We start from the raw sequence: 57,221 nt of genomic DNA, 5'->3' as shown, positions 1-57,221 counted from the left end.
ACCGGTGTCGCCGGCGATGGTCGGCAGCGACACGTTGGCGATCGACAGGTCGAGCACCTGCATGAAGGTGGCCAGCGACAGGGCAAACGTGGTCAAGCCCACGTTCGCAGGGCGGTACAGCGGTTCGCTCATGGTGTGGACTCAGCCATGCCTGGCGTGTGGGGCGGCTGCGCCAGGCGCCATGGTGGACCCGGCGTTGCTGTGGATGATGCGCGCGATCAGCGCATCGGCGGCGCGCACCTGGCCGTCGTACACCGTGGTTTGCAGCACCGGTTTGCTCGGCGGCTGGCTGGCCAGCATCGCGCCGTTCTGGTCGTGCAGATTGACCTCGACCGTCATCGACAGGCCGACGCGCAGCGGGTGCTTGGCGAGCTCGCCCTGATCCAGGTCGATGCGCACCGGCAGGCGCTGCACGATCTTGATCCAGTTGCCAGTGGCGTTTTGCGCCGGCAGCAGGGCGAAGGCGCTGCCGGTGCCAATGCCCAGACCCTGCACGTGGCCGTGATACACCACGCCGCCGCCGTACACGTCGGAAGTGAGCGTCACCGGCTGGCCGATGCGCATCTGGCCGATCATGGTTTCCTTGAAGTTGGCGTCCACCCACACGTGATCCAGCGGCACCAGCGCCATCAGCGGCGTGCCTGGCAGCACGCGCTGGCCGAGCTGCACGTTGCGCTTGGCCACGTAGCCGGACACCGGCGCCAGCAACCGGGTGCGCACCAGGTCCAGATAGGCCTGGCGCAGCATCGCGGCGGCCATGAGCACGTCGGGTTGCTTGGCCAACACCGTTTCGGCGATCGGTGCGCGGCTGCTGTGCAACTGCTCGCGCGCGGCGCCAAGGGCAGCGCGCGCCGCGGCCAGCGCGTCGCCGGCGTGCTGCGCATCCTGCGCCGAAATCGCGCCGGTACCCTTGAGCTTGAGCACGCGCGCGTAATCCTGCTCGGCGCGGCGCAGTTCGACTTGGCGCGTCGCCAGCAGCGCCTGCGCCGCACCGGCACCGGCATACAGCGCGCGCACGCGGCGCACGGTCAGCGCCAGATTGGCCTCGGCGCGTTCCAGCGCCACGCGCGCGTCGGCGGCATCGAACTGCACCAGCGTTTGACCGGCGCGCACATAGTCGTTGTTGTCGGCATCGATGGCGGTGACCGTGCCCGGCACCAGCGGCGTCACCTCGACGATGTTGGCGTGTGCATAGGCGTCATTGGTGCTGGCGTACCAGCGCCCGTCCAGCCAGTACCACGTGCCCCATGCCAGCAGGGCGAGCACGACGATGATGAAAACCAGGCGCAGCAGCAGCTTGCGGCGCGGGTTGGGGGCCACCGCGGCGGCGCTCGCGGTAGGGGCGGGAGTGCTCATGGCTGGATCTCGGCAACATTAGCGGGGGCGGGAGCGCCGGTCGGCGGCAGGTAGCCGCCGCCCAGCGCCACGACAAGACTGACGCCGGCGCTGAGCCGGTCGGCGCGCAGTTGCGCCAGGCGCTGATCGGCCTGCAGCAACGCTTGCTGCACCTGCAGCACCTGCATTTCGCTGATCACACCGGCGCCGAGCTGGTCCTGCGCCAGCTTCCATGCTTCGGCGGTGGCTGCGCGCGCCTGCTCCTGCGCGCGCAGCTCGCGATCCAGCGACTGCGTCGCACTGACGCCATCGGCAACCTCATGGATGGCCTGCACCAGTACGCCGTTGTACTGCGCGACGGCGGCATCGAAGGCGGCATCCCGACCGGCGAGGTTGGCGCGCAGGCGGCCGCCGTCGAACAGCGGCAGGCTGATCGCCGGAGCGAACTGCTCGTAGTGCGAGGCGGCTTCGAACAGATTGCCCGCGCCCAGCGAAGCCAGCCCGAGCCCAGCGGCGAGGTTGATGTTGGGCAGGAAGGCCGCGCGCGCGACCTTGATCGCGCGCGCTTCCGCCTCGACGCGCCACAGCGCGGCGGTCACGTCCGGACGCCGCGCCAATAGCTCGGCGGGCAGCGTGGCCGGCAGCGCCAGCGGCGCGGCGCGCAATGGCGCGGGTGCGCGCAGGCTGTCGGCAAAGCCCGGGCCCTGGCCACACAGCGCGGCCAGTGTCAGCGCCGCGGCACGCTCGCCGCGTTGCGCGGCCTCGAGCTGCTGGTTGGCCGCGGCCAGCGCCGCGCGCGCGGTGGCCAGTTGCATGCGGTTGTCCACGCCGGCGGCAACGCGCTTGCGGGTCAGTTCCAGCAGCCGCGCGCTGCGCGCGAGATTGGCCTCGAGGATGGTCACGCTCTGCCCGGAGTAGGCGTAATCGACATAGGCGCGGGTCACATCGGCGGCTAGTTGCAGGCGCGTGGCGCTGGCCTCGACGGCCACGGCGCGCGCCTGATCCACCGCCGCTTCCCACTGCGCGCGCTGTCCGCCCCATAGATCGAAGGTGTAGTTGAAGCTGAGCCCGGCGCGCCACAGTGTGGAGTAGTGGCCGCCTAGCGGCGCGCCAATGACCGTCGGCGGAATGCGGATGCCGTCGGCCGAGACCCCGGCACCCAAGGTGGGCATGCGCGCGGCATCGGCGCCGCCAGCCACGGCCTCGGCCTGGCGCACGCGCGCGGCGGCCACGGCCAGGTCGGGATTGCTGGCCAGCGCGGTATGGATCAGATGATCGAGCTGCGCATCATCGAAGCTGTGCCACCAGTCGGCGGCGGGCCATGCGGCGGTTTGCCGCGGCACGCCGGAAAGCGTGCGGCCCATGGCCAGACTATTGGCGGCCAGTGGCGCCTGTTGCGGCCTGAGGCCGCCAGGATTGACGCAGCCGGCCAGTAACAGGGTGCCCAGCGCCAGCGCCAGCGGCTTGAGAGTTCGGGACATGGTGGGACTCAGATCGGGGTGTCGGTGGAGCTCAGGGATTCGACGATGCGCTTGAGCAAATCACGCAACGCGTCGCGCTCGGTCTCGCTCAGATCGCGCAGCGCGCGCGCCAGGGTGCGTTCGCCGCAGCCGCGCATGCGCGACCACAGCGCGGTGCCGGCCTCGGTGGGGATCACGCGCACGCAGCGGCGGTCATCGGGATTGGGCGCGCGGCGTACATAGCCCTTTTCTTCCAGGCCATCCAGCACGCGCGTCATGGCGCCGGCATCGTGACCCAGCGCTTGCGCCAGTTCGCCCGGCGCCAGCGGCCCGCACTGCGCCAGGCGCTTGAGCGCGGCGTACTGGGTGTGGTTGATGGCCAGACCGTTGGCGGCCAGCTCGGCTTCCAGTGCGCTGATGATGCGTGCGCGTGCAAGGCCAAGCAGCAGGCCGAGATTTTCCTCGGCGCCGGCGGGAAGATTGCAAACAGGATTCATGGCTTTGGTTGCGCGAGCAAGCAGTGAAGGGTTGCGAAGCTGGAACTTCGACCCACATTGACGTTCAAAGTTCAATGCCTAGGCAATAATAGTCCAAGCAACCTTATCACCGGTTACACCCCGAGGAATTTCGATGTCGCGCCGTCGCATGTTCCTGTGTGCGCTCGCCTTGGCCGGCGGCCTGCAGGTCGCTGCCCTCATCCCCGCCCACGCCGCCAGCTACGAAGTGCTGGGCGGGCGCAGCAAGACCTCCGGCTGGCGCTGGGCTGACGCTGCGTTCTTCGCTGCCGTCGGCGATGCGCGCCCCTTCACGCTCGGCAAGCACCCGTTGACCTGGGCGCCCGATGCAGAACTGGGCTGGATCGGCCCGCTGCCGGCCACCGCGCACAATGTGCACGAGTCCATGACGCATCCGGTGTGGATGGCGATGGGCGGCGCGCGCGTGTCCGGTTTCTGGCGCCAGGCCTTCTTCGGCTTCGACGTGGCGCTGACCAAGAACCGCACCGGCGCGCTGTCCAGCCCCTATGAGTTTGTTTCCACCCTGGGTTGGCAGGGCACGCACTACGTGCTGGCGCTGCGCCACATCTCCAACGCCAACCTCCACGAGCCGAACCTGGGCGAGACGATGATGCTCGTGGGATTCAGGTTTTAGCGGAGTGGGTAGCCGATAGTCGGTAGTGGGCAGTGGGGCGTAGGTAGTAGGAACTTTGCGCGCGGCTTGCTGGTTTCTCCCCACTCCCGCTCAGTGCGCCTCGGTCAGCGCCGCGGACTCGTGCACCGGCGGATCGATCACCAGCGGCGGCTGCGCGGTGGCGCGACGATGCGCGGCGCAGATATGGCCGTAGTGCAGGATGCGCTTGCCGGTATAGAGCGCGATGCGCGCGATGTCGCGGATCGGGCGGAAGTGGCTGCGGCGGAACTCGGGCTGGTAGCGCGAATCGATCGGCACCGAGACCACGCCGAGGCCCAATTCGCGGCAGGCGCTGATCAGCAGCGCGGCCTCGAACACGAAATCCTCGGCCTGCGGATCGGCCAGCGCCAGCACCGCGCGCGGGTAGTAGCGCTGCCCGCTCTGGCTGTCCGCGATCGGCACGCCGGCGCCCCAGGAGATGCCCCAATCGGCCACGGCATTGGCGCGGCGTCGCGCAGGGGGTTGCTGCTCGCGATTGCGGATGCGCGCGCCGATGACGATGTGCCGCGGATACTGGCGCGCGGCGGCGAGCAGCCGCGGCACGTCGCTGGCCAGGTGCTGGCCGTCGCCATCCATGGTCACCACGCCGTCCACGCCCAGCTCCAACGCGCGGCGGAAACCGTCGCGCAGGCCGGCGCCCTTGCCCTGCGGCGTGGGGTGCCGAATCAGGATCACCGGCAAATCGGCGATGCGCGCGGCGGTGGCGTCGCTGGAGCCGTCGTCGATCACGATGACCTGCGCGCTGACGGTCAGCGCGCCCAGCACCACTTCGCGGATCGCGCGCTCCTCATTGAGCGCGGGAATCAGGATGGCGACGCGATCGCTGGGGGTCAGGCTCAAGGTGGGTGCTCACAGTCCAGGGACAGCAGCGTGCCAGAGCCCAGCGGCCAGGTGAAGCGTCGCGGTGCGGCGCCCAGGCAAATCTCCAGCAGCGGCAGCGCGCGTGCGGCGGGACTGCCCGCATACCAGGGCTGCAAACGCGTATCGCGCGGGGCGTTGGGTGACGCGTGTCCCGCCTGCACGCGCGCATGCAGGCGCAGGCCGGGTGCGTCGTCAACGATCGGCGCCAGCAGCAGCGCGACGGCGAAATCCAGCGCGCACGGCGCGGCGTCGGCCAGCGCGCCAGCATCCGCGGCATCGAACAGCACCAGCAGTTGCGGCGCGGCGCTGGCCCGCACCTCGAGCAGCGCCGCCAGCAGCGCCGGGCCGATGCCCTCGCGGCCGCAAGCCAGCGCGCTCATCGACGCATGGCTGGCCGTGGCCATGCTCCAGTGTCCGGCTGCGGCGTTGTGCACCGAATGCGTGAAGCGTGTCGGCGAGACCTGATCAGGCGTCTGCGCCAGCGTGCTGAGGATGGCGTCGGTGTTGGCCATGTCGCCGAAAGCGCTGCAGAACACGGCGCCGATGGATGTCGCATGATGCGTACCCAATGCCTGCGTGGCTGCTTCCAGCGCCAGGCGCACCGCGTGCGGCGCGCGGCGGTGCTCGGCCGGCGCCATGCACGCGGCGGCCGGGCGTGCGCTGCGGCCGCCAGGCAGCGCGCGCGTCGGATCGCGCAGCCAATCTGCGAAAGCAGCGGCATCGTCCAGCCCCGGCGCGCACAGGCCCCAGCCGGTCACCGCAACGTGCAGCACGGCACTCATGCGGCATCTGCACGCGCAAAGGCCAGGCAGGCGTTGCTGCCGCCGAAGCCGAACGAAAAACTCAGCGCGCGCCGCAACGCGCGCTGTTGTGGCGCGAGCGCCAACTGTGCGGCGATGTCCGGCTCGGGTCTGACGCAACCGACCGTGCCCGGCACCACGCCCTCTTGCAGCGCCAGCAGCGTAAGCACCGCTTCCAGCGCACCGGCCGCGCCGAGGGTGTGGCCAGTGACGCCCTTGGTCGAGCTGGCGCATATGCCGGGCAGCGCGCGTGCGACCAGCGCGGCCTCGACGGCGTCATTATGGTGGCTGGCGGTGCCGTGCAGGTTGACGTAATCGAAGGCGTCCGCTGGCAGCGCGCATTCGCGCAGCGCCGCCAGCAGCGCGCGGGTGGCGCCCAGACCTTCGGGGTGCGGCGCGGACAAATGATGCGCGTCGCTGCTCTCGCCGCAGGCCAGCAGGCGCGGCGCGGCGGGCGCATCCACAACGCGGCGCAGCAGCGCCAGCGCCACACCCTCGCCGATGGACAGTCCGGCGCGCTCCACGTCGAACGGTCGGCACGGCACGGCATCCACCAGCTCCAGCGCGTTGAAGCCGTACAAAGTGCTGGCGCACAGCGAATCGGCGCCGACCACCAGCACGGCATCGGCGATATCCGCGTGCAGCAGGCGCGCGCCTAGGCCGAACGCCTTGGCGCTGGCCGAGCAGGCCGTGGATACGGTGAACGCCGGGCCGGCGATAGTGGTGTGCGCGCACAGCCACTCGGCCGGGCCATGCAGGTGATGCAGGCGCGCATCGGTCAGATCGTGCGGCAAGTGGCCATGATCGAGACGCCGATACGCCTGTTCGCTGGCCTCGATGTTGGCGGTGGAGGTGCCGAGCACCAGCGCCACGCGCGTGGCGCCACAGTCGGCCAGCGTCCGCGCCAGCGTCGCGCTGAAATCGTCCTGCGCCAGCGCCAGCATCAGCAGGCGATGCAGGCGCGTGTCCAGGCCAGGGGCCGGCTGTTGCGGGATGCCCTCGACGCGACCGATCCAGCACGGCAGCGGCATGCCGATTGGCGCGTAGTCATTGCGACGCAGTCCGCTGCGGCCCGCGCGCAAGGCTGCCACGTGCGCAGCGCAGCCGGTGCCCAGCGCGGACACGGCGGTAAACGCAGCAATGGCAACCGGAGTCGGGGGCACGGCGAGGTTGTCGGCGAGGGCGCGGAAGTATAGGGAACCTCGGAAAACTCCGTCTTTGGAGTGGGGTTTTTCGAAGATGAAAAGTCCGGCTCCTGTCCGGACATGTCCCGCGCATGGTCAACCGCTGGCGCGATTGGCGGGGATGACGTTCCTTTCATGCAGGGCGCTTCGAATCATTTGCCCAGCCGTTCTTTGGCCAATGCCCGCGGCAGCAACGGGTACAGCAGGTAAGCTCATTGTTTTGAACGGAGGCGCGGCATGTTCAGTGAACCGTCCGAGCGCGTCAATGTGCTGCTGCGTGGCCTGCAGGATCGCGTCTGCGTCGCGATCGAAGCTGTGGACGGCGGCGCGCGCTTCGTCGAGGACGCCTGGCAGCGCGCCGAGGGCGGCGGCGGGCGCACGCGCGTGCTCAAGCAGGGGCGCGTGTTCGAGCAGGCCGGCATCGGCTACTCGCGCGTGCAGGGCGGGCAGTTGCCGGCCTCGGCCACCGCGCACCGGCCCGAGCTGGCCGGCGCGGCGTGGACCGCGGTCGGCGTGTCGCTGGTGTTGCATCCGTGGAATCCGTACCTGCCCACCACGCACGCCAACGTGCGCTACTTCGAGGCACACCCGACCGCCGCCGCGCCGGTGTGGTGGTTCGGTGGCGGCTTCGACCTCACCCCGTTTTATCCATTCGACGAGGATTGCGCGCACTGGCACGGCGTGGCGCGCGCGCTGTGCGCGCCTTATGGCAGCGAGGTGTACACGCGCTACAAGCGCTGGTGCGACGAGTATTTTTTTCTCAGGCATCGCGGTGAGATGCGCGGCATCGGCGGCTTGTTCTACGACGATCTCAACGCCTGGGGTTTCGCGTCCTGTCAGCGTTTCACCGAGGCCGTCGGACAGGGATTCCTGGAGGCGTACCTGCCGCTGGTCGAGCGCCGCCGCGACACGCCTTACGGCGAGCGCGAGCGCGAATTCCAGTTGTATCGCCGTGGGCGCTATGTGGAATTCAATCTGGTCTACGACCGCGGCACGCTGTTCGGGTTGCAATCGGGCGGGCGCGCCGAGTCGATCCTGATGTCGCTGCCGCCGCGCCTGCGCTACGAGTACGGTTATACGCCCGCGCCCGATAGTGCCGAGGCGCGTCTGGCCGCGTACCTGCAGCCGCGTGATTGGGCGTGAATCGACCGATCCGGTAGTCGCGCCGTAAGGCCGTGGACAAGCTTGGCGCGGGTATCATGTGCATTCCGGCGCGCGGTGCGCCTCGAGGTTCGGACCCACGTGCAGCAGCCAGCAGGATGCGAATCCACGTTGCGACGGCGCTGTTTGCCGTGCGCACTGGCTGGCACGCTGGTGCTTGTTCTGGGCGGCTGCGCGATCGCCCCGCGCGTGCCGCAGCCGGATATGGCGCTGCCGGCGCGTTACGCGCAGGCGCCACGCGAAACCGCGCTGGGTCCGGCGCCGGATCTGGTGCACTGGTGGCGCAGCTTTCACGACCCGGCGCTGGATGCGCTGGTGCAGCGCGCGCTGGCGCAAAACCTCAGCCTCAAGGCCGTCGGCGAACGCCTCGCCGCAGCGCGCGCGCTGTTGACCACGCCGCATGATCGCCACCTGCCGTATGCCTCGCTGTACACCAATGAAGAGCCCACGCCGGGCAGCACGGCCAGCTACTTTCAGATCGGTTTTGATGCGATCTGGCAGTTCGGCCTGTTCGGGCGCGGCAAGAGCGAGCAGCGCATCGTCGACGGCAATGCAAACCTGGCTGTGGCGGATCTGGATGCCGTGCACGCGGCGCTGGTGGCCGAGGTCGTGCGCAGTTATCTCGATTTGTGTGCTGCCGAGCAGCGCGCGGAGCTGGCCGCGGCCATGCGGCGCATCGCGCAGCGGCGCGCGCAACTGACCGCGGTGCGCGTCGCGCAGCATCTCGATGCACCGGCGGCGAATTCAGGCGCGCGCGCCGCCGCCGCTGAAGCGGGTGCCGCCGTGACGAGTGCGGAGGCCGACGCGGCGATCGCGCGCCAGCAGCTCGCCGTGCTGCTCAGCGACGCCGAACCCGATGTCGCGCTGCCGGTGTCCGGCGCGGTGCCGCTGCCGCCGGCGCTGCCGCCCGAGCTGCCGCCGGCCGATCTGCTGCGCACGCGCCCGGACGTGCAGCGCGCCGAGGCCGCGGTGCTGCACGCGGCGGGCGAGTTGGGCATCGCCCGCGCCAACCTGTATCCGCGACTCGGTCTGGGCTGGACCGCGACCGCCTCGGCGCAGATCGCGGGCAGCGAGCTCGGCCGCATGCGCACCATTCCCAGCCTCGGCCCGATCATCAACATGCCGCTGTTCGACTGGGGGTTGCGTCGGGCGCAGGTCAGTGCCGACGGGCATCGGCTCAAGGCCGCGGTGCTGGATTATCGGCAAACCGTGCTCGCCGCCGTGGGCGAGGTCGAACAAGCCTACGCGGCGCTGCGCAGCGCGCAGGCGCAGGCCGCGGCCGCGCAGTTGAGCGCGCAGGCCGCGCAGCAGGCCGCGCGTGCGGCGGCCACGCGCAGCGCGCTGGGCCTGACCGATGGCTTCGCGTCGAGCCATGCCGCGGATGCCGCGCTGCGCGCGCGCATGGCTGCCGGCGCGGCGCGCGCCGTCGAGGGCGTGGCTTGGGTGACGCTGTACAAGGCGCTGGGCGGTGCCTCGCCGTTGGCTGGCGGCGCGCGCGCCGTTGAACCCGCCAAGGCCGCGCGCTGATGGTCGCGCTGGCGCGCAAGACGCTGATCTACGAGTGGCGGCGCTATCTGCCGGCGTCGCTGGCGGTGGCGTTCTCGGGCATGCTGCTGCTGGTGCAGTTGGCGCTGGTATTCGGCATCTTCGATGGCGCCGCGGTGTACATCAATGCCTCGCGCGGGCAGATCTGGGCAGGCTATCCGGGCACGCAAAGCATCGATTCGGGGCGCAGCATTCCACGCGACGCCGAGATGCACCTGCTGGCGGACCCGCAGGTGGCGCAGGTCGAGCCGTTCCAGTGGGTCAATGGTGACTGGCGCGGTCGCCGCGCGCTGGGCAGCGTGTCGGTATTCGTCTCCGGTGTCGACACGGCGCCCGATGCGCTGGCGTTCGCGCGCGTCATTCCGCCGACACTGCGCGCGCTGCTCAACGAACCCGGCGCGATCATCGTCGACCGCGCCGATCTGCCCAAGCTCGGCATCGGCGTGGGCGAGAGCGGCATTCTCAACGGTTATCGCGTGCACCTGGTGGGCACCACCAATGGCCTGCGCGCCCTGGGTGGGGTGAACATTGTCGCCTCCCTGGCGACCGCGCGCCGCTTGAACGTCGGTGGCGATCCGCGTCCGGCCTACTACCTGGCGCGACTGCGCGATCCCGAGCTGGCCGCCGCCGTGGCCGCGCGCCTCGACCCGCACGGCAGCGAGCGCCGCTACTCGGTGTGGACGGCCAGCACGCTGGCCGCGCGCACCGTGCATTACTGGCTGTTCGAGACCGGCGCCGGCCTCGGCGTGGTGTTCATGTCGCTGGTGGTGTTTCTGGTCGGCACGGTGATCACCAGCCAGACGCTGATGGGCGCGGTCGCCGGCTCGATCAGTGAATACGCCACGCTGAATGCGCTCGGTGCCAGCCACCGCGCGCTGAGCCGCGTGGTCATGGAGCAGGCCGGCTGGGTGGGTGTGGCCGGACTGGCTGGCGGCGGCGCGTTGTCGGCGCTGGCACTGGTAGTGGCGCATAGTCAGAACGTGCCCGTGGCGATCACGCCGCTGGGCATCCTCGCCTGCGCGCTGCTGGTGATGGGCATTACCCTGCTGTCCGGCCTGCTGGCGGTGCGCACGCTGCGCAATGCCGATCCGGCGAAGCTGCTGCGATGAGCGCCGTGACCGCCATCCGCGCACGCGATCTGGCCAAGAGCTTCATCGTGGGCAAGGTGTCCACGTGCGTGCTCGAGGGGCTCAGCGTGGAGCTGGCCGGCGGCGAGCTGACCTTGCTGTCCGGCCCATCCGGCTGCGGCAAGAGCACGCTGCTGGCCATCCTCAGCGGCCTGGAACGCCCCGATGCCGGCAGCGTCGAGGCGCTGGGCGAGCCGGTGTGGTACTTGAATCGCAAGGAGTTGCAGCGCTTTCGTCTGCACCACATCGGCTTCGTGTTTCAGGGCTTCAACCTGTTTCCGGCGCTGAATGCGGTGGAGCAGGTGGAGCTGCCGCTGAGCTATCTTGATCTGGGCGCGGCGGAAACCCGGCGCCGCGCCGAGGCCGCGCTGGAAGAGGTTGGCCTCGGCCATCGGCGCATGCTGCGCCCGGCGGAACTGTCCGGTGGCGAGAAGCAACGCGTGGCGATTGCGCGCGCGATGGCCAAGCAACCGCAACTGCTGTTCGCCGATGAGCCCACCAGCGCGCTGGATTCGGTCAGTGGCCAGACGGTGATCGATATCCTGCATCGCGCCGCGCGCCAGCATGGCACCATGGTGTTGTGTGCCAGTCACGATCCGCGCCTGATCGCGCACGCCGACCGTGTGCTGCGCATGGAGGACGGGTGCGTGCTGGCCGACGAGTACCACCCGCATCCGGCTGTCGCCGAGGAACCTGTCGCATGAACAAAGCCCTGCCCCTGCTCGTGACCCTGTGTGCCGCGTTGCTGCTGTCAGCCTGCGGCGCTGCCACCACTGGCGGCGATCCGGTTGCCGCGCCCGCGCCGGGTGATTATGTCGCCGTTGCGCGCGGGCAGGTCGGCGTCGAGGGTGGCCTGCTGCAGGTGCGCGCGGCGGTGCCCGGACTGGTCAAGGCCGTATCGGTGGCCACCAACGCCAAGGTCGCCGCGGGTCAGACTCTGGTGCGACTGGACGATGACGCGGCGCATATTGCCGTGCAGCTGGCTGGTGCGGATCTGGCGCAGGCGCGCGCGCAGCAGGCCGAACTGATCGCCGGTCAGCCGGCCGCGGAACTGCGTGCGCAGCGTTTGGCCGCCGCCGCCGCCGCCGATGCCGCTTCCGGTCAGGAGTTGGCCGAAGCGCGCGCGGCGCTGGGCGAACTCAAGGCGCGCGTGCAGGCCGCCGCCGCCGCGGTGCAGGCCGCGCAGGCGCGCCTGGATGCGGCGCGCTATCAGCTTGCGCTGTACACCGTGCATGCACCGGTGGCTGGCTACGTGGCGCGGCGCATGGTGCAGGTTGGCGCACGGGTCAGTCCGGACGATGCCGAGCCGCTGCTGGAATTGCTGCCCGAGCGCCCCTTGATCGTGCGCGCGGAATTGAATGAGGCCTACGCCGACAAGGTGCGGCCGGGCATGCGCGCCGAGGTCGTGCTGGATGCCGGCGGCGGGCGCAGTTATGCCGCGCACGTGCTGCGCCTGGGGTTGACCTACGGCGCGGTGCAACTGGGTCCGCAGCACAATCAGCCCGACGATGCGCGCGATCTGGAGTGCGTGCTGCAACTCGATGCGCCGGGCCTGCGCGTGGGCCAGCGCGTGCGCGTTCAGTTCCTGCCCGAAACCGTGCGCACGGGTGCTGAATGAGCCATTCACGCAACTTTTATTACGGCTTTGTGGTCATAGCCGCTGCTGTTATTGCTCGTGCCGCAGCGCCCGGCGCCCGTTTTTTCCCATGACTCCAGGATTATTCCGTCCATGAATGAGTGGACCATCGTTTGTGATTTCGACGGTACCGTCAGCGTCGGCGATGTCACCGACCTGCTGCTTGAGCGCTACGCTGCGCCCGGCTGGGAGGAGCTGGAAACCGCCTGGCAATTGGGCGAGATCGGCTCGCGCGCGTGCCTGGCCGGACAGATCGCTCTGCTGGACGCCAGTCCGGCGCAGCTCGATGCGGCGATCGCGTCGATCACCATCGACGCGGCATTCCCCGCGTTCGTCGCCGATGCGCGTGCGGCGGGCGTGTCGCTGACCGTGGTCAGCGACGGCCTTGATCGTGCCATCCGCGCGCTGCTGACGCGCTACGGCCTCGGCGACTTGCCGATCGTGGCCAATCACCTGGAGCAATCCGGCGCGCGCAGCTGGCGCCTGGAGTTTCCGCATTCCAACCCCGGCTGCCGCGCCGCCAGCGGCACCTGCAAGTGCGAGCGCGCCGAGGGCTTGCGTCGGCTGGCGCCCAGCGTGCTGCTGATCGGTGACGGCAGCTCCGATTTCTGCGTCGCCGGCTCGGCCGATTTCGTCTTCGCAAAACACCGCCTAATCGCGCATTGCCGCGAGCGCGGCTACGCGCACCTGCCCATGCACGGTTTCGTCGACGCGCGCGCGGCGCTGTCGCGCCTGCTCACTGGCGAGCTGCATGCGCAACCTCATCGTTTTCATCAGGACACCTGATCCATGCCGCACGCCGATCCTCATCACGTTGTTCCTTTCGCCAGCGCGCCCGCGCGCAGCGAGGCTGATCTGCTCGCCGATGAGGCCCGCTACTGCTCGTTCGGTGACACGGTGCACTACACCGAGCCACCGAAGATCTTCGCGCGCTGCGAAGGCAGCTACATGTACGACCGCGCCGGATTGCCATATCTGGACCTGCAGATGTGGTATTCGGCGTGCAATTTCGGCTATGCCAACCCGCGCCTCAACGCCGCGCTCAAGCACCAGATCGACACCTTGCCGCAGGTCGCCAGCCAGTACCTGCACGTTGAAAAGATCGAGCTGGCCAGGATCATCGCGCAGGACGCAGAGCGCAAGTTCGGCCTGCCGGGGCGCGTGCATTTCAACGTCGGCGGTGCGCAGGCGGTCGAGGATTCGCTCAAGCTGGTGCGCAATTTCAAGGGCGGCAAGAGCCTGATGATGGCCTACGAGGGCGGCTACCACGGCCGCACCCTGGGCGCCTCAGCGATCACCTCCAGCTACCGCTACCGGCGCCGCTACGGACACTTCGGCGACCGCGCCATGTTCCTGCCGTTTCCATACCATTTCCGCGGACCCAAGGGCATCAGCAAGGAAGAGTACGGCGAGCAGTTGGTGCGCGAGTTCGCGCGTCTGTTCGAGACCGAGTACTACGGCGTGTGGGATCCGAAGGCCGGCGAATGCGAGTACGCGGCGCTGTATGTCGAGCCGCTGCAGGGTACCGGCGGCTACGTGCTGCCGCCCAGGAACTACTTCGCCGGCATCAAGAAGGTGCTTGAGCAGCACGGCATGCTGATGGTGGTGGATGAAATCCAGATGGGTTTCTACCGCACCGGCAAGCTGTGGGGCATCGAGCATTTCGGCGTCAAGCCCGACGTGATCGTGTTCGGCAAGGCGCTGACCAATGGACTCAATCCGCTGTCCGGGCTGTGGGCGCGCGAGGAACTGATCAATCCCAAGCAGTTCCCACCCGGTTCCACGCATTCGACCTTCAATGCCAATCCACTGGGCACCGCGGTGGGTCTTGAAACCATGCGCATGCTGGCCGAGACCGATTACGAGGCGATGGTGTCCGCTAGTGGCGCGCACTTCCTCGCCGGACTGCGCGATTTGCAGCAGCGCCATCCCGAGATCGGCGACGTCGACGGACTGGGCCTGGCGCTGCGCGCCGAGATCTGCGAAGCCGACGGCTTCACGCCCAGCAAGAAACTGGTCGACCGCATGGTCGATATCGGTCTGGCCGGTGATCTCGATCACAACGGCAAGAAGATCGGCCTGGTGCTCGACATTGGCGGCTACTACAAGAACGTCATCACCTTCGCGCCCTCGCTGCACATCAGCAGCGCGGAGATCGACCTCGCCATGAGCCTGCTCGATCAGTTGCTGACGCGCGCCAAGCGTTCGCCGTGATCTGACGGTCGTTGCGGCGGGTGCGTTGTGCGTGTGCCCGGCGTGCCTGTTCGAGCCTCTACAATCGTGGTATGGAAATTTTCAAGATCTTCACCGTCGAGGCGGCGCACCGGCTGACCGCGGTGCCACCAGGGCACAAGTGCGCACGTCTGCACGGACATTCGATTCGCATCGAGGTGCACGTCAGCGGTGAGCTTGATGCGCATCTGGGGTGGGTGTGCGATTTCGCCGACATCAAGCGCGCGTTCCAGCCGCTGTACGCGCAACTCGACCACAATTACCTCAACGATCTGCCGGGCCTGGACAACCCCACCAGCGAGCTGATCGCGCGCTGGATCTGGCAGCGGCTCAAGCCGGAGTTGCCCGGTCTTAGCCGCATCGTGGTGCACGAGACCTGCACCGCCGGTGCCAGCTACTGCGGCGACGGAGTGCTGCCTGGACGCTGACCGCGCGCACTGCATACATGCTGTGCAGCAGCATCTTCCGTCTCGTGGCGCTTGTGCGTCGCGTGCGGAACCCCTCCAATAGTGGAAACAGAGGCTGAATGCGTCGCGAGCACACCATGTTGCATCGCACCAAAAGTGGTGCTAGGCTTTCCTCACGCTGAAATCCAAGCCTGAGGAGGCTGCCATGAACAACACTGCTTTCAACACCACCGCATGGACTGACGCCGTGACCGGCGCCGGCCGTGATCTGCAAACCGCTGCGCTGAAGGCGCAGACGCTGAACTTCGATACCTTCGGCACCCTGCTGGGTCAGCATTTCGACATGCTGAGCAAGCAGAGCGAAGCCGCGCTGGCCTTTGGCCGCGAAGCCTTGGCCGCGCGCGACGCCGAGTCCGCCAACGCGCTGATCAGCAAGGGCATCGCCACCGCGCGCAGCCAAGCCGAAGCCGCGCTGGCCCACGGCCGCAGCGTCGCGAGCACGCTGAACCGTCACGCCGAGGCCATGCAGAACCTGGCCGAAAAGCAAGTCGCGCAGGTCAAGCCCATCAAGGGCTGATCCGCCACTGCAGTCGAAATACCGCGGAAGCTCCCTCCCTCTCGGCTTCCGCGGCTCCTGACGGGCCGGCTTGACCGGCCCGTTTTTTTTAGTGGTGCGCGCCTGCTCGCGGCACGGCAGGAAATCGTGAGGCAGGCATTGCCGTGCGCGCAATGCGGCTGTTATCCTTTTACGGCTTTGAGGCAGGTAGTCGGCAGGCTCGCGATGCGGGCTGGACGCGAGGCGGTGTCGATGCACAGCTCGATTGCAGGCGGCAGGCGCTTCGCGGTACGCAGCATCGCGCTGCAGCTTGGCGCCACGGTGTTGCTGGCCATGGTGTGGGCTGCGACGCAGGGGATACCGGCGGCGCTGGCGGTGGGTTTCGGGGGTGGTGCGGTGGCGTTGGGCAATGCGCTGTTCGCACTGCGCCTGTTTGCGGTGCGCGTGGCACCCGCTCGGCAGGTGTTGCGCGGGGTCTACGCCGGCGAGGCGCTGAAGCTGGGACTGGCGTTGTCCTTGCTGTACGTGGCTATCGCCGTGCTCAAATTGCCGTTCCTGCCTTTGCTGGCGGGCCTTGTGCTGGCACAAATCGTGTTTTGGATCGCCCTTGTTGCAATCAGGTGAGCGGATGTCTGGTAGTGCGGAGCAAGCCGCCGGCGGCGGCATGACTGAATACATCCACCACCATTTGCACAACTTGCAGTGGCACGTGGGTGCGGGTCCATTCTGGGTCATCGACATCGACACCGTGGGCGTCACGCTGGTGCTGGTGGCGATTTTTCTCGGCGTGTTCATCCTCGCCGCGCGCCGTGCCCATGCCGGCGTTCCCGGGCGCTTCCAGGCCTTCGTCGAGATGCTGATCGTCGGCATCGATGAGATGGTGCGCGAGACCTTTCACGGTTCCAGCAAGCTGATCGCGCCACTGTCACTGACCATTTTTGTGCTGGTGTTCATGATGAACTTCATGGACATCATCCCGGTCGACTTGCTGCCTTGGCTTGGGCGCGAGGCCGGCTTGCCTTACCTGCGTGTGGTGCCGACCGCCGATCTCAACACCACCGTCGGCATGGCGCTGACGGTATTCGTGCTGATCCAGTACTTCGGCCTCAAGCACAAGGGGCCGCGCCTATTCTTCAAGGAGATGTTCACCGCGCCGTTTCACGCGCATGGTTTCGCGGCCGTTGTGCTGGCGCCGGTCAATTTCCTGCTGCGCCTGATCGAGGAGGCGGTACGCCCGGTTTCCCTGAGTCTGCGACTGTTCGGCAACATGTTCGCGGGCGAGTTGATCTTCATCCTGATTGCGACGATGACCCTGGGCGCGAGTTTGGCGCATGGCCTGACCTATGTAATGGGTCCCGTGCAGTTTCTGTCCGACTTCGTGTGGACAGCCTTCCACATCCTGATCATCACCTTGCAAGCCTTCATTTTCATGATGCTGACCGTGGTGTACCTGAGCATGGCCTCGGAACAGCACTGATTTTCCCCTCATAAACCCAATTCTTACTGCGGAGAACACCATGCAGCACCTTGATCTGATCGCCAATGTCATGGGCATGACGCTGATTGCCGCCGGCCTGTTGATTGGCCTGGGCGCGCTCGGGGCCGCCATCGGCTTCGGCATTCTGGGCGGTAAATTTCTCGAGGGAGCGTCGCGCCAACCCGAGTTGACGCCGATGCTGCAGGTCAAGATGTTCATCGTCGCCGGCCTGCTCGATGCGATTCCGATGATCGGTGTGGCGATTGGTCTGTACTTGATCTTCGCCAACCCGTTCCTGTCGGCGCTGGGCCTGAACTCGAAGTAATCGATTGAAACCCTCAAGCCACATGCGGACGTCGCGGGCAGTCGCCGCGACCGTAGCGGGAAGCCTGCAATGAACATCAACCTCACGCTCATCATCGAGGGCCTGGCATTTTTCGCCGTGGTGTTGCTGGTGATGAAATACGGATGGCCGCCTTTCATGGCGGCTATCGAAGAACGCCAGAAGCGCATTGCCGAGGGGCTGGCTGCCGCGGAACGCGCACGCGCCGAATTGCGCGATGCCGATGCGCGCGTGGCCGAGGAGATCAAGGCCGCGCGTCATCAGGCCGCGGAGATCATCGATCGCGCCCAGCACCAGGCCAACCTGTTGCTGGACAAGGCGCGCGAGGATGCCATCGCCGAGATGCAGCGCCACAAGGCCGCCGCCGAAACCGAGATCGCCGCGGCCACGGTGCGTGCGCGCGAGGAACTCAGCATGCGCGTCGGCGAACTGGTGCTGGCCGGTGCCAGCAAGATCCTGCAGCGCGAGGTGGATGCCAACACCCATCGCCAGATGCTGGATGAACTGGCGGCCGAGATCTGACCATGGCGCAGGCGCTGACTCTTGCCCGGCCTTACGCACGCGCCGCGTTCAGCGCGGCGCGCGCCGACCAGCAACTGGCTTCGTGGTCGGCGTGTCTTGCGTTCGCGGCGCAGGTCGCGCTCGACCCGCAGATGATCGCGCTGCACGGCGATCCGCGCGTGACGCCGGGACAGATGCAGGCGCTGCATTTGCCACCGGATGCGGCCAGCGGTGGCGCGTTCGCGCGCTTCCTTGAAGTGCTGGCCGAGGCCGGACGGCTGAACCTGCTGCCGTTCATCCGCGACGAGTTCGATGCCTTGCTGCGCGACGCCGAGGCCACGCTAGAGGTCAGCGTGACCAGCGCGCAGGCGCTGGACGAGGCCGCGCAGGCGTGCCTGAGTGAATCACTGGCACGTCGCTACGGACGCCGCATCCAGTTGAACCTGCGCCAGGATCCGGCGCTGGTCGCCGGCGTGGTGCTCGAGGCCGAGGGCGAGGTGATCGACGGCTCCATGCGCGGACGTCTGCAGCGCCTCGCCGGCGCGCTGGCCCACGGCAATTGACTTGTAGCGCCCAGGCCACACAACGCATTCACATTCTGCGACCGCCCCGCTTGCGCGGGGCTCCACGGGAAGAAGTCCATGTCCAGCACCACGCTCAATCCTTCCGAAATCAGCGAGCTGATCAAGCACCGCATCGAGCAATTCAAGCTCGGCGCCGAAGCACGCAACGAGGGCACCCTGATCAGCGTATCCGACGGCATCGTGCGCATCCACGGCCTGGATGACGTGATGCAGGGCGAGATGATCGAGCTGCCTGGCGAAACCTTCGCCCTGGCGCTCAACCTCGAGCGCGATTCGGTGGGCGCCGTGGTGCTGGGCGATTACCAGCATCTGCGCGAGGGCGATCGCGTCAAGACCACCGGACGCATCCTCGAAGTGCCAGTTGGCGAGGCGTTGCTGGGGCGCGTGGTGAACGCGCTGGGACAGCCCATCGACGGTCGCGGCGCGATCGCCGCCAAGGGCACCAGCCCGATCGAGAAAGTCGCGCCCGGCGTGATCTGGCGCAAGTCGGTCAGTCAGCCGGTGCAGACCGGCTACAAGTCGATCGACGCCATGATTCCGATCGGCCGCGGTCAGCGCGAGCTGCTGATCGGCGACCGCCAGACCGGAAAGACCGCGCTGGCCGTGGACGCGATCATCAACCAGAAGGGTTCCGGCATCAAGTGCATCTACGTCGCCATCGGCCAGAAGCAAAGCTCGATCGCGGCCGTGGTGCGCAAGCTCGAGGAATTCGGCGCGCTGGAGCACACCATCATCGTCGCCGCATCAGCGTCCGAATCGGCCGCGATGCAGTACATAGCGCCCTATTCCGGCTGCACCATGGGCGAGTATTTCCGCGACCGCGGCGAGGACGCGCTGATCATCTACGACGATCTGACCAAGCAGGCATGGGCCTATCGCCAGATCTCGCTGCTGCTGAAGCGCCCGCCGGGCCGTGAAGCCTATCCGGGCGACGTGTTTTATCTGCACTCGCGCCTGCTTGAGCGCGCCGCGCGCGTCAACGAGGAGTACGTCGAGAAGGCAACTGCCGGCGAGGTCAAGGGCAAGACCGGTTCGTTGACCGCGCTGCCGATCATCGAAACGCAGGCGGGCGATGTGTCGGCGTTCGTGCCGACCAACGTGATCTCGATCACCGACGGCCAGATCTTCCTCGAAACCGACTTGTTCAACGCCGGCATTCGTCCCGCGGTGAACGCCGGCGTCTCGGTGTCGCGCGTCGGCGGCGCGGCGCAGACCAGGATCATCCAGAAGCTGGGCGGCGGCGTGCGTCTGGCGCTGGCGCAGTATCGCGAGCTGGCGGCGTTCGCGCAGTTCGCATCCGATCTGGATGCGGCCACGCGCGCGCAGCTCGAGCGCGGCCAGCGCGTCACCGAGCTGATGAAGCAGAAGCAGTACAGCCCGCTGTCCGTGGCCGACATGGCGGTATCGCTGTACGCCGCCAATGAGGGCTATCTGGATGACCTGAAGATCGCCGAGATCCTGCCCTTCGAATACGCATTGCACCAGTACATGCGCCAAAGCCACGGCGCGCTGATGCAGACGATCGACGCCAGCGGCGACTGGAACAAGGACATCGAGGGCACCTTCAAGCAGGCGCTCGCCGAGTTCAAGAAGACCGGATCCTGGTAAAGCGGGAGTCGGGAGTCGGGAGTGGTAAGCAATCGTCGCCGCAACGCACGCTGACGCTTTCCAACTGCCGACTACCCATTCCCCACTGACGCCTTTCGAGTCACCACATGGCCAATGCACGCGAAATCCGCAGCAAGATCCGCAGCACGCAGAACATGCGCAAGGTGACGCGTGCGTTGGAGATGGTTTCGGCCTCGAAAATCCGCAAGGCGCAGGATTTGATGCGTGCCTCGCGTCCCTATGCGCATCTGATGCGCCAGGTGATCGGCCATGTTGCGCGCGCGCATACCGAATATCGGCACCCGTTCATGGCGCGCCGCGAAGCGGTGCAGCGCGTCGGTTATCTGGTGGTTTCGACCGATCGTGGTTTGTGTGGAGGCCTCAACGCGAATCTGCAGCGCAAGCTGGTGGCGGAGATTCGCGCCTGGCGCGCGCAAGGCGTCGAGGTCGATGTGGTCGCGGTGGGGCAGAAGGCGCTGCAATTCTTCCGCCGCCTCAAGGACATCCACCTGGTCGGCTCGGCCACGCATCTGGGCGAGCGTCCGCGCATCGAGGATCTGGTCGGCGTGATCAAGGTTCTTCTGGACGCCTATACCGCCAATCGTCTCGACCGCGTGTTTCTCGCCTACAACGACTTCATCAATACCATGAGCCAGAGGCCCACGGTGGATACGCTGCTGCCATTGCCCGCGTCCGCAAGCCTGCAGGTCGGCCACGACTGGGATTATCTGTACGAGCCGGATGCGCCCAGCGTGCTCGACCCGGTGCTCAAGCGCTATGTCGAGGCGCTGGTATACCAGGGCGTGCTGGAGAACCTCGCCTGCGAGCATGCGGCGCGCATGGTGGCCATGAAGAGCGCCTCGGACAATGCCAACAAGCTCATCGAAACATTCACCCTGATCTACAACAAGGCCCGTCAGGCGGCGATCACGCAGGAAATCAGCGAGATCGTCAGCGGCGCCGCGGCGGTGTGATTGGGCTGGAAGGCAGGAAGTAGAAAGTAGGGAGTAGGGAGTCGGAATTGACAGTCTTCGCACCGTTGACTTCCCACTTCCCACTTTCCGTCAACCACGACGATCCCGCAACAACCCGACTTATCCAGAAATTCCCGGAGTCAATGCAATGAGCCAAGGCAAAGTGGTCCAGATCATCGGCGCGGTGGTGGACGTGGAGTTCCCGCGCGATCAGGTGCCGAGGGTGTACGACGCGCTCAAGTTACCGGGCACGGCGATCACGCTTGAGGTGCAGCAGCAGCTCGGTGACGGCGTGGTGCGCACCATCGCGCTGGGCTCGACCGACGGCCTCAAGCGCGGCCTGATCGCCGACAACACCGGCGCCGGCATCAAGGTACCGGTGGGCAGGGGCACGCTGGGGCGCATTCTTGATGTGCTCGGCCGCCCGATCGACGAGGCCGGCCCGGTGCAGGCCGATGACCACTGGGAAATCCATCGCTCCGCGCCCGCGTATGCCGATCAGGCCGCGGCCAACGAATTGCTGGAAACCGGCATCAAGGTGATCGATCTGGTGTGCCCGTTCGCCAAGGGCGGCAAGGTCGGCCTGTTCGGCGGCGCTGGCGTGGGCAAGACCGTCAACATGATGGAACTGATCAACAACATCGCCAAGCAGCACAGCGGTCTGTCGGTGTTCGCCGGCGTCGGCGAGCGCACCCGCGAGGGCAACGACTTCTACCACGAGATGAAGGACTCCAACGTCCTCGACAAGGTGGCGATGGTCTATGGGCAGATGAACGAGCCGCCAGGCAACCGCCTGCGCGTGGCGCTGACCGGCCTGACCCTGGCCGAATATTTTCGCGACGACAAGGATCCGGCCACCGGCAGGGGCCGCGACATCCTGTTCTTCGTCGACAACATCTACCGCTACACGCTGGCCGGCACCGAGGTGTCCGCGCTGCTCGGCCGCATGCCCTCGGCGGTGGGTTACCAGCCGACCCTGGCCGAGGAAATGGGCGTGTTGCAGGAGCGCATCACCTCGACCAAGACCGGCTCGATCACCTCGATCCAGGCCGTGTACGTGCCCGCGGATGACCTCACCGATCCGTCACCGGCCACCACTTTCGCGCATCTGGACGCGACCGTGGTGCTGTCGCGCAATATCGCCAGCCTCGGTATTTATCCGGCCGTCGATCCGCTGGATTCCACCAGTCGCCAGCTCGATCCCAACGTCATCGGCCAGGAGCACTACGACACCGCGCGCCGCGTGCAGGGTACGTTGCAGCGCTACAAGGAACTCAAGGACATCATCGCCATCCTCGGCATGGACGAGCTCAGCGACGAGGACAAGCAGGCGGTCTCGCGCGCGCGCAAGATCGAGCGCTTCTTCTCGCAGCCGTTCCACGTGGCCGAGGTGTTCACCGGCTCGCCGGGCAAGTACGTCACGCTCAAGGAAACCATCCGCGGCTTCAAGATGATCTGCGACGGCGACTGCGACCACCTGCCCGAGCAGGCGTTCTACATGGTCGGCGGCATCGACGAGGCGTTCAAGAAGGCCGAGGAAATGGGCGCCAAGAAGGCGGCGTGAGGCCAGGAGCTGGAAGTGGGAAGTAGGAAGTAGAAAAAGCGGGCTGTCATCCAGAGCGAAGCGAGGGATCTTCCCCACGGACAGCAATCCACGATCCTGATGCACGGCGCAATGGCACCGCAGATGAGGTGGTGAGCGGCAGGCGGATCTGGAACAGGACGCGCACGGCTGTCAGCGTTTAGATTTTCCCCACTCCCCACTCCCCACTCCCCACTTGCAGTTGTGAAGCGTACAAGGCGAACGAACCATGACCAGCATCCGTTGCGACATCGTCAGCGCCGAGGCCGAGATCTTTCACGGCGAGGCCACGCTCGTGGTCGCCAGCGGCGCCATGGGCGAGCTGGGCATCACGCCGCGCCACGCGCCGCTGATCACGCGCCTGAAGCCGGGCCAGGTCGAGGTCGTGCGCCCCGATGGCGAGCGCCTGTCGTTCTATGTCTCCGGCGGCATCCTCGAGGTGCAGCCGCAAGTGGTCACGGTGCTGGCCGACACCGCGCTGCGCGCGGCCGACATCGACGAGGCCGCCGCGCTCAAGGCCAAGCAGGAAGCGCAGGATGCGCTGAGCAATCGCAAGGACGCCATCGAGCTGGCCGAAGCGCAGGCGCAATTGGTGCAGGCGATCGCGCAGTTGCAAGCGCTTGAGCGCCTGCGCAAGCAGCTCAAGCACTGAGTCGCATGCTTGCGCGGCGAGCGCCGCGCAGGCCACGCTTCGGCCCACTGCCTGCCGCGGCAGGTTGTGATACAAGCTGATCTGGTTGGCGCAATCGCGTGCTCGACGCCGCTGGCAAGCAGACGCTGGATGGCACGGTTCATGTCCAGCAGCGTGCGCTGACGAGCGCCCCGTGCGAAGGCGAGCGGCGTGGGCGACAGCCTGGACATGGGTTCTCCATGGAATGGAGCCAGGCGACGGCCGGGGCGTGGGACAGCGCCGAACGGATGTCGCAGCGCCGGGACCGTATGTGGACGGTTCGCATCTTGCGCATGCTCGATCTCTGGCACAGCCGGACACTCGCGCCGATCGCGCGCGTGCATCAGCAGCGCGTGCGCAATCAGGGTTTGCCAGCGGGCTCCGGCTGCAGCCAGTGCAGCGCCACGCCCGGCCCGGCATAGAGCACCTGCGCGCGCTGATCCTTGCCGATGACGCCGGCCAATGCCTGCAGCGCAGCCAGATCGCTGGCCGGGCACAGACCATCGCCGGTGGTTACCAGGCTGCGCTCGGCGACGATGCTGGTACCGACCAGCCGATAGCGCGCTTGATAGTGGCCAGCGCTGTTGCTGAAGTTCATCGGCGGCGGAATGGCGATGAAGTGGCTGCCCGGCGGAAAACTCAGGCGCGTGTTGCTGACGCGTGCGCTGCCGGTGCAGGCCAGCGGCAGGCGGCGGGCCTCAGCGTCGCCGCCGGGCACGTTGATCCACGTGCCGGAGCCGGGAATGGTCACCGCCGCCGGGCCGGGCAACTGCGCGAACGCCGGCACCTTCACCTGCATGCGCAGCACGAACGGCCGGGCGAAATCCAGCGGGTTGCCGAACTGCATGTCGCCGGTGCCCTGCATGCCGCGCGAGGCCAGCATGCTTTGCATGATGTATTTCTCCTGCCCCGGACGCACGCTGAGAAAATTGCCGCGCATGCCGATGTCGCTGGCGCCGACGCCGCGCTCGCTGCTGTGCGCGATCAGGCTGCCGTCGGCGGTGATTTCGCTGTGGTCGTCCGAGATCAGGCCCATGGTGGCGGGACCAAAACCGGGCGTATGCAGCACGCGTGGCTCACCCGGCACGGCGCGCACCAGCACGACTTGGCGCCCGAGATCGCTGCCGGGCAGCTCACCGAACGGCGCCTCGCCCACGGTGGAATCGACGAACAGATGCCATTCCGGCAGGTAGGTGATGATGTGATTGAAATGGTTGGCGGCCACTTGCGGCGGGCGATTGGGGCCGCCGGCATTGATCAGCGCGCCGACCGCATCGATGCCCTTGGCAGCGAGCAGTGCCTCCAGTAGCGTGGCGTGGTCCTTGCAGTCGCCGTAGCGGTTGGCGATCACGGTGTCGGCGTCATGCGGCACCACGCCGCCGACACCGAAATACACCGCCACGTAGCGGATGTGCTTGCTCACCCAGTCATAGAGCGCCACCGCCTGCGCGCGCTTGCCGCTGATGCCGTGGGTGATTTGATCGGCCAGCTTGCGCACCTCGGGGGTCACCGCGGCCTTGTCCCTGGCGCGCGCCCAGTAGGCGTCGCCGATGGCGGCGTAATCAGGGAACGTGCTCACCATCACTCGCGGCGAGAACACGTAGGGGTTGGGCGCGATGGTCTCGGGCGTCATCGGCGGCACGTTGTTCAGCGCGAAACCAATCAGCTTGCGGCCGCTGCCGGCCGGTGCTGCGGGCGTCCACGGCTGCATGCCGTGGGACTCGACGTGAAACGGCAGGTCCGCGGGGATGTCGTAACTCAGCCGCACCTTGCCCCAGTCGCCGTAACGCGAGTAGCTCTCGATATTGCTGAACTGATCAGGGAACAGCGCCTCGTGGGTGTCGATGCGGTAGCTGTAGTGCAGGATCGCGCCTACCGCCAATTGCGGAAACACGATGATGCGCAGCTCGGTGTCGGAGAACATCGGCGCGCCCACGCCGGCGTTGTCGAGCTTGGTGAAGATCTGGTTCTTGCCGACCTCGATGCGCTTGCCCTCCGGCGTACTGACCCAGGCGGAAAGCACGGTGAGCTTCTGCCGTGAGACGCTGTACGGCAAGCGCACGCTGCTCCATTCACTGATGCCGGCGACGGTGTTGATGCGCACGCTGCGCGTGACCGTTTCGGTGAATGTACCGTTGCGTTCGATGCGATAGGCATCCGCCAGCAGCAGATTGCTGGAGGCCGATTGCACCTCGGCGCGCGCTGGCGCGGGAATCACCTCGGGAATCGTGTGGTCGGGCGTGGCGATGCGGGTCGTAGTCGATGTGGGCGCCGCTGGCAGCAGTTGCGCGTGGGCGATGCCCGCGGCCAGCAGTGCCACGAGTGCGAGGGTCGAAGCGATACGACGCATGAGTGTCCGTTCCCGGGGTGGCGTGCGGGCGAGTCTAGGCGGAATTCGGTGTTGGTGTTGGCTGGGCCGGCGGCACGCTGCGGCCGGCCCAGCCGCGTTTCAATCGTGGACCGGCGCGGCGCCGGCCGCGTGCAGGCTGGCGTTGAGCGTGGCCAGCTCGGGACCACGCAAGCGCTGCCAGCGCGCCAGGGTTTCCCGCAGGGTCGCGTGCGCCAGGCGGAAGCCTTGCTCGGCATCGATGGTGGGCGGCACGTCGGCGTTGTCCACCGCGTGCTCGAGGCTGTCCATGCGCGCGGCCAGCGCGGTCAGGCTGTCGAGGTGCGTGGGCGGCGTGCCCACCGAGTTCGACGGATTGACAGCGGGGATGTCGCTGAGCGCCGCGAGGCGCGCACGGAATGCGCTCAGCGCGGTCGCCTGCGCGGCGGGCAGCGTGGCGCTGACCTGAGCGAGCGTTTTTTGCAGGCGCGCGGCGCCACGCAGCGCGCTGGCCAGCTTGGCGCGATCGGTTTCGATCGCCTGCGCCAGCTTGAATTGCGCGGCGTAATCGGCGGCGCTCATGCCACGCACGCGCGGGTCGGGCAATACCGTCAGCGGCTGCGTGGTGCGCTGGCCGTCTACGTCCAGTACCACGCGATATGCGCCCGGCGCGGCCCATACGCCATCGCTCCACACGCCGTGTGGGGCCAGCGCCGCGGGCGCCGCCCAATGCAGATTCCACACGAAGCGGTGCATGCCGGGCGTGGTCGCCAGCGGCGTCGGTTGCTGCACCCACACCGGCGCAATCTGGATCTTGGCGAGGTCGATGCCGGGCAGCGCGGCGCTGCTGCTGTAGCGGCGCACCACCTGGCCGGCGGCATCGAGGATGCTCAGGCTCACCACTTTCGCTGGCGTCTTCAGCATGTAGTCGATGTACGCACCGCTGGGCGGATTCTTGCCACGCGGTTCGCTCAGTGGCAGTGGCGTGCCGGCGAAGCCCAGTGGGCGCACGCGATACGCCACCGCCGGTGCGAACAGATACGTCCCGGGCGCGGCGACCGCGGCCGCCATCTGCCGCAGCGGGGTGATGTCGTCCATGATCCAGAAGCCGCGCCCATGCGTGGCGATCACCAGATCGTTGTCCTTGACCAGAAGATCGCGCACCGAGGTCACCGGCAGATTCTGCTGCAGTGGCTGCCAGTGATCACCGTCGTCAAAGGACACGAACACGCCGAACTCGGTGCCGGCGTAGAGCAAGCCCGGGGTGACCGGGTCAACCGTGACCACGTTGACGAAATCGCGCGGCGGGATACCGTGGGTGATCGCTTGCCAGGATTTGCCGCCGTCGCGCGTGCGGTAGATGTACGGGCGGAAATCGTCGAGACGGTGACGGTCGATGGCGACGTAGGCGACCTGCGCATGGCGCGGCGAGGGCGCGATGCCGGCCACCTTCGACCATGGTGTCAGTTCGGGTGGGGTGACGTTGTTCCAGTGCGCGCCGCCGTCGTGCGTGACCCACAGCAGACCATCGTCGGTGCCGGCCCAGATCAGTTGCACATCGCGCGGTGAGGGCGCGATGCTGTACACCACGCCGCGGCGTGGCCCGGCGATCGGGCTGTCGGCCGCGGTGCTGGCATCAAGATTGGCTGGAACGGCGGGATCGGCGCGGGTCAGATCGGGGCTGATCGGCGTCCAGTGCGCGCCGCCGTCGAGGGTGCGAAACACGCGCTGATTGCCGAAGTACAGCGCCCTGGGTTGTGCCGGCGAGAACACCAACGGCAGCGTCCAGGTGGCGCGATACAGCCCCGGCCAGGCCAGGGTCGGATTGACCGATTGCGTCTGCTCGGTACGCTGGTCGTACTTGTCCACCGAGCCGCCGTAGGTGTTGCCGAAGATCAGATCGGGATTGTCCGGATCGACCGCGATCTCGCCGCTTTCGCCGCCCGCGGTCAGCTCGTGGAACTGCATCATGCTGATGCCGTCCACGCCGTGTTCGCTCTGGCTGGGCAGGCACACCGCGCCGGAATCCTGCTGCGCGCCACACACCCAGAACGGAAAGCGGTTGTCGGTGGTGACGTGATAAATCTGCGCGGTCGGCTGGTTGTACCAGCTCGACCAGGTCTTGCCGCCATCGATGCTGACCACTGCGCCCTGATCCACGCCGAGAATGCGGTGCGCCGGATCGCGCGGATCGATCCACAGCGTGTGGTAATCGTCGCCGCCAGGCGCGCCCTTGACCGGCACGAACACCTTGCCGCCGTCGACGGATTCGTACAGTGCGGTGTTGGCGGCATAGATCACATTGGCGTCGCGCGGAGCGACGGTGATGCCGCCGAAATACCAGCCGCGCTGCCAGATGCGCACGTCGGAACTGACGTGCGTCCAGCGGGCGCCGCCGTCGTCCGATCGATACAAACCGCCGGCCTTGGCATCAACCATGGCGTACACGCGCTGCGGATCGGATGGCGCCACGGCGATGCCGATGCGCCCCGGATTGGCGGCGAAGCCGTGCGCGGGCGAGCTGATCTCGTGCCAGTGCGCGCCGCCATCGGTGGATTTGTACAGCCCCGAGCCGGGGCCGTTGGACGGCGGGTACACGTTCCACGGCGGGCGCCGCGTCTGCCACAGCGCGGCGTAGATCACCCGCGCATCGCCGGGCTGAAAGGCCAGATCGATCGCGCCGGTGTTGACGTTCTTGTACAGCACCTTGTGCCAGGTCTTGCCGCCGTCCGTGGTCTTGAACACACCGCGCTCGGCATTGGGGCCGTAGGGATGCCCCAGCGCGGCGACGTAGACGATGTTCGGATCATGCGGATCGACCAGCACGCTGCCGATCGCCTGCGTGTGCTCGAGACCGATGCGCGTCCACGTGCGCCCGGCGTCGGTGGACTTCCACATGCCATCGCCCATGGCGATGTCCGAGCGCATGTCGGCCTCGCCGGTGCCGACATAGATCACATCGGGGTTGGACGGTGCCACCGCGAGCGCGCCGATCGAGCCGACGGGTTCGGCGTCGAAGATCGGCGTCCACGTGCGCCCGGCATTGTCGCTGCGCCACACGCCGCCATCCACCGCGCCGAAGTAAAAGCGCTGCGGGTGCTGCGGCACGCCGCTGACCGCCAGCACGCGCCCACCGCGAAACGGCCCGATCAGGCGCCAGTGCAAATCCTGGAACAACGCTGGCGCGACCCGCGTGGGGCCGGGCGCTGCGGCAGGCGCCGCCATGGCCGGCGCGCCACTCGCGGCCAGCGCCGTGAGCACAGTCAACGCCAGGGTCTTGCCGATCGATGTACGCATGAGTCGGTTCCCGAATGAGGCGTGCGGCACGCCCGGATAGTCAACGCCACGTCGCATCCTGCGCGCGGCGAACCCGTGATCTGGAATGTTTCGCCAAGATTTGGACTCGCGTACCGCGCACAAGTTTCGTGCGCGACGCGCTCAAGTACGCGGGATCCGGGATCCGGGGGTGGCGCGGGACTCGCGGCGCGGGACATGAAGCAAGGCCGTCGCGCTACTTGCCCATCCGCGTCATCCCCTGGCGCGCGCAGCGCAAACCGGGGATCCAGCGCTCTGTGGCGTCGCCTTGAACTGGATACCCGCGTTGGGCGCGCGACCCTGGACCATGGAGCGAGCAGGCCTGGCCTTGATCCGCGATGCGAAGCAGGGCGCAACGCACGCGCCGCGCGGGCCCGGAGATGCTTCGCTGCGTTCAGCATGACAAAGCGCAGGATCGCGCCACCGCCGCGCTTGGATCATTCCCCGAGTCCCGGCTATTCCGGCAGCCGCGGCAACCCTTGCTCATCACGCTGCTCGACCGCGATCGGTCGCGTGTTCATGCGCCCCGTGTCGCTGAGCGGCTGACTGGCTTCGCCCTGGCTCAGGCGCAGCGCATTGTGCAGCGCGCGGCAGGCATCGGCATGCTGGCCGAGGGCTTGCAGCGCCGCCCCCAGCAGTTCCCAGGCGCGCGCGCTCGGCGCCAGACCCAGCGCGCGCTCCAGCGCTTCGCGCGCGGCGCCGGGGTGATGCAAGCCGAGCTGCAGATGACCGATGGCGGCCAGCAGCGCGGCATCATTGGGATGCGCCTCCAGCCAGCGCTCGGCGTGCTGCAGCCGCGCCGGCAAGGTGCTGGGTTCGCCCAACTCGGCCCAGGCGTCGAGCAATTGCGAATCCCACTGCCGCGCCAGCGCGGTTTCGATCTCGTCCATGGCCGCCAGACCGGCGCCGAACTGCGCGGCGCGGCGCGCGTAGGCGGCAACCACGCCGGGCGGGCGCCGCTGCGCGCGCGACAAATCGGCCCACAGCGCGTTGATCGCGCCGGCGCCGTTGGCCTCGGCGATGGATTGCGCCAGTACGCGCGCTTCCAGTTCGGCGTAGGCGTTGGGGCTCAGCGCGGCGCTGGCGCGCAGCGGCTCCAGCGCGCTGCGCGCGCGATCGGTGCGGCCGGCGGCCAGCGCGGCCTCGACCAGTTCCACCCAGCCGGCCGGCGGCAGTTGCTGGCTTTCGGCGGCGGGCACCAGCAGCGCGAGGGCTTCCTCGGCGCGGCCTTCGTGGCGCAGCACGCGCGCGCGCAGCACACGCGCGGCGCGCGGCGCCTGCTGGCTGGCCTCGTCCAGTGCCTCCAGCGCGCGCTGTGCCTCGCCACGACGATACGCTGCCTCGGCTTCGGCCAGCAGCGCGGGCGCGCGCAGCGGCCCGAAGCGCGCGGCGCGGGTCAGCGCGCGCTGGGCATCACCATGGCGGCCTTCCATCAGCGCGATGAGACCCTCGGAAAAACGCTTGCGACTCATGCGCCGGTGATGCCGCGACATGGCCCCGAACGGCCAACGCAGCAGGCGCCACGCCAGGCCCAGCGCGATCCACAGCAGCAGGATCAGCAGCGCCAGCGCGACCACGGTGCTTTCCAGTTGCCAGCCGTGGAAACGCAGCAGCACGTAGCCGGGATCACTAGCCAGCGCGTGCCAGCCCAGCGCCGCGACCAGTGCCACCAACAGCAGCCACAGCACCCAGCGCCACAGTTTCATCGGGGCGTGTTCCGTGCCGGCGCGGGCGCACTTGGCGGCGGCGCGCGCAGGGTTTCCAGCGCGCGCAGACGGCGCAGCTCGGTGAGCGTGGCGCCGAGCTGCGGCAGCGGCGCAGTGGGCAGCGGCTTGAGCGCATCAAGTTGCGCGCGGAAGCTCCGCGCCGCCGCCGAGGTCAGATCAAAGCGTGCTTGCAGCAGGGCGCGCGCATCGCTCAACGCGGATTGATAGGTGGTGCCGTTCCAGGCCAGCAGCGCCTCCTGCGCTTGCGCCAGATCCAGCGCCAGCATCTCGTGCAACAGGTCGGAGCCGGCACCGGACAGTGGTGCCTGATCGATGCGGCGGATGCGCACCAGTCCGGCCAGCGCATGGCCGATGCGCGTCAGCATGCCAGCCTGTGCGGATGGCGCGCGTGCGCTCGGCGCCAGCGGCAGTTGCCACACTTGCGCGCGCAGCGTGGCCAGCGTGCCCAGTTGTGTCGCGCGCGCGGTCGGCTGCAATTGCTCCAGCGCGGTGCTGGCGGCGGCGACCTCACTGCGCAGCGGGGCGTACACCGGCGCATCCACGCCGCTCAGTGCCTGTCCGGCGAGGCGTGTGGCGTCCAGCGCACCAGCGGCATCGTGAAACAGGCTGTAGCGCTCCTGCGCCATGCGCAGCAGAAACTCGGCTTCGTCCAGACGCAGCGCCTGGGTGCCACCGTTGCGGCTTTCGGCCAGACCGGCCAGCGCGTCCTCCAGCGTGCGCGTGCGCTCGCGCAGGCCGAGCAGCTCTTCGCGCAAGGAGCGATTCACGGCGGCGGCATCGTCCAGACGCTGGCTCAGTCCGCCACGCTCTTGCTGCAAGTCGCCCAGGGCATCCTGCAACGTGCTGATGCGTTCGTTCTGGCTTTGGCTCAGGCTCAGCGCCTGCCGCGCGGCGTGATTGGTCTGCCGCAATTGCCACAGCGCCGCGCCGAGCAGCAGCACGGCCAGCACCGGCAACAGCCACAGCAGGCTGCGCCAGCGGTTGCGCGCGGGGTGCGCGGGAATGTAGGCGTCGTCCATGGTGGAATGCTAACAGCAGCGTCGTTGTGGCTTGGTTGTAGCGAGTTGAATTTTTACAAGTCAGCCGTGTTGGCGCACTGGGCCGTCACGCGCCACCGCCGCGCCGCCGTGCATGCACCGCGCAGGCGCCGGCCAGCAAGTCGGCGGACAGCGCCGAGCGGGCTTGATGCACTTGCGCGAAACCTGCGGCGCGCGCAGCGGCCGCCACGCGCGCGCTGCTGGCGATGACGGTGCCGGCCAGCAGCCGCGCGCGCGCTGCGGTGGGCAGGGATTGCATGAGATGCGCCAGTGCTTCGCTGCTGGACAGCAGCACGTACAGCGGCGCGCGCGCGCGTTGCAACGGCAGCAGATGGCGCCGATCCAGGCGCGCCGGCAGGCGTCGGTACACCTCGGCGCGCAGCACCTGCGCGCCGCGCGCGGCCAGCGCCTGTGGCAACAGCTCGCGCCCGCCTGGCGCGCCAATCAAGCCCACGCGCAGCGGTGGCGGTCGTAGTGCGGCCAGCGCCAGCAGACCTTCGCTGTCGGCACGCGCGGGAGTCTCCACATCGAACACGCCGTGGCGCCGCAGCGCGCGCGCCGTGGCCGCGCCCACCGCCAGTACGCGCGTGCGCGGCGCCGCGATCAACGCGTTCAAATGCGCCGCGGCACGCACCGCGGTGGGCGAAACGAAGATGCACAGCGGTGCGCGCAGTGCCGCGCGCAGTGCCGCGCGCGCAGCCGCGGCATCGGCTGCCGGCGCCAGACGCGAGCCTGGCAGCAGCAGCGCGCGCCCACCCAGCGTGCGCACGCGCCGCGCCTCGCTCTGCGCGCTGCCGGCGGCGCGCGTCAGCACCAGCGTGGCGCCATGCAGGGACGGGTGCGATGGCTTCGCGGCGGCATCGAATGCAGGGGCTTTCATGCGCAGCGATGCTAGCGCAGCCCTCGTGTTCCGGCTTGTGGCAACCGCGCTTGCCGGTCAGACTCGCCGCCCATGAATGCCCAACTGCACGATTCCGCCAACCTTGCCAGCGCCGATGGCGCGCTGGCGCGCCTGATCGCGCGCATGCGCGCCGAGATTCCGCTGGCCGCCGCCTTGGAGTTGCCGCCGGGCGCGCGCGCCCACGGCATGCTCGGCCTGCGCGCGCCGCTGGCACCCAACATCAACGACAAGGGCTGCGCCTTCGGGGGCAGTCTGGCATCACTGCTGACGCTGGCGGGCTGGGCGCTGGTCGAGCTGGAGCTGGAAGCGCGCGGACTGCATTGCGAGGTGTTCGTGCAGGACTCCACGTTGCGCTATGTGGCGCCGGTGTGGGGCGAGTTGCACGCCGTCGCGCAACTGGACGAGGGCGCGCACTGGGATGATTTCTTCGCCACGCTGGCCGCGCGCGGCAAGGCGCGGCTGCAGATTCGCGCCAGCGCCGAAAGCGCCGGTGAATCGGCTACGCTGCTGCAGGCGCGCTACGTCGCGCGTCTGCCGCGCTCGACCTGAGGATCGCCATGCGCCTGCGCCCACTGCTCGTGCTCGCCTTGTCCACCGCGCTGCTGACCGGTTGCGCCACCAATCGCCGCGCCGATGCACTGCAAAAGGCCCTCGACGGCTACTCCACGGCGCTGCGCTGGGACAGCCTGGTCGCGGGCGAAGCATTCATCGAGCCGAAGCTGCGCAGCGAGCATCCGCTGAGCAAGTTCGAGATCGCGCGCTACGCGCAATTGCGCGTCGCCAGCTACGAGGTGCAGGGCACGCTGCCGGGCACGCCCGATACGTATCGGCAGGTCGTGCGGATCGCCCTGATCAACCGCAACACCCAGATGGTGCGCAACATCGCCGACAAGCAGACCTGGCGCTGGGATGCCAAGGACAAGCACTGGTGGCTGGTGTCCGGTCTGCCCGACGTCACCCAGGGCGATCAGCGGGGCAATTGAAGCGCGCTCAGCGCACGCGCCCCAGCGCCGCCAGCAGGCCGCGCAACAGCACCGCGGGCGTGGGCGGGCAGCCGGGAATGCGCACATCCACCGGCAGCACGTTTTCCACCGCGCCCAGGCTGGCGTAGGAGCAGCCGAACTCGCCGCCATCGCAGGCGCAGTTGCCGGCGGCGATCAGCAGATGCGGTTCGGCCATGGCCTGCCAGGCATCCAGCAGTGCCGCCTGCATGTGGCGGGTCACCACGCCGGTGACCAGCAGCGCGTCGGCGTGGCGCGGCGAGGCCACGAAATGGATGCCGAAACGCTCGAGGTCGTAGTACGGATTGCCCAGCGCCTGCACTTCCAGCTCGCAGCCGTTGCAAGAGCCGGCATCGATGTGGCGGATCGCCAGACTGCCGGCGAAGTGCGCGTGCAGCGTGCGCCGCACCTCGATGCCCAGCGCCTCGAGCGAGGTCGAGGTGTCGAGCGGCTCGGTCAGGTTGCCGGTGCGGGCGATGCGGTTGAGGATGCGCAGCATGGACGTTTACAGATCGTGGCCGGCGTAACTGCCGTTGATGGATTTGTTGCATACGGGAAAGTCCGGAATGATGTTGCCTGGCAACAGGCGCTCCAGCGCCGGCCAGTTCAATACGCCGGGGTCGCGCGGCGCATAGCAAGTCACGCGACCCAGCGCGTCCAGGCGCACATACGCCACGGTTTCACCGCGCCAGCCTTCGACCAGACCAAGACCAGTGCCGCCACCCGCGGGGGGTGCCCATGCCACCATGGTCGCGCCTGCGGGCAGATCATCAAGCAGCGCATCGAGCAGATCGAGGGCGATGCCGATTTCATCCAGGCGCACGCGCAGGCGCGCGACGACATCGCCCTGCGTGTACACCGGTACGCGCACGCTGAGCCGGTCATAAGGCGCGTAAGGCGCATCGCGGCGCAAATCCAGATCCTGACCCGAGGCACGGGCCACATAGCCGAGGCAGCCGAGCGCGCGCGCGTCGGCGGCGTCCAGCACGCCGGTGCCAACCAGGCGGTCGTCCAGCGAGGGGTGGTCGAGCACGATGTCGATCAGCGGCCGCAACACCGCGCGCAACGCGGTGTGATCCGCGCGCAAGCTGGCGATCGCGGAAGCATCCACATCCCCGCGCACGCCGCCCGGCGTCAGCACATCGAACAGCAGGCGATGCCCGAACAATTCCGCGCTGCGCCGCTGCCAGCGCTCGCGCAGCGCGCCGAATTGCACGTGCGCGAAGCTGAAACCGACGTCGTTGGCGATGCCGGCGGCATCGCCGAGATGATTGGCCACGCGCTCACGCTCGGCCAGCACCGCGCGCAACGCCAGCGCACGCGCGGGCGGCGTGATGCCCGCCGCGTGTTCCAGCGCCATCGCCGCCGCCCAGGCGTGCGCCACCGCGCTGTCGCCGCTGACGCGCGCGGCCAGGCGCAGCAGACCCGCCGCGTCACGCCCACAGGCGATGCGCTGCACGCCGCGGTGCACATAGCCGAGGCGCAACTCCAGTTGCAATGCCCGCTCACCCACGGTGGCGAAACGGAAATGCCCCGGCTCGATGATGCCGGCATGGATCGGGCCGACGGCCACCTCGTGCACGGCGCCACCGGCCACGCGCGCGAACGGGTAAGTGGTATCGGCCGGGGTGTGTGCCGGTGCTGGTGTCGGCGCCGCCAAGGGATAGTCGTCCTCGCCCCAGGCTTGATGTCGCAGCCAGCGACGGGGGTCGGGATGGCCAACGAAGACCACGCCCAGCAGATCGTGCCAGCCACGCTCGCCGCGCGCGGCCCCGGCGAAGTGCGGCGTCAGGCTGGGCAGGGCCGGGTTCGCGCTGTCGAGTTCGGCGCGTAGCAGCAGGTAATCGCCGCCATCGGCGAACAAGGCCAGCCCCTGCCATGGCTGCGCACCGTGGTCGATCCATAGTGCGGAGAAACGCGCGCCCAGCGTCACCAGCGCCACCGCCGCGGTGGCCCAGTCACTTGCCCGCAGTTGCAGCGTGCGTGCTGGCGCCAGCGTGGCGGCATGCGCCGCGTGCGGCGGCGCAACGCTGCCCGGCAGCGCGGCGCGCAGGCGCGAGAGCAGGGTTACGTCGGCCATCGCGGTGCTCACAGCAGCGGCCTCCCCGAGATCAATAGCGTGGCCTGATCCAGCCAGTGCGCAAGCACGCCCGGAATGGCGATGCCGAGTACCAGCACCATGGCCAGTTGCAGGATCACCGGCAGCATGTTGGCGCGCACCGGGTACTGGCCTGGCGGCGCGGCGCCGAACACCATGGGTTGCACCGCGCGGAACAATCCGGCGAGCGCCACCAGCAGGCCCAGCACCAGCAGCGGCGTCAGCCACGGCCACGCTTGCATCGTCGCCACCAGCAGCAGGAACTCGCTGGTGAAGATGCCGAATGGCGGAAAGCCGGCGATCGCGACCACGCCCAGCAGCAGGCTCCAGCCCACCGCCGGCTGGGTGCGGATCAGGCCGCGGATGCGCTCGATGCGCTGCGAGTGCGCGATGTGCGTGGCATGGCCGACGCTGATGAAGATCGAGCTCTTGGTCAGCGAGTGCACCAGCATGTGTAGCAGTGCGGCGAAAGTGGCCAGCGGGCCGCCCACGCCGAAGCCGAAAGTCATCAAGCCCATGTGCTCGATCGACGAGTAGCTGAAAAGTCGCTTGATGTCGCGGCGCTTGTGCAACGAGATCGCCCCGACCAGGAACGTCAGCAAACCGAAGCCCATCAACAGGTGCCCGGCCAGTTGCGGTGAGCTGCTGTGCACCAGCGCGGCGTCGGTGAGCATCTTCATGCGCACCACCGCGTACAGCGCCACGTTCAGCAGCAGGCCGGACAGCACCGCCGACATCGGCGTGGGGCCTTCCGAATGCGCATCCGGTAGCCAACTGTGCAGCGGCACCAGGCCCACCTTGGTGCCGTAGCCCACCAGCAGGAACACGAAGGCCACCACCATCACGCGCGGCTCCAGGTGCGGCGCGATGGCGTACAGCGTGCTCCAACTCAAGCCATTGGCGCCCGGTGGCAGCGCGTGCTGCGCGGCGAAATACAGCGCCACCGTGCCGAACAACGCCTGCGCGATGCCGACGCCGCAGAGGATGAAATACTTCCACGCCGCCTCGATCGCCGCCGGCGTGCGGTACAGCGACACCAGCAGCACCGTGGCCAGCGTGGCGCCCTCCACCGCGACCCACAGGATGCCGAGGTTGTCGGTGGTCAGCGCCAGCAGCATGGTGAACAGAAAACCCTGATACATGCTGTGGTACAGGCGCATGCCGTTGCGGCTGACGCGTTTTTCCTCGCTGTGCACGTAGTACATGTACGGGCGCGAGAATATCGCCGTGGTCAGGCCGACGAACGCGGTCAGCACCACCAGATAGACATTGAAGGCATCGACGCGAAACGAGTCTCCCGCCAGGCTGCCATGCAGCAACACTTCGATCGCCAGCCCCAGTGCGCCGACCAGACTGAGCGCGCACAGCGCGAGGTTGAGCCAGCCGGCCAGCGTGACCCGCGGCAGCGCGGCCAGCAGCAGCGCGCCAGCCAGTGGGGTGAACACGGTCAGCAGCAGCCAGATCATCGTGGCGGCTCCGTGTCGTCGTCCTGCTCGACACTGGAGGCAAGCTGGCTGAGGCGGTCGATATCCAGGGTGTCGATGCTGTCCTTGATCTGCAGGAAGAACACGCCGAACAGCACCATCGCCACCAGCACGTCGAAGGCCACGCCCAGCTCCACCACCAGCGGCATGCCGTGGGTGCTGGCCACCGCGGCCAGGAACAGACCGTTCTCGATGGCCATGAAACCCAGCACCTGCGCCAGCGCCTGCCGTCGCACCACCATGGTCAGCATGCCCAGCAGCACGATGGCCAGGCTGATCGCGATCACGTTGCGCGTGGCCGAGTGCTCGAATTGCGCCACCGGCGCGGCCACCCAGTCGGCGAACACCACGATCGCCGCGCCGGCCAGCAGGGTCAGCGCCGGGTAGGGCAGCGGATCGGCCTGGCGTTCCAGCGCCAGGCGCCGCACCAGGCGGTGCAGCATCCACGGAATCAACAGCACCTTGAGTACGAAGGTGATCGCCGCCGAGATGTACAGATTCACATCGCCGCTGGCGGCGCCGGTCAGCGCCGCGACCGCGGCGACCAGCGCGCCCTGCCAGGCGAACACGTGGATCGCCGACAGCAGCCGCGATTGCGCCAGCAGCGCGAAGGCGCTGAACAAGGCCATCGCCGCCAGCACCAGCACGGCCTGATCCAGCAGCGGCAGCGCGCTGAAGTTCACAGCGCCGACTCCAGGATCACGTGGCTGAACAGTCCCAGCAGCGCCAGCAGGAACGCCATGGCCAGGAACCCCGGCACGCGGAACAGGCGCATCTTGGCCAGTACCGTTTCACTGACCGCGAGCAGCGCGCCCAGCACCGTGAGCTTCAGCGCCAGCGCCGCGAGCGCGCCCAGCAGCGTCAGCGGGGTCAGGCGCGTGGCCAGCCCCCAGGGCAGGAACAGGTCCACGGTCAGCACCGCGAACAGCGCCAGTTTGAGCTGCGCCGCCCACTCCATCAGCGCCAGATGGCGGCCGCTGTATTCCAGCAGCATGCCCTCGTGGATCATGGTCAGTTCGAGATGCGTGCTGGGGTTGTCCACCGGAATGCGCCCGCATTCGGCCACGCCCACCAGCAGCAGCGCCGCCAGCGCGAACATGTACGAGGGCCGCAGCACGCTGTCGCCGGCCAGCGTGCTGGCGGCCATGCTGGCGAGGTTGGTGGTGTGCGTGGTCATCGCCAAGGTGAACACCACCAGCAGCAGCGCCGGTTCGGCGAAGGTCGTCACCAGCATCTCGCGCGAGGCGCCCATGCCGCCGAACGGCGTGCCGGCATCCAGCCCGGCCAGCGTCAGCATGATGCGCGCCAGACCCAGCAGGCCGATCAGCGCGATCGCATCGGCGACGCGCGCGCCGGGCAGCAGCGTGCTCAACACCGGCAGCGCGGCCGCCGCCAGCAGGGTGGCGGCAAACACCACGTAGGGCGCGATGCGAAACAGTGGCGAGGCGGTGCGCGCCAGCACGGCTTCCTTGCCCAGCAGCTTGCGCAGTTCGCGATAAGGGGTCAGCAGGGGCGCGCCGCGACGATTCTGCAAGCGTGCCTTGACACGGCGTATCCACGCCACCAGCAACGGTGCCGCCGCCAGCAGCAGCAGCGGCTGCAACAGCGCGGCAGTCAGGGTCAGGACACGATCCACAACAACACCAGCAGAGTAATGAGTGACCAGGCCAGATAACGCCGCACGTGCCCGGCCTGCATGCGCCGCGCGAGGTCGGCGGCGCGATCGGTCAGTGCGCCCAGCGGCAGGTACAGCCGGCGCCAGGCGCGATCGCCAATTTCAAGTTCGTAACGCCCCGGTGTGACTTGTTCGTGCAACGCATACAGCGGCGCGAACACGCGCCGCTGTGGCTGCGCGAAACCGGCCGCGCTGTATTGCATGCGCGGTGTCGGCGGCGCAAAGCCGCAATCCCATGGCACGGTGCGGCGCACCGCCGCGCGGCGTCGCGGGCGCAGCAGGGCCACGCCCAGCGCGCCGACGATCAGCAGTACCGCGAGGATCGGCAGCGGTGAGTAACTGGCCGCGCTCGGGCTGATCGGCGTCAGCCACAGCCAGCCGTCGCCAGCGACCGTGGCACCGGTCAACTGCGTTGCGGCGCGCGCCAGCAGGCCCAGCACCGGACCCGGCAGCAGCGCGGTGATGGCGATACCCAGGATCAGCAGCGCCTGCCCGGCCAGCATGCCGCGGCCGACCTCGTGCGCGCGCCGCGCCTGGCGCGAACGCGCGCGGCCGAGGAAGGCCGTGCCGAAGGCGCGCACGAAGACGGCCGCACCCAGCGCCGCGGTCAGCGCCAGCGCCGCCGCCGCCAGCGGCACCAGGATGCGCAACAGGCTGTCGTGCAACTGCCACGCCTGCAGTGCCGCCTGAAACGTCAGCCACTCGGAGACGAAGCCGTTCAGCGGCGGCACCGCCGCCATGCCCAGGCAACCGATCAGGAAAAACCAGCCGGTGCGCGGCATGCGTCGCAACAGGCCGCCGAGGTGATCGAGGCTGCGCTCGTGCGCGCCATGCAGCACCGCGCCGGCGCCGAGAAACAACAAGCCTTTGAGCAGCGCGTGATTGAGCGCCTGGTACAGCGCGGCCACCAGCGCCAGCGCCGCCAGCGCCGGATGCCCCGCGGCCTGGAAGATCTGCGCCAGCCCCAACGCCAGAAAGATGATGCCGAGATTCTCGATGGACGAATACGCCAGCAGGCGCTTCAGGTCGGTCTGCTGCAATGCGAACAGCACACCCAGCACCGCGCTGCCGCCACCGACCAGAACCAGGGTCACGCCGAAACCCCACTGTGGCGGGCCGAGCAGATCGAACACCACGCGCAGGAAGCCGTACAACGCCACCTTCAGCATCACCGCCGACATCAGCGCCGAGATGTGCGAGGGCGCGGCCGGATGCGCCTCGGGCAGCCACACGTGCAGCGGCGCCAGACCGGCCTTGGTGCCGAAACCCAGCAGCGCCAGCGCGAAAGCCACCGTTGCCCACAGCGCATCGGGATGCGTGGCGCGCATCACCGCGAAGGAAAAACTGCCGCTGGCCGCGGCCAGCACGCCGAAGGCCAGCAGGATCGCCAGTCCGGCCACGTGCGCCAGCAGCAGATACAAAAACGCGGCATGGCGGTGCTCGGCCTGCTCGTGCTGGAACGCCACCAGAAAATACGAGGCCAGCGACATCAGCTCCCACGCCACCATGAACAGGAAGGCATCCGCCGCCAGCAGCACGCCGAGCATGCCGACCACGAACAGGGCGGTGAACACGCCCAGCGCGGCCAGCGAGTCACGCCCGTTGCGAAACTCACGCGCGTAACCGGGGCCGTACACGGCCACTGCCAGCAGCACGGCGCCAAGGATCAGCAAAAACACCCCGGCCAGCGGATCAACTTGAACTTGCCACGGCAGCCACGGCAAGCCCAGCGGCAGTACCGCATGGTGCACACCGCCAAACCACAGCGCGTCGATGCCGGCGCCGAGGGCAGCCAGCGCGCACACGCCGAGCAGCGGAAAGCTCAGCCACGACAGCACCCGCGGCCAACGCGCCGCGGCGGGACTGACGGCCGCCGAAGCCAGCGCCGCGAGCACCGCGACGCCGGCCAGTGGCAGCGCGAGTGCGTCGAGCATCATGGCAAGGCAGGCTCCGACGTGGCTGGCTGCGACTTCAGGCGCACGCCACGTCCGCCGCCGCCGCTGGTCTGGCCCTCGCTGATCAGCTCGATCCCGCTGCGCTCCAGCGCTTCAATCAGCTTCATCAGCGAATCCACGGTGCCGCGCACAGTGCCGTCGCTGGCCTCCATGCGCTGGATGGTGGGCACCGACAAGCCGCACAGCTCGGCCAGTTGGCGCTGGTCGAGGCCCAGTAGCGCGCGCGCGGCGCGCAGTTGTGGTGCGGTTATCACGCATCAATCATGATGTTAAATACGGTAGAGATGATATTTCAAACATTATTCGTGCCGCAACTTCCAGCGCCAGCAACCGTGCGCATTTCATTGAAGTTTGCGCGCCACGCGCGCTTTCGGCGCGGCGAACCCCGAACCCCAGGCGGGGTGAAAATTCATCCAGGCGCATCGCACGCCTTGGCGGCGGCGTCGGCGGCTCCGACGGCGCTGCACGCCAGGATCGGGCAGCAGGCGCTGGAGATCGATTTTTGTCCGCCGCGCTCGGCAAGGCCGAGCCTGCCGAGCGTAAGCTGTCAAGGGTGATCTCGCGAGGGTTCGCGTGCTCAAAGGCCCTCGGTTCCGATGCCGAGCTTGGCCGGAATGATGCGTGCGCGCAGCGGATGCCACAGGGCACCGTGCCGGTTCGCCGCGCTCACGCTGGCGCACAAGGCTTCGGGCAGTGTCGAGTCCTTGTCGTGGGTGGTGGCGCCGTCACAGACGACGATCACGCCGGCACGCACGCGGCGATCGCGCAGGTGGCCGATGGCCAGGTCGACATACAGCGGCACGATGGTGGCGTCGACCACTTCCAGCACGATCGTCGCGGTTTCGGTGCCGACGCGGCGATCCGCGTCCTCGACCACCGCGCCGAGTGCCGCACCAAGTGCTTCAATTCCGACAGCAGCGAGATCCTGCATCCGTGGACACGCGATGCGAAACACCGCGCCGGAATAGCCGGGCGCATCGAGGGCCTCCACCTTGAATCCCGCCGCGGCGTCGGTACGCGTCGGAACCATCGCATCACCTCGTCGATCAGTACTCGTCAGCCTGATTGCAGACGCCGCGTGTTGGACGCAGCGAGCGGATCGACAGGATATTTCAGCCGCTCGGCGGCGCTGCAAAATTTCGTCAAGTTGTGCGGTGGCGCGCACATCCCGAGCACGCGCGTACGCCCATCGACCTGGCTGCCTTGCCGGCAAGCAAAGGAAGGTCTGAACAAGTTCAGACCTTCCCTAAGCCAGGGACGGCTTGTCCCAAACAGGCGAGTGCGGGGTCGACGCAGGGCTGCAGTGGCCGTGTTCGCGCCTGACCGCCCATCCGCCACCGGCGTGCAGCGGGTGTCGGCAAGACGCCTCGGCCTCCATGCCACGGCCAATTTCAACGGGCACGGGGACGGATTTCAACGAGCGCCAACGCCTGCCTTGCCTGGATTGAAGCACACGGCAAGGGATACGTTTTCCAAGGGCAAGATGAGGCGGTTCCCAGCGAACGCTGAACAAAACAATACATTTTCGTAATGCCGTGTCGATCAGGAAGTCAAAGCTGCTAGTGATTCATCCTGACGTATCGCGAAATGAAGGCTCCTCGGCGCTGGACGATTTCAAGCGAGTGCTTGGTTATGTCTGCACCCTGCGTAGCCGTTTTGGAAACTGCCGCCGCCGTTCACGACTGCAGCGAGCGGCGGCCGACAGTCCGCAGGTGACACCGATCTTGCCGGCATTCGGGAAAGATCACGTCCAACCAGGGCGCACGATGTCAACGATGCTCACCATCGAACGCAGGGTGCAGAGTATTTTGCTGGGGATGTTCGCGGCGCTGCTGGTCGCGATCGTGATGGCGTTTGCCTTCACACGCTACATGACCGCCACGGCGGGCTGGGTCAGTCATACCCATGCGGTCATGACCACCATCGAGACGACCAAGACCGATATCGCCCACGTGCTGTCTGATACGCGTGCCTATGTCATCACGGGAGACACCGCGTTTCTCGCCGTGAAAAAAAGAAAGATCGCCGATCTTCTTCAACAGCTCGCGCGGCTCCGTCGGATGACCTCGGACAACGCCACGGAGCAGGCGCATGTCCGCACGTTGACCGCGCTGGTCGGTGTCTGGCGCGCGCGGCTTGGCGATATTGAGCGTGCTCGGACCGTTCAGGGCTTTGCGGCCGCGGCGGCGCTGGTGCAAGAGCGCTACGCCGCGACGGCCTCCGAACCGATCCTCGGCGTTCTCGGTGACATGCATGCGGTGGAACAGCGGCTCCTGCAGCAGCGCCGCTCCAAAGAGGAGCGCTTGCGGCACATCGTCGTCGCGCTTTTCGTAGTGCTTGGATGTTTCGCGCTGATCCTGTCGCTGGTCGTCTATGGCCAGATCCGGCGACGCATGCGGCATTGGATCGAGGCCCAACATCAGCTCGAATATCTCAACAAGGATCTCGATCAGAAAACGCAGTCGCTGGAAGAGACCGTGCGCGACCTCGAGAGCTTCAGCTACTCCGTGTCCCATGACCTGCGCGCGCCGCTGCGGCATATCACCGGCTACGCCAGCATGCTGCTGGAAGACGCACCGGCGGGCCTCGACGCGGAAAGCACGCGGCATTTGCATGTGATCGCCGACAGCGCCCGGCACATGGGGGCGCTGATCGACGATCTGCTGGCCTTCTCGCGCCTCGGACGGAAGTCCATGGACGAGCAGCCGATCGACGTGCAGGGCCTTGTCGAAGGCGTCATCAACGAAATCTGCGGTGCGCGCAGCGACGGCGTTGCGTCGCCGGTGCGTCCCGTGGCGGCAGCGCTTCCGCCCTGCATCGGTGACCCCGCCCTGATCAGGCAGGTGTGGGTCAATCTGCTGTCGAACGCCATCAAGTACAGCGCGCCACGCGGTGTCGAAGCGCGCATCGAAGTCACCGGTGAGGCGAGTGAAGGCTGGACTCGCTACAGCGTCCGGGATAACGGCGTAGGCTTCGACATGCGTTATGCCGACAAGCTTTTCGGAGTTTTCCAGCGCCTGCATTCCCCGGAGCAGTTCGAGGGTACCGGCGTCGGCCTTGCCATCGTCCATCGGGTGGTGACGCGCCATGGGGGGCGCGTCAAAGCAGTCGGCGAGCCTGGCCACGGGGCCACATTTTCGTTCGAACTCCCCATCGCGGAGACCGCACCATGAATGACTATCAGAGCGTCGAAATCCTTTTGGTGGAGGACTCCCATGCCGATGCCGAGATGACCCAGCGCACGCTCAAGAAGCGCGGCATCGTCAACGACATCGCCTGGGTCAAGGATGGCGTCGAGGCGCTCGACTATCTGCGCTGCGAGGGCAGCTTTGCCGGGCGCAAGAACGGCAACCCCAGACTGGTTCTGCTCGACCTGAAGATGCCGCGCATGGATGGCCTGCAAGTGCTGAAGGCGATGCGCGAAGACGCGCGCACGCGGTGGATACCGGTGGTGATGATGACTTCATCGCGCGAGGAGGGAGATCTGCTCAAGAGCTACGCGCTGGGCGTCAACAGCTATATCGTCAAGCCGGTCGATTTCGAACAGTTCGCCGACACCGTCGCCCAGATCGGCATGTACTGGGTGCTGGCGAACCAGACGCCGGCACAGGCGCGGTGAGCCCAGGCTGCCACCATGGACATGTCCACCGCGAATGAACTGAGCGTCCTGTTTGTCGAGGACTCCGCGCTCGACATGGAACTGAGCCTGCATGAACTCAAAGGGCTCGGGCGCAAGCTGTCGGCGACCCGCGTGTCCGACGCGGACGCTCTTCGCGACGCACTGGACCGTTCGAGTCCCGACGTGATTCTCAGCGACTTTTCCATGCCCGGTTTCAGCGGCATGCATGCCTTGGAGATCGTGCGGGAGCTGGCACCGGAGATTCCATTCATCTTCGTGTCCGGCACAATCGGCGAAGAAGCCGCGATCGAGGCCTTGCAGCAGGGGGCAGCCGACTACGTGCTCAAGGAAAATCTGCGCCGCTTGCAGCCTGCCGTCGAACGGGCCCTGCGGACCGCCGCCGCCTGCCGGGAAATGCAAGGCATGCAGTGCGCCTTGCGCGAGAGCGAGGAGCGTTTTCGGACCATCGTGGAAACGACCGAGGACTGGGTCTGGGAGATGGACCTGCACTGCATCCACAACTATGTGAATAGCAGTGTGACGGAGATCCTCGGCTACTTGCCCGCCGAGGTCATGGGCCGCGATGCGCTGGAACTGATGCTTGACGAGGACCGCGCCGAGGTCGAGCGGATGTTGCCGAACCTGATGGCGGCGAAGAGGGGCTGGCATCGGTGGACGCTGCGCTGGCGTCATCGCGACGGCAGCATCCGGATCCTCGAGAGTACCGCCCATCCGGTGCTCGACCATGCGGGTGCGCTGATCGGCTATCGCGGCGTCGATCGCGACGTGACCGAACGCGTCCAGCAGGACGCCAAGATCCGGCAACTGGCGCGCATCCACGCCGTGCTGAGCGCCCTCGGCAACGCGGTTTTGCGTTCTCGTGACACGTCGGAGCTGCTCGACCTGTCCTGCCGATTGGCGGTCGCGCAGGGTGGATTCAAGGCGGCGGCGATCACGGCCCGCACGTCGGCGAACACGTTGACCATGACCAGCAGCTCCGGTGATCCGGCCATCCTGGCCCTGGTCGCACAACATGATCACCTGTCATTGGACCCGGCCGGTGTCAGTGAACCGCCCTTCATGCAGGCGATGCGGACGGCCTCGATGATCGTGACCCGCGATGGATCCGGCGCGGATGCGAGCGCCGGATGGCCCGCGGCGATGGCGCGTGCCGGCGTCGCCGCGCAGATATCGCTACCCATCGGCGCCGAAGCCTGGGGGGTCATGAGCCTGTTTGCCGGCACCCCCCAGACATTCGACGACGAAGAGATCGAACTGCTGCGACGGCTTACCGACGAAGTCGACTATGCGCGCGACTTCATCGACAAGAGCGAGCGACTGGAGTTCCTGGCCTACAACAACCCCACCACCAGCCTGCCCAATCGGACTGCCTTCCAGGATCTTCTCCTTTCCCGCCTGGAAAGCGGATCGCAAACGATCGCCATGATCGACATCGATCGCTTCCGCTACATCAATCGCACGCGCGGGCGACGTTTTGGCGACGCGCTCCTGCGCGAGGTCGGATCGCGCCTCAAGTCCCTCGTCCCCGAGGGTGCTCTCGTGGCGCACCCCGGCGATGACGCCTTCGTGCTTGCGTTCGCGCAGACCGGAACCGACGACGACGCCATCGGTGACATCGAAGCGCTGCTGCGCCGGTGCACGCAACGGCCCTTCATGATTCAAGGAGAGCAAGTCCATGCGCGGTTCCATTGCAGCGTGCTGATGGCGCCACTGCAAGCCCAGACCCCTGACGCCATCGAGCATGGGCTGGTCGCTGCGCTGGCCGAAGCCCAGTCGCTCGACCATCCGGTGCTGGCGTTCACGGAGGGGGCGCGTCAGCGCATGGCGCGGCGTGTCGAGATCGAACGTGACCTGCGACTCGCGCTGGGAAACAACGAGTTCGAACTTTATCTGCAGCCCAAGTACGGCGCGGTTTCCAGACAATTGACGGGCGCCGAGGTTTTGTTGCGGTGGCGGCATCCCACGCAGGGGCTGGTGTCACCCGCGGAGTTCATCCCGGTGCTGGAGGACACGGGGATGATCGTCGCGGTCGGTGCGTGGGTGCGCCAGGAAAGCCTGCGTATTACCCGGCGCTGGCAAGCTCGTGGCATGGGAACACGCCTGGCCGTCAATATCTCCGCGCGAGAATTGAGACAGGTGGACTTCATTGGCGATTACGAGGCCTTGTTGACCACTGCTGGCGATGGACGCGCTCTGGAAGTGGAGATCACCGAGAGTTTGTTGATGGATGACACCGAGCGCAGCATCTCGGTCTTGCAAAGGCTGCGCGCGCTCGGTTGCAGGATCGCGATCGACGACTTCGGCACCGGCTACTCGTCCCTGAGCTATCTCTCGCGGTTGCCGGCGGACGCGCTCAAGATCGATCAAAGCTTCGTCGACCGACTGGCGACCGACACGAGCACGTTGGCGCTGGTGAAAAACATCATCGAGCTGGCGCATTCCCTCGGGCTCACCGTCGTGGCCGAGGGCGTGGAGCATGAGGAACAGGCCAGGCTGCTACGCCGCATGGGCTGCGACGAGCTGCAGGGATTCCTGCTGGGGCGTCCGGTGCCCGTGGATGACTTCGAGCGCTCCGTTCTGGCCTGAATGTCGTTTTTCGGCCATACCGGCCATTCGCAAAGCCGATGGTTCCGCGTCATGGATTCCGAATCCAGACCCATGGTCAGGGTGACCACGGTCGGGCCCGAGACTCGGCGGCCTGAGCATACGCAATCGTAAAATGCTCTGTGGTCTTTCGCCGCAGGAAACCTGCAAAAATTGCGCACATCACATTTTTGATTTGATGGTGCGCGCGCGCCATAGGGATTGCCTAGCGGACGCGCCTCCAAGCTGAGCTTGCGAGGATTTCCTGGTGCGTTTCCACTGCATTTCCGGCCTGCCGCGTTCGGGCTCCACACTGCTGGCCGCGCTGCTGCGGCAGAACCCACGCTTCCACGCCGGCATGAGTGGCCCGGTGGCCGGCTTGGTCGGCAGCCTGCTCGGGGAAATGAGTGGGCGCAACGAGTTCTCGGTGTTCATCGACGACGCGCAGCGCCAGCGCGTGCTGCGCGGCGTCATCGAGAACTACTACGCCGACACGCCGGCGGAGGTGGTCTTCGATACCAGCCGCGCGTGGTGCGCGCGCATGGCGGTGCTGAAGACGCTGTATCCCGAGGCCAAGGTCATCGCCTGCGTGCGGCACATGCCGTGGATCATCGACAGCCTCGAGCGGCTGATCCGGCGTAATGCGTTGCAGCCGTCCTCGATCTTCAACTACACGCCGGGCGGCACGGTGTACTCGCGCGCCGAGGGCGTGGCCAACGGCGAGGGCATGGTCGGCTATGCCTACAACGCGCTGAAGGAGGCGTTCTTCGGCGAGGACAGCGCCAACCTGATGCTGCTGCAGTACGAGACGCTGACCGGCGATCCGGGCAAGGCGCTGGCCGCGCTCTACGCGTTCATCGGCGAGAAACCCTTCGAGCACGACTTCGCGCATATCGCCTTCGATGCCAGCGCCTTCGACCTCAAGGCCGGCACACCGGGACTGCACACCGTGCGACCCAAAGTGGGCGCGATCGAGCGCGAAACCATCCTGCCGCCGGACGTGTTCCGGCGTTTCGAGAACGACGCCTTCTGGCGCGACCCGGCGTTGAACAAGCGCGGCGTGCGCATCGTCTGAACCCTTTTCGCGTGCCCGGACGATCCGGCGCACGCTTTCATCGACTGTCATGACAAGAGAGTGATCGCATGAACCGTATTTACCGACTGGTCTGGAATCGCGCGCTGGGCGTGCTGCAAGTCGCTTCGGAATTGACCAAGGCCGTGCCGGGCGGCGCGGCGGGCAACGCGGCGCCACAGCGCCTGCGCCACTCGCGCCTGGCGCAGGCCTGTGCTGCCGCCTTGGCGCTGAGCCTGGGGGCGGTGGCATTCCCTGCGTGGGCCACACCCTCCACACCCTGCAACCCCAATACACCACCATCGGCGGGACAAACCTGTACCGGAGCCAGCGGTACTGCCGGCAGTAGCGGCACGTCCACTGCCGGCGGTGCCGGTGGCGCAGGCAGCACGCCGGGCAGCAACAACGGCGGTGCGGGTGGCTACGGCGCCAACGGCAGCGCAGGTCAGGGCGCCGCGGGCAGCGGCGGCGGCGGCGGCTTCGATGTGGTTGCATCCGGAGGCAGTGGAAATAGTGGCGGTGGCAGTGGCGGTTCCATTAGCGGTAGCGGTAGCGGTGGCGGTGGCGGCAGTTTGCAAACTCTAGGGCTGGGCGGCGGCGGCGGCGGCGCAGCCGGCTTGATCAACGGCGGTGGTGGTGGTGGCGGCGGCGGCGGCGGTCTGGGGCTGCTGCTGAGTGGTAGCGCCAGCAATGCGGGCACGATCAAGGGCGGCAGCGGCGGCAGCGGCGGCTTAGGCAGCGGCGGCATCGGCGGCGGCGGCGGCGGCGGCGGCGGCGCGGCCGTCTTGATGAACAGCAGCGGTGCAGCGCTCAGCAACCTCACGGGCGCGTTGATCTACGGCGGCAGTGGTGGCAGCCCTCCAGTAGGTGGGTCAGGTGGTGGCGGCGGTGCAGGGGTGTTGATCGCGGAGTCGGGCAGCCTCAGCAACAGCGGCCATATTACTGGGGGATCGGGAGGTGGTGGCACGGTTGACCTCGCGAGTGGTGGTGGCGGTGGTGCCGGCGTGGCGACGGGCGCGTATGCGATCACCGTGGACAATCAGACGGGGGGTCTGATCGCAGGCGGAACCGGCGGCAATTGCTATGACGCGTGCAGCAATGGCATTCAGGCGGGCACGGGTGGCAATGGGCTGGTGTCCGAAGGTGATCTCACCCTGACCAATGCCGGCACCCTGCAAGGCGGTAACGGCGGCAACGGCTTGTTCGCCATGGACAACGGCGGCAACGGGGGCGATGGTGCGCAACTGACGGCGGCGACCAGCGCCAGCAACCGTGGCAGCATCCTGGGAGGTAACGGGGGTGGGGGCGGCAGTGGTGCGATCGGCTATCAATACAACGGCGGCAACGGTGGTGCGGGCGGCGCGGGCTTGTGGCTGTTGAACACCACGTTCACCAACGTCGGCACGATCACCGGAGGCAATGGTGGCGCCGGTGGTGCTGCCGGCACGGGACACAGTGCGGGCGCCAACGGCGCGGGTGGCGAGGGCGTGATTGGTACCGGCGGCAGCACGGTGATCGACAGCGGCACGATCAGCGGCGGGATGTCGGGCGGCGGCAGCCCGACGCAAGCCGATGCCGTGCTGTTCAGCGGTGGCGGCAACACGCTGGAGCTGGAAGCCGGCTATACGCTGGTCGGCAACGTCATCAGCAGCAGCGGCACGACAAAGGGTGGCGACACCCTGGCTCTCGGTGGCAGCGCCAATGACAGCTTCAGCCTTGGCCAGATCGCCAGCACGGCGCCCACCAGCTACAGCGGCAGCACGCAGTTCTATGGCTTCGCCAACTATCTCAAGGAAGGCAGCAGCACCTGGACGCTGACGGGCACAGGCGCTAGCCAGAACTGGCAGGTGCAAGCCGGCACCCTGCAACTGGGTACCAGCGCGTTGGCAGCGACCCTGACGGGCGGCACGAACGGCTCGGCTACCGTTACCGTCGATGCCGGCGCGACTTTGTCTCTGGCGACCTCATCCAGCGCCAGCGGTTCGACGGGTGCTGCGGGCAGCAACGGCAGCAGCGGCAGCAGCGGCAGCAACGGCGGCAGCGGCAGCAGCGGCAGCAGCGGTGGTGCCGGTGTCACTGGCAGTGCGTTCACGGTGACCAACGGTGGAGTCATCACCGGCGGCACCGGCGGTGCCGGCGGCCTCGGTGGCATCGGCAGCATCCGCACCACCGGCGGCAACGGCGGCGACGGCGGCAACGGCGGTGCTGGTGTCGATGGCAGTGCGTTCACGCTGATCAACAGTGGGGTCATCACCGGCGGCACCGGTGGCACCGCCGGCACCGCCGGCACCGGTGGCACCGCCGGCACCGGCGGCATCGGCGGCAACGGTAGTGCCGGCGTCGACGGCAGTGCGTTCACGCTGACCAACAGCGGAACCATCACCGGCGGCACCGGCGGCATTGGCACCAACGGCCTCAACAGTGGCGGCACCGGCGGTGCCGGTGTGGTGTCCGCGGGCAATAGTATGGTGATCGACAGCGGCACCATTGCCGGCGGCATGGCCAATGATGGCTTTGGTGCGCAGGCGGACGCCATCGATTTCAGCGGTGGCGGCAACACGCTGGTGTTGGAAGCAGGTTCGGTAATAAACGGCAACGTGGTCAGCACCAGCGGGAGCACGAATGGTGGCGACACCTTGGCGCTGGGCGGCGATACCAACGCCAGTGGCGGTAACAGCTTCAACATGAGCGATGTCGATGCGACCTTGCCCGGCACTTACACCGCCACGCAGTACGTTGGCTTTGCGAACTTCCTCAAGGAAGGCAGCAGCACCTGGACGCTGACGGGTAATGGCAGCAGCAGCCAGAACTGGATGATCAGCGGCGGCACGCTGATCGGCAATAGCAGCAGCCTGATGGGCAATCTGACCTTCAACCCGGCCACGGGCGCCGCGACGCCGGAGGTCATCTTCAACCAGAGCGCCAACGGCACGTTTGCCGGCCTGATCTCCGGCAACGGCAATCTGCTGCTGAATGCCGCCAGCGGCGATGTCGGCCAATTGATCCTGACCGCCAACAACACCTACAGCGGCACGACAACGATTGAGGCCGGCACCTTGCAGGTGGGCAACGGGGGCAGCAGCGGATCACTGGGCAGCAACACCGGCGTGATCACCGACAACGGCACGCTGGCGTTTGACCTCTCCGGCACGACCACGCTGATGAACGTGATCGGCGGCAGCGGCAGCTTCGAGCAGATGGGCACGGGCACGACCATCCTCAATGGCGTCAACAGCTACACCGGCGGCACCACGGTCAGTGCCGGCACGCTGGAGATCGGCGATGCCACGCACGGCAATGCTTCGATTGCCGGTGATGTGACGGTCGACAGCGGCGGTACGCTGCGCGGCCACGGCACAATCGGCGGCAATGCGCTGATCGACAGCGGCGGCATCCTCGCCCCCGGCGGCAGCATCGGCACGCTGACGGTGGCCGGCAACCTGACGGCCGCACAAGGCAGCCTGCTGGATTATTCATTCGGCGCGCCGGCTGCATCCAACCCCTTCAGCAACTTCGGCACCGGCGACAGCGTGAGCGTCGGCGGCAATCTCAGCCTGAACGGCGCGACCTTGAACGTGACCGACGCCGGCGGCATGGGCGCGGGCTTGTACAACCTGTTCACCTACGGCGGTTCGCTGAGCGAAACCAATGGCGGCATCGCGCTGGGCACCACGCCCACGGGCAGCACGCTGAGCATCCAGAACCTCAGCAGCCAGAAGCAGATCAACCTGATCGACAGCACCGGGCTGACGCTGAACTTCTGGAACGCCAATGGCCAGGCCAGTGCCACGCAACTGGGTGGCGGCAGTGGGACGTGGTCGAACACGAATGCCGCGTGGACAGACGCCAACGCCGATGTGACCTTGGCGATGCAGCCACTGCCGGGCTTCGCCATCTTTGGCGGCACGCCGGGCACGGTGACGGTGGACGACAGCGCCGGCGCGGTCACGACCACCGGCATGCAGTTCGCCAGCAGCGGTTACACGCTTACCGGCAACACGCTGACCCTGGCCAGCAGCGGTGGTGCCGCGCCGATCCTCCGCGTCGGCGATGGCAACAGCGCCAGTGCAAGCTGGACGGCGACCATCGACAACGTGCTCGCTGGCAGCGCCGGGCTGGACAAGACCGACTACGGCACGCTGATTCTGGGTGGCAGCAACACCTATGCCGGCGGCACCACGATCAGCGGCGGCATGTTGCAGATCAGCTCGGATGTCAACCTGGGCGCGGCCAGCGGCGGGGTAACCCTGGACGGCGGCATCCTCGGCATCAGCGGCACGAGTGATACGACGACGGCGCGCAGCGTCACGCTGGGCAGCGCCGGCGGCGGCCTCGACATCGAGGATGCAGGCAACACCTTCACCTTGGCCTCGGCGCTGTCCGGCACGGGCGGCTTCGCCAAGCTGGGTGCGGGCAGCCTGATCCTGACGGGTGCCAACAGCTACAGCGGGGGTACCACGATCGCGCAAGGTTTGCTGCAGATCGGCAACGGTGGCGCGAGCGCCACGCTGGGCACCGGCAACGTACTGGACAACGGCGCACTGAGCTTCGACACCAGTGGCAGCAACACGCTGGCGGGCGTGCTCAGTGGCACAGGCAGCCTGGCGCAGATGGGCAGCGGCACCACGACCCTGACCGCCAACAACAGCTACAGCGGCACGACAATGATCGACGCCGGCACGCTGCAGGTGGGCAGTGGCGGCAGTAGCGGCAGCCTGGGCAGCAACACCAGCGCGATCACCGACAACGGCACGCTGGCGTTGGACCTCTCCGGCACGACCACGCTGATGAATGCGATCAGCGGCATCGGCAGCCTGACCCAGATGGGCAGCGGCACCACGATCCTGACCGGTGCCAACAGCTACAGCGGTACGACGACGATTGAGGCCGGCACCTTGCAGGTGGGCAACGGGGGCAGCAGCGGATCACTGGGCAGCAACACCGGCGCGATCACCGACAACGGCACGCTGGCGTTGGACCTCTCCGGCACGACCACGCTGATGAACGCGATCAGCGGCAGCGGCAGCTTGATCCAGATGGGCACGGGCACGACCATCCTCGATGGCCTCAACAGCTACAGCGGCGGCACCACGGTGAGTGCCGGTACGCTGGAGATCGGCGATGCCAACAGCCCGACGGCGGCGATTGCCGGCGACGTCAGCGTGGCCAGCGGCGCCACCCTGCGTGGCCATGGCACCATTGGCGGCAACGTGACCAACGCCGGCACGGTGATGCCGGGTGGCAGCATGGGCATCCTCACCATCAACGGCAATTACACACAATCCGCAGGCGCCACGCTGGCGCTAGGCGTCAGCCCGCAGACCGTGGCCGGAACCGGCTACAGCCAGTTGCAGGTGGGCGGCACAGCCAGTCTGGCGGGTGAATTGCTGATTGAACCGCTGGCCGGCAACTACAACGTCGGCAGCACGTACGATCTGCTGCATGCGGCGGGTGGCGTCTCGGGCACCTTTGCCAGCACTTTCAACAATCCGGCCTTCGCGGCCTACCTGACGCCCACCGTGAGCTACGCGGCAGACGACGTGACGCTGAAGCTCAATGCCAATCCAGCGGCCTTCAGCAGCAGCGTGCCGAACTTTGCCAGCACCAACAGTCTGGCGCTGGCCTCGACGTTCCAGACCGTTCTGGGCGGTGCCGGCAGCGCGCCGGGCATGGGCATGGGGCTGGGGCGCAAGGGCGCGTGGGTGCAGTACACCGGCGACAACGGCGGACTGGGTGGCACGCATCAAAGCACACGCATCGCGGCGCTGGGCTTTGGCGTGGCGCCCGAGCACGGCCTGGTCGTTGGCGGTGCGTTGACCGCCGACAACACCACCAGCTCGCAGGGCAACACGCGCGTGGACGGTCGGCCCAAGGCGGCGTTCGTGTACGCCATCGCGAATTACGGCAAGGTGCGTGCTGCGGTGAGTCTGGGCGCGGGCAGTCTGCGTGCGGACAGCACGCGCCTGATGCCGACCCTGGGTCTGGCCGCGAGCGCGCGCAGCACCGGCAGTTTCATCGGCTTCGCGGCGCGTGTGGATTCGCACTATGGCCTGGGTAACGGCGTGTTTGTCGAGCCCTACGCCAGCACCAGTTATGTGCACAGCCATTACGGCAGCACGACGGAGAGCGGCGCGGGCCTGCTGGATATCACCTACGGCGCATTCAACCAGACGCTGTGGCGCAACAGTGCGGGCGTGCGTCTGGGCCGCACGATTGCCTTGAGCGCGAGCACGCTGACACCCTGGGTGCAGGTGGGTGGCGAGGGCTTCACAGGCAATCGCAATCCGCTCAGCACCGAGATGATTGGTGCGCAAGCCATGCCGGTGAGTGGCACGGCCCTGCCGGGCGGCGCGTGGACCGCGGCGGCTGGACTGGACTGGCAAGGCCAAGGCCCGTGGCGCTTGAAACTGGCATGGCTGGGTGTGCACGGCCACCACTATCACAGCAATGGCGGCACGGTCCTGTTGCAGTACGTGTGGTGAGCGACTGAACAGACGGCATATGCGGCCCGGACTTTGCCGGGCCGCATCGATGAATCCATCGCAAGGGGACTTCACCACCACCCGGGCGACCGGCCGCTAGGGGCCGCACTGTGCCACTCGGACCACTCCGCCGCCAGTGCGGCCTCAACACCGGCGGCGCGGCCGGTGGCGGTCGGCTTGTTGGTGCGCGCCAAGAATTGAATGCATCGGGGCGATTTTGCGCGGCGGCGGCTGACCAGCCGCGGCTTGGCTCCAAGCATTTGCGATCAAGCGATTGCGCAGCAAGCGCATGGTCAGTGCCTTCGCGCACGCTTGGTCATTTTCCTTCCGTCGCGCAGCAACAAACCCGGAGCCGTCTTCTGGTCGTGAGCGCATGGCCCTCGCCGCCTGCCTGAAGCCACGCTGGGCGCTAGACCTGCTTGGGCGCAGCGTGGATGGTGAGGCGATGCATGATGTCGGGCACGCAGTTCCCCGGTGAACGCCCTGCGGAGTGTGATGTCGTGAGACGTGTGTGCGCCCCTCGAAGCCTCCTTTCGCAAACAGTTCGAGCAGCGCCGGCCAGCCCCCGTCAACGCCCTTGCGCATCGTCTCGCCCGCGGCCGCGCGCATGCGTTCGAAGTCCCGGCGCTCAAGCTTCTGGATTACCAGCTTCGCTGTTATGCAGCGCTTCCCGCCTTCGCGGGGATGACGGGAAGGAGTGGGTATTCCTGGCGCGCGCGCGATGCCGCGCCGGGGCCGCTGCGCGGCGTGCGCAGGGCGCCGCGCCACGCGTTCGTGCACGCGCGGCGCGGCGCGCCGATAATGACCGGCCTACCGCCTTCGCCGAGTGTCCCCGATGCACGAGTTTCTGCACCGCCTGCCCGCGTTCGCCGCCCAGCATGGTTTGCTGCTGGCGGCCTTCGCGGCCCTGATCCTGGCCCTGATCGTGACCGAGATCATGCGCCTGCGCCGCGGTTGGCAGGACGCCACGCCGGCCACGGTCACGCGCCTGCTCAATCGCGAGAGCGCGCTGCTGATCGATGTTTCGCCGCGCGCCGAGTACGACAAGGCGCACATCCCCGGCGCCAAGCACGTGGCCATGGACAAGTTCGATCCCGAACACAAGGATCTGGCCAAGCTCAAGGAGATGCCGGTGGTGGTGTGCTGCCGCAGCGGCATCACCTCGCAGCGCGCCGCCAAACGCCTGGTGCAGGCCGGTTTCAAGAATGTGCATAGTCTGGCGGGTGGCATCGCGGCCTGGCGTCAGGCCGATCTGCCGGTGGCCAAGGGCAAGAACTGAGCATGGGCATCTGGCGGACATCGCCGGATCTCGATGCACTCAATGCCGCCGCGCGTGGCACGCTGGCCGAGACGCTGGGAATCCGCCTCGCCGAGATCGGCGCGGATTTTCTGCGCGGCACCTTGCCGGTGGATGCGCGCACGTTGCAGCCGTTCGGCCTGCTGCACGGCGGTGCTTCCGCCGCGCTGGCCGAAACGTTGGGCAGCGTCGCCGCCAACCTGTGCTGCGCGCCGGGCACGCGCGCGGTCGGGCTGGAGCTCAACGCCAATCACCTGCGCGCGGTGCGCGCGGGCATGGTCACCGGCACCGCGCGGCCGTTGCATCTGGGCCGTGCCACGCAGGTCTGGGAGATCCGTATCGAGGACGCGGGCGGGCGCCTGAGCTGCGTGGCGCGGCTGACTTGCGCGGTGCTTGCGGAGCGCGCATCGAATCGCGACGCATGAGCCGTGAAGCACCCTACGCCGGGCTCGATCCCGAGCGCGTGCTGGATGCCGTGGATGCCGCGGGCCATGCCCCCGACGGACGCCTGCTGGCGCTGCCCAGCTACGAGAACCGCGTGTATCAGGTGGGCCTCGACGCTGGTGGTTTCGTGGTGGTCAAGTTTTATCGACCGGGGCGCTGGTCGGATGCGGCCATCGCCGAGGAGCATGATTTTGCCGCCGAACTGGCCGCCGCCGAACTGCCGGTGGTGGCGCCGCTGAGCTGCGCCGGGCACACGTTGCTGCGCCGTGGTGGATTTCGCTACACGCTGTATCCGCGCCGTGGCGGGCACGCGCCGGTGCTGGAATCCGCCGACACGCTGGCGTGGCTGGGACGCCTGCTGGCGCGCGTGCACGAGATCGGCGCGCGGCAGGCGTTTCGCGCGCGCGGCGCGCTCGACGTGGAAAGTTTTCTGCGTCAGCCGGCCGCGGCGGTGCTGGCCTCGGGCCTGCTGCCGGCACCGCGCGAGCGTGTCTATCGCGCCGCCATCGCGCGCCTGGATGCCGTGCTCGGCGCGCGTTTCGACGCCGTGGCGCCGCGCCGCCTGCGTCTGCATGGTGATTGCCACGCCGGCAACGTGTTGTGGGCCGAGTCCGGGCCGGCACTGGTCGATTTCGATGACGCACGCATGGGTCCGGCGGTGCAGGACTTGTGGATGCTGGCGACGGATGCCATCGCCATGGAGCAGTTGCTGGAAGGCTACGAGCAGATGCGTCCGTTCGATCGCGCCGAGCTGGCGCTGGTGCCGGCGTTGCGCGCGCTGCGCCAGGTGCACCACGCCGGCTGGATCGCGGCGCGCTGGCACGATCCGGCGTTTCCGCGCGCGTTTCCGTTCGCCGGCGAGGCACGCTGGTGGGACGAGCACCTCGCCGATCTCGAAGCGCTGATCGATTCGCTGGAATGAAGCGCCTGCTGTCCGCGGAGGACGCCAATGC

The 57,221-nt window shown here is 67.7% G+C and carries 49 protein-coding genes (1 of these 49 running past the window's edge); 29 read left to right on the top strand and 20 right to left on the bottom strand.

What is annotated here, in order from left to right:
- The 4 genes in view from ACYDAT_RS06800 to ACYDAT_RS06785 are tightly spaced (at most 9 nt apart) and all read right to left on the bottom strand, a layout consistent with a single transcriptional unit that may run on beyond the window.
- Positions 1–132, bottom strand: the start of a protein-coding gene (locus ACYDAT_RS06800) for a DHA2 family efflux MFS transporter permease subunit (RefSeq protein WP_461449157.1). The gene continues 1,407 nt to the left of window position 1, outside the view; the window shows 132 of its 1,539 coding nt (coding positions 1–132); its start codon is at positions 130–132; its stop codon lies beyond the left edge, outside the window.
- Between the two features lie 9 nt (positions 133–141).
- Positions 142–1,356: an HlyD family secretion protein gene (locus tag ACYDAT_RS06795; RefSeq protein ID WP_461440156.1), complete on the bottom strand. Its 1,215-nt coding sequence runs from the start codon at positions 1,354–1,356 to the stop codon at positions 142–144.
- A complete protein-coding gene (locus ACYDAT_RS06790; RefSeq protein ID WP_461449155.1) occupies positions 1,353–2,816 on the bottom strand; it encodes an efflux transporter outer membrane subunit in 1,464 nt (487 codons plus the stop codon). The genes ACYDAT_RS06795 and ACYDAT_RS06790 overlap by 4 nt, the downstream gene beginning before the upstream one ends.
- Positions 2,817–2,824: 8 nt before the next feature.
- On the bottom strand, positions 2,825–3,292 hold the full coding sequence (locus ACYDAT_RS06785; RefSeq protein WP_461440436.1) for a MarR family winged helix-turn-helix transcriptional regulator: 468 nt from the start codon (positions 3,290–3,292) through the stop codon (positions 2,825–2,827).
- Positions 3,293–3,425: 133 nt separating this feature from the next.
- Between ACYDAT_RS06785 and ACYDAT_RS06780 the strand changes: the two genes are divergently transcribed.
- Entirely contained in the window at positions 3,426–3,944 is a 519-nt protein-coding gene (locus ACYDAT_RS06780; RefSeq protein ID WP_461449153.1) for a lipid A 3-O-deacylase, read from the top strand.
- 90 nt (positions 3,945–4,034) lie between these two features.
- Here ACYDAT_RS06780 and ACYDAT_RS06775 read toward each other — a convergent pair whose 3' ends face one another.
- The 3 genes from ACYDAT_RS06775 to ACYDAT_RS06765 are packed head-to-tail and all read right to left on the bottom strand — an operon-like array spanning position 4,035 to position 6,807.
- Complete coding sequence (locus tag ACYDAT_RS06775; RefSeq protein ID WP_461440442.1) at positions 4,035–4,817, bottom strand: glycosyltransferase family 2 protein; 783 nt, start codon at positions 4,815–4,817, stop codon at positions 4,035–4,037.
- Positions 4,818–4,819: 2 nt separating this feature from the next.
- Entirely contained in the window at positions 4,820–5,626 is an 807-nt protein-coding gene (locus tag ACYDAT_RS06770) for a beta-ketoacyl synthase chain length factor (protein ID WP_461449151.1), read from the bottom strand.
- On the bottom strand, positions 5,623–6,807 hold the full coding sequence (locus ACYDAT_RS06765) for a beta-ketoacyl synthase N-terminal-like domain-containing protein (RefSeq protein ID WP_461449149.1): 1,185 nt from the start codon (positions 6,805–6,807) through the stop codon (positions 5,623–5,625). The genes ACYDAT_RS06770 and ACYDAT_RS06765 overlap by 4 nt, the downstream gene beginning before the upstream one ends.
- A gap of 258 nt (positions 6,808–7,065) precedes the next feature.
- Here ACYDAT_RS06765 and hemF point away from each other — a divergent pair, with 258 nt between their 5' ends.
- The 18 genes from hemF (at position 7,066) to ACYDAT_RS06675 (ending at position 23,213) form a co-directional block, all read left to right on the top strand.
- Positions 7,066–7,971 (top strand): oxygen-dependent coproporphyrinogen oxidase, encoded by a 906-nt coding sequence (gene hemF / locus ACYDAT_RS06760; RefSeq protein WP_461449147.1) that lies wholly within the window; start codon positions 7,066–7,068, stop codon positions 7,969–7,971.
- Between the two features lie 171 nt (positions 7,972–8,142).
- Positions 8,143–9,516 carry an efflux transporter outer membrane subunit gene (locus tag ACYDAT_RS06755; RefSeq protein ID WP_461449145.1) on the top strand — a complete coding sequence of 458 codons (1,374 nt, stop codon included), beginning with the start codon at positions 8,143–8,145 and terminating at the stop codon, positions 9,514–9,516.
- Positions 9,516–10,643 (top strand): ABC transporter permease, encoded by a 1,128-nt coding sequence (locus ACYDAT_RS06750; protein WP_461439394.1) that lies wholly within the window; start codon positions 9,516–9,518, stop codon positions 10,641–10,643. The genes ACYDAT_RS06755 and ACYDAT_RS06750 overlap by 1 nt, the downstream gene beginning before the upstream one ends.
- Entirely contained in the window at positions 10,640–11,365 is a 726-nt protein-coding gene (locus ACYDAT_RS06745) for an ABC transporter ATP-binding protein (RefSeq protein ID WP_461439393.1), read from the top strand. Before ACYDAT_RS06750 ends, ACYDAT_RS06745 begins: the two co-directional genes overlap by 4 nt.
- Positions 11,362–12,279, top strand: coding sequence for an efflux RND transporter periplasmic adaptor subunit (locus tag ACYDAT_RS06740; protein ID WP_461449143.1), 918 nt, complete (start codon positions 11,362–11,364; stop codon positions 12,277–12,279). Before ACYDAT_RS06745 ends, ACYDAT_RS06740 begins: the two co-directional genes overlap by 4 nt.
- A 111-nt stretch (positions 12,280–12,390) precedes the next feature.
- On the top strand, positions 12,391–13,083 hold the full coding sequence (locus ACYDAT_RS06735; protein ID WP_461449141.1) for an MtnX-like HAD-IB family phosphatase: 693 nt from the start codon (positions 12,391–12,393) through the stop codon (positions 13,081–13,083).
- Between the two features lie 3 nt (positions 13,084–13,086).
- Positions 13,087–14,511: an aspartate aminotransferase family protein gene (locus ACYDAT_RS06730; RefSeq protein ID WP_461439390.1), complete on the top strand. Its 1,425-nt coding sequence runs from the start codon at positions 13,087–13,089 to the stop codon at positions 14,509–14,511.
- Positions 14,512–14,582: 71 nt separating this feature from the next.
- Positions 14,583–14,957, top strand: coding sequence for a 6-carboxytetrahydropterin synthase QueD (gene queD, locus ACYDAT_RS06725; protein WP_461439389.1), 375 nt, complete (start codon positions 14,583–14,585; stop codon positions 14,955–14,957).
- Between the two features lie 184 nt (positions 14,958–15,141).
- Positions 15,142–15,513, top strand: coding sequence for a phasin family protein (locus tag ACYDAT_RS06720; protein ID WP_461439388.1), 372 nt, complete (start codon positions 15,142–15,144; stop codon positions 15,511–15,513).
- 231 nt (positions 15,514–15,744) lie between these two features.
- On the top strand, positions 15,745–16,116 hold the full coding sequence (locus ACYDAT_RS06715) for an ATP synthase subunit I (RefSeq protein ID WP_461439387.1): 372 nt from the start codon (positions 15,745–15,747) through the stop codon (positions 16,114–16,116).
- Between the two features lie 40 nt (positions 16,117–16,156).
- Positions 16,157–16,969 (top strand): F0F1 ATP synthase subunit A, encoded by an 813-nt coding sequence (atpB, locus tag ACYDAT_RS06710; protein WP_461449139.1) that lies wholly within the window; start codon positions 16,157–16,159, stop codon positions 16,967–16,969.
- Positions 16,970–17,009: 40 nt separating this feature from the next.
- Positions 17,010–17,294: a F0F1 ATP synthase subunit C gene (gene atpE, locus ACYDAT_RS06705; protein WP_461439385.1), complete on the top strand. Its 285-nt coding sequence runs from the start codon at positions 17,010–17,012 to the stop codon at positions 17,292–17,294.
- A 69-nt stretch (positions 17,295–17,363) separates the two neighbouring features.
- Positions 17,364–17,834, top strand: coding sequence for a F0F1 ATP synthase subunit B (locus ACYDAT_RS06700; protein ID WP_461439384.1), 471 nt, complete (start codon positions 17,364–17,366; stop codon positions 17,832–17,834).
- 2 nt (positions 17,835–17,836) lie between these two features.
- On the top strand, positions 17,837–18,376 hold the full coding sequence (locus ACYDAT_RS06695) for a F0F1 ATP synthase subunit delta (RefSeq protein ID WP_461441535.1): 540 nt from the start codon (positions 17,837–17,839) through the stop codon (positions 18,374–18,376).
- Between the two features lie 78 nt (positions 18,377–18,454).
- Positions 18,455–20,005 (top strand): F0F1 ATP synthase subunit alpha, encoded by a 1,551-nt coding sequence (atpA, locus tag ACYDAT_RS06690; protein ID WP_461439382.1) that lies wholly within the window; start codon positions 18,455–18,457, stop codon positions 20,003–20,005.
- A 107-nt stretch (positions 20,006–20,112) separates the two neighbouring features.
- Positions 20,113–20,979 (top strand): F0F1 ATP synthase subunit gamma, encoded by an 867-nt coding sequence (atpG, locus tag ACYDAT_RS06685; protein WP_461439381.1) that lies wholly within the window; start codon positions 20,113–20,115, stop codon positions 20,977–20,979.
- A gap of 148 nt (positions 20,980–21,127) precedes the next feature.
- The gene (gene atpD / locus ACYDAT_RS06680; protein ID WP_461439380.1) at positions 21,128–22,543 is read left to right on the top strand and encodes a F0F1 ATP synthase subunit beta; all 1,416 of its coding nucleotides are present in this window, start codon (positions 21,128–21,130) and stop codon (positions 22,541–22,543) included.
- Positions 22,544–22,790: 247 nt separating this feature from the next.
- Positions 22,791–23,213, top strand: a complete 423-nt coding sequence (locus ACYDAT_RS06675; protein ID WP_461439379.1) for a F0F1 ATP synthase subunit epsilon — start codon at positions 22,791–22,793, stop codon at positions 23,211–23,213.
- Positions 23,214–23,592: 379 nt separating this feature from the next.
- On the opposite strand, the gene ACYDAT_RS06670 is transcribed toward ACYDAT_RS06675, so the two are convergent.
- The 5 genes from ACYDAT_RS06670 to ACYDAT_RS06650 all read right to left on the bottom strand — a co-directional run bounded on the left by ACYDAT_RS06670 (position 23,593) and on the right by ACYDAT_RS06650 (position 32,516).
- Entirely contained in the window at positions 23,593–25,581 is a 1,989-nt protein-coding gene (locus tag ACYDAT_RS06670) for a DUF3857 domain-containing transglutaminase family protein (RefSeq protein ID WP_461449137.1), read from the bottom strand.
- 99 nt (positions 25,582–25,680) lie between these two features.
- Positions 25,681–28,854, bottom strand: coding sequence for a VPS10 domain-containing protein (locus tag ACYDAT_RS06665; protein WP_461449135.1), 3,174 nt, complete (start codon positions 28,852–28,854; stop codon positions 25,681–25,683).
- 473 nt (positions 28,855–29,327) lie between these two features.
- Complete coding sequence (locus ACYDAT_RS06660; RefSeq protein WP_461441530.1) at positions 29,328–30,578, bottom strand: heme biosynthesis HemY N-terminal domain-containing protein; 1,251 nt, start codon at positions 30,576–30,578, stop codon at positions 29,328–29,330.
- Positions 30,575–31,618 (bottom strand): uroporphyrinogen-III C-methyltransferase, encoded by a 1,044-nt coding sequence (locus ACYDAT_RS06655; protein WP_461449133.1) that lies wholly within the window; start codon positions 31,616–31,618, stop codon positions 30,575–30,577. Before ACYDAT_RS06655 ends, ACYDAT_RS06660 begins: the two co-directional genes overlap by 4 nt.
- A gap of 85 nt (positions 31,619–31,703) precedes the next feature.
- Positions 31,704–32,516: a uroporphyrinogen-III synthase gene (locus ACYDAT_RS06650; RefSeq protein ID WP_461440381.1), complete on the bottom strand. Its 813-nt coding sequence runs from the start codon at positions 32,514–32,516 to the stop codon at positions 31,704–31,706.
- A 72-nt stretch (positions 32,517–32,588) separates the two neighbouring features.
- On the opposite strand from ACYDAT_RS06650, the gene ACYDAT_RS06645 reads away from it, so the two are divergent.
- Positions 32,589–33,086, top strand: a complete 498-nt coding sequence (locus tag ACYDAT_RS06645; protein ID WP_461449131.1) for a YiiD C-terminal domain-containing protein — start codon at positions 32,589–32,591, stop codon at positions 33,084–33,086.
- A gap of 8 nt (positions 33,087–33,094) precedes the next feature.
- A complete protein-coding gene (locus ACYDAT_RS06640; protein WP_461440383.1) occupies positions 33,095–33,520 on the top strand; it encodes a hypothetical protein in 426 nt (141 codons plus the stop codon).
- Between the two features lie 7 nt (positions 33,521–33,527).
- Here the strand turns inward: ACYDAT_RS06640 and ACYDAT_RS06635 are convergent, their stop codons facing one another.
- From ACYDAT_RS06635 to ACYDAT_RS06600, 8 genes are all read right to left on the bottom strand, one after another.
- A complete protein-coding gene (locus ACYDAT_RS06635) occupies positions 33,528–34,037 on the bottom strand; it encodes an NADH-quinone oxidoreductase subunit B family protein (protein WP_461440384.1) in 510 nt (169 codons plus the stop codon).
- Between the two features lie 6 nt (positions 34,038–34,043).
- Entirely contained in the window at positions 34,044–35,618 is a 1,575-nt protein-coding gene (locus ACYDAT_RS06630) for a hydrogenase large subunit (RefSeq protein WP_461440385.1), read from the bottom strand.
- Between the two features lie 8 nt (positions 35,619–35,626).
- Entirely contained in the window at positions 35,627–37,102 is a 1,476-nt protein-coding gene (locus ACYDAT_RS06625; protein ID WP_461440386.1) for a hydrogenase 4 subunit F, read from the bottom strand.
- Positions 37,099–37,803, bottom strand: a complete 705-nt coding sequence (locus ACYDAT_RS06620) for a formate hydrogenlyase (RefSeq protein WP_461441527.1) — start codon at positions 37,801–37,803, stop codon at positions 37,099–37,101. Before ACYDAT_RS06620 ends, ACYDAT_RS06625 begins: the two co-directional genes overlap by 4 nt.
- A complete protein-coding gene (locus tag ACYDAT_RS06615; RefSeq protein ID WP_461440241.1) occupies positions 37,800–38,756 on the bottom strand; it encodes a respiratory chain complex I subunit 1 family protein in 957 nt (318 codons plus the stop codon). The genes ACYDAT_RS06620 and ACYDAT_RS06615 overlap by 4 nt, the downstream gene beginning before the upstream one ends.
- Positions 38,741–40,732, bottom strand: a complete 1,992-nt coding sequence (gene hyfB, locus ACYDAT_RS06610; RefSeq protein ID WP_461440242.1) for a hydrogenase 4 subunit B — start codon at positions 40,730–40,732, stop codon at positions 38,741–38,743. Before hyfB ends, ACYDAT_RS06615 begins: the two co-directional genes overlap by 16 nt.
- The gene (locus tag ACYDAT_RS06605) at positions 40,729–41,004 is read right to left on the bottom strand and encodes a helix-turn-helix domain-containing protein (protein WP_461449129.1); all 276 of its coding nucleotides are present in this window, start codon (positions 41,002–41,004) and stop codon (positions 40,729–40,731) included. The genes hyfB and ACYDAT_RS06605 overlap by 4 nt, the downstream gene beginning before the upstream one ends.
- Before the next feature lie 323 nt (positions 41,005–41,327).
- Positions 41,328–41,780, bottom strand: a complete 453-nt coding sequence (locus ACYDAT_RS06600; RefSeq protein WP_461449127.1) for a hypothetical protein — start codon at positions 41,778–41,780, stop codon at positions 41,328–41,330.
- A gap of 745 nt (positions 41,781–42,525) precedes the next feature.
- Between ACYDAT_RS06600 and ACYDAT_RS06595 the strand changes: the two genes are divergently transcribed.
- The 8 genes from ACYDAT_RS06595 (at position 42,526) to ACYDAT_RS06560 (ending at position 57,190) form a co-directional block, all read left to right on the top strand.
- Positions 42,526–43,923: a sensor histidine kinase gene (locus ACYDAT_RS06595; protein ID WP_461449125.1), complete on the top strand. Its 1,398-nt coding sequence runs from the start codon at positions 42,526–42,528 to the stop codon at positions 43,921–43,923.
- Positions 43,920–44,369 (top strand): response regulator, encoded by a 450-nt coding sequence (locus ACYDAT_RS06590; RefSeq protein ID WP_461440246.1) that lies wholly within the window; start codon positions 43,920–43,922, stop codon positions 44,367–44,369. The genes ACYDAT_RS06595 and ACYDAT_RS06590 overlap by 4 nt, the downstream gene beginning before the upstream one ends.
- Before the next feature lie 15 nt (positions 44,370–44,384).
- On the top strand, positions 44,385–46,976 hold the full coding sequence (locus ACYDAT_RS06585) for a sensor domain-containing protein (protein ID WP_461449123.1): 2,592 nt from the start codon (positions 44,385–44,387) through the stop codon (positions 46,974–46,976).
- 265 nt (positions 46,977–47,241) lie between these two features.
- Positions 47,242–48,048, top strand: coding sequence for a sulfotransferase family protein (locus ACYDAT_RS06580; protein ID WP_461449121.1), 807 nt, complete (start codon positions 47,242–47,244; stop codon positions 48,046–48,048).
- Positions 48,049–48,116: 68 nt separating this feature from the next.
- Positions 48,117–54,527, top strand: coding sequence for an autotransporter-associated beta strand repeat-containing protein (locus tag ACYDAT_RS06575; protein WP_461449119.1), 6,411 nt, complete (start codon positions 48,117–48,119; stop codon positions 54,525–54,527).
- A gap of 835 nt (positions 54,528–55,362) precedes the next feature.
- The gene (locus tag ACYDAT_RS06570) at positions 55,363–55,806 is read left to right on the top strand and encodes a rhodanese-like domain-containing protein (protein ID WP_461449117.1); all 444 of its coding nucleotides are present in this window, start codon (positions 55,363–55,365) and stop codon (positions 55,804–55,806) included.
- A gap of 2 nt (positions 55,807–55,808) precedes the next feature.
- Positions 55,809–56,249 (top strand): hotdog fold thioesterase, encoded by a 441-nt coding sequence (locus tag ACYDAT_RS06565; RefSeq protein WP_461440555.1) that lies wholly within the window; start codon positions 55,809–55,811, stop codon positions 56,247–56,249.
- Positions 56,246–57,190 carry a serine/threonine protein kinase gene (locus tag ACYDAT_RS06560; protein WP_461440556.1) on the top strand — a complete coding sequence of 315 codons (945 nt, stop codon included), beginning with the start codon at positions 56,246–56,248 and terminating at the stop codon, positions 57,188–57,190. The genes ACYDAT_RS06565 and ACYDAT_RS06560 overlap by 4 nt, the downstream gene beginning before the upstream one ends.
- The last annotated feature ends 31 nt before the right edge of the window (positions 57,191–57,221 follow it).

This window comes from Metallibacterium sp. (assembly GCF_054637675.1).
Note: the sequence above shows the minus strand (reverse complement) of the source record. Positions and strands in the feature narration are given on the sequence as shown.

Excerpts from the sequence above, each read along its gene's own strand:
- ACYDAT_RS06795 (WP_461440156.1), bottom strand. The coding sequence starts at position 1,356 with ATGAGCACTCCCGCCCCTACCGCGAGCGCCGCCGCGGTGGCCCCCAAC.
- ACYDAT_RS06790 (WP_461449155.1), bottom strand. The coding sequence starts at position 2,816 with ATGTCCCGAACTCTCAAGCCGCTGGCGCTGGCGCTGGGCACCCTGTTA.
- ACYDAT_RS06785 (WP_461440436.1), bottom strand. The coding sequence starts at position 3,292 with ATGAATCCTGTTTGCAATCTTCCCGCCGGCGCCGAGGAAAATCTCGGC.
- ACYDAT_RS06780 (WP_461449153.1), top strand. The coding sequence starts at position 3,426 with ATGTCGCGCCGTCGCATGTTCCTGTGTGCGCTCGCCTTGGCCGGCGGC.
- ACYDAT_RS06770 (WP_461449151.1), bottom strand. The coding sequence starts at position 5,626 with ATGAGTGCCGTGCTGCACGTTGCGGTGACCGGCTGGGGCCTGTGCGCG.
- hemF (WP_461449147.1), top strand. The coding sequence starts at position 7,066 with ATGTTCAGTGAACCGTCCGAGCGCGTCAATGTGCTGCTGCGTGGCCTG.
- ACYDAT_RS06750 (WP_461439394.1), top strand. The coding sequence starts at position 9,516 with ATGGTCGCGCTGGCGCGCAAGACGCTGATCTACGAGTGGCGGCGCTAT.
- ACYDAT_RS06745 (WP_461439393.1), top strand. The coding sequence starts at position 10,640 with ATGAGCGCCGTGACCGCCATCCGCGCACGCGATCTGGCCAAGAGCTTC.
- ACYDAT_RS06740 (WP_461449143.1), top strand. The coding sequence starts at position 11,362 with ATGAACAAAGCCCTGCCCCTGCTCGTGACCCTGTGTGCCGCGTTGCTG.
- ACYDAT_RS06735 (WP_461449141.1), top strand. The coding sequence starts at position 12,391 with ATGAATGAGTGGACCATCGTTTGTGATTTCGACGGTACCGTCAGCGTC.
- ACYDAT_RS06730 (WP_461439390.1), top strand. The coding sequence starts at position 13,087 with ATGCCGCACGCCGATCCTCATCACGTTGTTCCTTTCGCCAGCGCGCCC.
- queD (WP_461439389.1), top strand. The coding sequence starts at position 14,583 with ATGGAAATTTTCAAGATCTTCACCGTCGAGGCGGCGCACCGGCTGACC.
- ACYDAT_RS06720 (WP_461439388.1), top strand. The coding sequence starts at position 15,142 with ATGAACAACACTGCTTTCAACACCACCGCATGGACTGACGCCGTGACC.
- ACYDAT_RS06715 (WP_461439387.1), top strand. The coding sequence starts at position 15,745 with ATGCACAGCTCGATTGCAGGCGGCAGGCGCTTCGCGGTACGCAGCATC.
- atpB (WP_461449139.1), top strand. The coding sequence starts at position 16,157 with ATGACTGAATACATCCACCACCATTTGCACAACTTGCAGTGGCACGTG.
- atpE (WP_461439385.1), top strand. The coding sequence starts at position 17,010 with ATGCAGCACCTTGATCTGATCGCCAATGTCATGGGCATGACGCTGATT.
- ACYDAT_RS06700 (WP_461439384.1), top strand. The coding sequence starts at position 17,364 with ATGAACATCAACCTCACGCTCATCATCGAGGGCCTGGCATTTTTCGCC.
- ACYDAT_RS06695 (WP_461441535.1), top strand. The coding sequence starts at position 17,837 with ATGGCGCAGGCGCTGACTCTTGCCCGGCCTTACGCACGCGCCGCGTTC.
- atpA (WP_461439382.1), top strand. The coding sequence starts at position 18,455 with ATGTCCAGCACCACGCTCAATCCTTCCGAAATCAGCGAGCTGATCAAG.
- atpG (WP_461439381.1), top strand. The coding sequence starts at position 20,113 with ATGGCCAATGCACGCGAAATCCGCAGCAAGATCCGCAGCACGCAGAAC.
- atpD (WP_461439380.1), top strand. The coding sequence starts at position 21,128 with ATGAGCCAAGGCAAAGTGGTCCAGATCATCGGCGCGGTGGTGGACGTG.
- ACYDAT_RS06675 (WP_461439379.1), top strand. The coding sequence starts at position 22,791 with ATGACCAGCATCCGTTGCGACATCGTCAGCGCCGAGGCCGAGATCTTT.
- ACYDAT_RS06670 (WP_461449137.1), bottom strand. The coding sequence starts at position 25,581 with ATGCGTCGTATCGCTTCGACCCTCGCACTCGTGGCACTGCTGGCCGCG.
- ACYDAT_RS06665 (WP_461449135.1), bottom strand. The coding sequence starts at position 28,854 with ATGCGTACATCGATCGGCAAGACCCTGGCGTTGACTGTGCTCACGGCG.
- ACYDAT_RS06660 (WP_461441530.1), bottom strand. The coding sequence starts at position 30,578 with ATGAAACTGTGGCGCTGGGTGCTGTGGCTGCTGTTGGTGGCACTGGTC.
- ACYDAT_RS06655 (WP_461449133.1), bottom strand. The coding sequence starts at position 31,618 with ATGGACGACGCCTACATTCCCGCGCACCCCGCGCGCAACCGCTGGCGC.
- ACYDAT_RS06650 (WP_461440381.1), bottom strand. The coding sequence starts at position 32,516 with ATGAAAGCCCCTGCATTCGATGCCGCCGCGAAGCCATCGCACCCGTCC.
- ACYDAT_RS06645 (WP_461449131.1), top strand. The coding sequence starts at position 32,589 with ATGAATGCCCAACTGCACGATTCCGCCAACCTTGCCAGCGCCGATGGC.
- ACYDAT_RS06640 (WP_461440383.1), top strand. The coding sequence starts at position 33,095 with ATGCGCCTGCGCCCACTGCTCGTGCTCGCCTTGTCCACCGCGCTGCTG.
- ACYDAT_RS06635 (WP_461440384.1), bottom strand. The coding sequence starts at position 34,037 with ATGCTGCGCATCCTCAACCGCATCGCCCGCACCGGCAACCTGACCGAG.
- ACYDAT_RS06630 (WP_461440385.1), bottom strand. The coding sequence starts at position 35,618 with ATGGCCGACGTAACCCTGCTCTCGCGCCTGCGCGCCGCGCTGCCGGGC.
- ACYDAT_RS06625 (WP_461440386.1), bottom strand. The coding sequence starts at position 37,102 with ATGATCTGGCTGCTGCTGACCGTGTTCACCCCACTGGCTGGCGCGCTG.
- hyfB (WP_461440242.1), bottom strand. The coding sequence starts at position 40,732 with ATGATGCTCGACGCACTCGCGCTGCCACTGGCCGGCGTCGCGGTGCTC.
- ACYDAT_RS06600 (WP_461449127.1), bottom strand. The coding sequence starts at position 41,780 with ATGGTTCCGACGCGTACCGACGCCGCGGCGGGATTCAAGGTGGAGGCC.
- ACYDAT_RS06595 (WP_461449125.1), top strand. The coding sequence starts at position 42,526 with ATGCTCACCATCGAACGCAGGGTGCAGAGTATTTTGCTGGGGATGTTC.
- ACYDAT_RS06590 (WP_461440246.1), top strand. The coding sequence starts at position 43,920 with ATGAATGACTATCAGAGCGTCGAAATCCTTTTGGTGGAGGACTCCCAT.
- ACYDAT_RS06585 (WP_461449123.1), top strand. The coding sequence starts at position 44,385 with ATGGACATGTCCACCGCGAATGAACTGAGCGTCCTGTTTGTCGAGGAC.
- ACYDAT_RS06575 (WP_461449119.1), top strand. The coding sequence starts at position 48,117 with ATGAACCGTATTTACCGACTGGTCTGGAATCGCGCGCTGGGCGTGCTG.
- ACYDAT_RS06570 (WP_461449117.1), top strand. The coding sequence starts at position 55,363 with ATGCACGAGTTTCTGCACCGCCTGCCCGCGTTCGCCGCCCAGCATGGT.
- ACYDAT_RS06565 (WP_461440555.1), top strand. The coding sequence starts at position 55,809 with ATGGGCATCTGGCGGACATCGCCGGATCTCGATGCACTCAATGCCGCC.
- ACYDAT_RS06560 (WP_461440556.1), top strand. The coding sequence starts at position 56,246 with ATGAGCCGTGAAGCACCCTACGCCGGGCTCGATCCCGAGCGCGTGCTG.